Below are 57,671 nucleotides of genomic sequence, written 5' to 3'. Positions count from 1 at the left end.
TTCAATAAAGATAGCATCAGCACGGCGTAGCAAGTCACAGTATTCTTTCTTGATTTCACCAAGAACACGAACACCTAGACCTGGACCTGGGAATGGGTGGCGGTAAAGCATGTTATAAGGCAGGCCTAGCTCTAGACCAATCTTACGTACTTCATCTTTGAACAGCTCACGTAGTGGCTCAACAAGACCCATTTCCATGTCATCTGGAAGACCGCCTACGTTGTGGTGCGATTTGATCACGTGCGCTTTACCAGTCTTAGATGCAGCTGACTCGATTACATCAGGGTAAATCGTACCTTGAGCTAGCCATTTCGCGTTTTTCAGCTTCTTAGACTCTTCATCGAATACATCTACGAATACGTGACCGATAGTCTTACGCTTCTCTTCTGGGTCAGACTTGCCTTCAAGTGCTTTTAGGAAGCGTTCTTCAGCGTCAACTTTGATGATGTTCAAACCAAATTGGTCGCCGAACATATCCATTACTTGTTGACCTTCGTTTAGACGAAGTAAACCGTTATCAACAAATACACACGTTAGCTTGTCGCCGATTGCACGGTGAACCAGCATCGCGACTACCGATGAATCAACACCACCAGATAGACCTAGGATAACTTCGTCGTCACCCACTTGCTCTTTAATGCGAGCAACCGCGTCTTCGATGATAGATTCCGAAGTCCATAGACGCTCACAGCCACATACGCCAAGAACAAAGTTCTCAAGCATTTGTAGGCCACCTTTTGTGTGTGTCACTTCAGGGTGGAACTGAACACCGTAGTATTTCTTCTCTTCGTTCGCCATCGCAGCGTAAGGACAAGTGTCTGTCTCACCAACTTTTACGAAATCGGCTGGGATCTCTACTACTTTGTCGCCATGGCTCATCCAAACGTCTTGAGTTGCTTCAAGGTCTTTAAATAGAGCACATTCACCAGAAACTTTAACCTGAGCGTAGCCAAACTCACGTTCGTTAGAGCCCGCTACTTTGCCTCCTAGCTGTTCCGCCATGGTTTGCATGCCGTAACATACGCCAAGCAAAGGAACACCAGAATCAAACACATATTGAGGCGCGCGTGGAGAGTTCTCTTCCGTTACGCTTTCTGGACCGCCAGATAGGATAATGCCATCTGGGTTGAATTCGCGAATATCCGCTTCTTCTACATCCCAGCTCCATAGTTCACAGTAAACGCCGATTTCACGTACGCGGCGTGCTACTAATTGAGTGTACTGAGAACCGAAGTCCAAGATCAGAATACGTTGGTCATGGATATTTTTAGTCATTTTGAGCAGTCTTTTTAAGGCTAAGTGATTAAAACCGAGGCGAGTGTACTCGCCTCTTCTTAATGCTTCAAGGAAAAAGCAAACGTTTCCGTTGGGTAATTAGTTCCCTAGACGGTAGTTCGGTGCTTCCTTAGTAATTTGAACATCGTGTACATGAGACTCTTGCATACCAGCACCAGAGATACGTACAAATTCAGCTTTCGTACGCATATCTTCGATAGTTGCAGAACCAGTTAGACCCATGCTTGAACGTAGACCACCCATTTGTTGGTGTACGATCTCTTTTAGACGGCCTTTGTATGCGATACGACCTTCGATACCTTCTGGTACTAGCTTGTCCGCTGCGTTGTCAGACTGGAAGTAACGGTCAGAAGAACCTTGAGACATAGCACCAAGAGAACCCATGCCGCGGTAAGACTTGTAAGAACGGCCATTGTATAGAATCACTTCACCCGGCGCTTCTTCAGTACCAGCAAACATAGAACCAACCATCACACATGATGCGCCAGCTACGATTGCTTTACAGATATCACCTGAGAAACGGATACCACCGTCAGCAATAACCGGAATACCATAATCATTAGCCACTTCTGCCGCATCTGCGATTGCAGTGATTTGTGGAACTCCCACACCCGTTACAATACGAGTTGTACAGATAGAACCAGGGCCGATACCAACTTTCACTGCGCTTACGCCAGCTTCGATTAGTGCTTTAGCACCAGCACCTGTTGCTACGTTACCACCGATGATGTCTAGATCTGGGTAAGCAGCGCGAGTTTCGCGGATGCGGTTTAGTACACCTTCAGAATGTCCGTGTGAAGAGTCGATAAGTAGAATGTCAACGCCTGCTTCAACTAGAGCAGCAACACGCTCTTCGTTACCCGCACCAGCACCAACTGCTGCGCCAACACGTAGGCGACCACGCTCATCTTTACATGCGTTTGGTTTACGTTCTGCTTTGTGGAAGTCTTTCGCAGTAATCATACCGGTTAGTTGGAACTCATCATTCACAACCAATACTTTCTCTACACGAGCTTCGTGCATTTTCTCTTGCACTTCTTCTCGTGTTGCACCTTCTTTAACTGCTGCCAACTTCTCTTTTGGCGTCATTACTGAAGATACTTTCTTAGAAAGGTCCGTCACAAAACGAACGTCACGACCAGTGATAATACCAACAAGCTCATTGCTCTCAGTGACAACAGGGAAACCTGCAAAACCATGCTTTTCAGTGAGTGCAACAACATCAGCGATGGTCGCGTCAGGGTTTACAGTAACCGCGTCAGTTACCATACCAGCTTCGAACTTCTTAACTTTACGAACTTCGGCTGCCTGCTGCTCAATAGACATGTTCTTGTGGATAAAGCCAATGCCACCCTCTTGCGCTAGCGCAATTGCTAGACGAGCTTCAGTAACAGTGTCCATAGACGCTGAAATCATTGGGATGTTTAGGGTGATGTTCTTAGTTAGCTGAGTGCGAAGATCAGCTGTGTTTGGGAGAACGGTGGAGTGTGCTGGCACAAGTAGTACGTCATCGAATGTCAGCGCTTCTTTGGCAATTCTTAGCATTTGCAATATCTCACAATTAGAGGAGTAAAAAGACAATCCAATCTCATCGTTTCGCATAATGAGGGTAACCAGTTTTAGGTTGTTGGCTACATTTGGATTAGATATTGCGGAGGGATTATACGGTTAACGCAATCGCTTGACCACAAATTTTTTAATTTTTTTCTTGCAATTACCCCCTTGCTATGTATTATATTGCCGCTAATTTCCATACTCACGTCTAAGAGATTAGCTGTGCTCTCCAAGACCAATCAAAACATCTTTACTGTTTCTCGTCTCAACGCAGAAGTTCGCTTACTCCTTGAAAACGAAATGGGGATCGTTTGGCTCGTCGGAGAGATATCCAACTTTTCAGCTCCTGTCTCTGGTCACTGGTACCTCACTCTTAAAGACTCTCGCGCTCAAGTTAAATGTGCCATGTTTCGTGGTAACAATCGCCGCGTTACTTTCAAGCCCGCTAACGGTAATCAAGTCCTAGTAAAAGCTCGTCTTTCTCTTTATGAGCCTCGCGGTGACTACCAATTGATCATCGAAAGCATGCAACCGGAAGGTGATGGCCGTCTTCAACAAGAGTTTGAAGAGCTGAAAATGAAGCTTGCAGCAGAAGGGTTGTTCGCGCAAATCAATAAGCAATCTTTGCCTGAGCACCCTAAACGTGTTGGCGTCATCACATCGAAAACTGGTGCCGCGCTTTACGATATCTTAGACGTATTGAAACGTCGTGATCCTTCCCTACCTGTTGTGATTTATCCGACAGTGGTACAAGGTGAGGACGCAGCCATTCAAATTGCACAAGCCATTGGTCGCGCTAACAGCCGTGATGAATGTGATGTGCTAATTGTGGGCCGAGGTGGTGGTTCATTAGAAGACTTATGGTGCTTTAACAACGAGATATTAGCTCGCACGATTGCAGCAAGCCAAATTCCTATTATTAGCGCCGTTGGACATGAAGTTGACGTGACAATAGCTGATTTTGTCGCCGACGTACGCGCGCCTACTCCATCAGCAGCCGCTGAGCTAGTAAGCCGTGATAACAGCCACAAAGATCAAGCTTTAGTTACCCGCCAGCATAAGTTAGCGAGCGCGATGCGTTACTACCTAGCACAACAAAAGCAGCAATCTGCTCAATTAGTGCACCGTCTAGAGAGACAGCACCCAAGCTATCGCTTGCAACGTCAGACGCAACAGTTAGATGAGTTGGACATGCGCTTACAGCGAGCGATGAGTCGTTTTATTGCCTTGCGTCAACAGCGAATCGAGCGTCAACATTATCGGCTGCAATTAAATTCTCCTGTAACACGCCTTGCCGAGCAGAAGTCGAAGCTAGAACGTGTTGAGCAAAAGCTCATGGATGCAATGGATCGCAAGTTACTGACTATGCGCCATCAACTCGCGATTGCTGCAGAGAAGTTAGACACCGTCAGCCCACTAGCGACATTGAAACGAGGTTACTCAATTACTCAAACTGAGCAAGGAAAAGTAATTACGCAATCTTCAGATGTAAAATCGGGAGATGTATTGATTACTCGATTAGCCGAAGGCGACGTTCGCTCTACCGTTAACTGAATACAAACTCTGGTTAACTGATTTTCTGGAACTCAAATCGGACACGTGATTTTGACTTGAGTTCATTACACACATTGCAAAAGTAACTCGCAGCACCGCATGCTTGCAGCTTCTCCAGCTCCGCCTCACAATCAGGGCAAAAACCTACTTTTTTAAAATCCGATTCACACTGTGCACAATGGTATTGTCCTGTCCATTCCAGTTCGACATTGCAAGTCGGGCAAATGTTCTGCTGCATATCCCGTTCCTCTCTCTAAACTAAGCAATTTCGAGTAACGCATGCTACTCAAAATAACGAACAAGTATGTTGATCTTCATCACCGCCCCAACAAGTTTCACGAGGCGTTAACCATACTTGATACGTAGGATCTTATACTGATCGTCTGATATTTACTCCTTGATCAGCGATCACCCCTTAAAAGAATATTTATATAACCACACACCGAAAGCATAAGTTACATATTCTGCATTCCAATTTAAGGCAGAATAAAAAACCTTAGAGAGATTTAATTAAACGAAAAATCAGAATTTAATAAAAAGATCTTATTCAAAAAGCAGTGTTTACATTGGTGTGCATTTCGATAGTTTGAGCGTCGAGCTCAACGAGTTTAACTTGGATAAAAGCAAACTCATTTAAATGGCTCGCATGCGTTCCACCACAAGGGATTACCGCTAATTGACCTTCCCCTAAATCGCACTTCCAATAGCGAGAATCCGTTAATCTATCGCCGTGGCATTCCATGGTGATCATCGCATCTCTTTGAAGCCATTCAACCAGTTGGCCATTCACTTTTTCTGCAATCGCCTGGAGGTCATTCAGCATATCTGCACTGTTTAATCCTCTTTTACGGAGTGTTTTGCCTAAACGGTACGTATCGAGGCACTTGTCTGGAGTGACATAACTCGTGACTTGCGCATAGCTATTAAAGTCATAATAACCATGTGGGTCTTTGCGGTCTGCGTCTTTTCGCCAATAGTCTTCCGCTAGTACTTTATTCAACGCCAAATACGCTAAGTGTCCTGCTGTGTGGCCTCGACTCAAAGCATTTTGATAGTCTTTATCTACCGCTAATGTTACCAAGTCATTAATTGCAAATGATTCCGTACGTGATAAAACATGCACGACGACAAACACCCAACCTTCAGCATCACGCTTTACAGGGATGTCACTACCCACATACAAAGCACCACTCTCCTGCTCCACTGCTCCAACTTGGCAATCTACTACGTCATGCTCAGACCCATTCACCTTCAACGTTCCTTTATCTGCAGGGTGATCCGGCCATATGTGACTAACGGGATGGAACGGCGTGACATCTGTAATAACGTAAGTCACTTCTTCCGTAGATTGAACGAGCTGTATTTGTGCTTCTAATTGCCATGTTTGATGACAAAAACGAGTCTTTGTTGCTGTGATAGTCATTTTTACGATTACTTTTGATAAAAAAATACCCAAGTAGAAACTTGGGTATTCGAATTTCATTATTTATTGCGGTTTTTCACCATCGACATCATACGCTTACGTTTACGCTCTTGTGATAGCGTAAGCTTATTCGTACGGTTCTCGTATGGGTTATCACTGTTGTGGAAGTTAATGCGAATCGGTGTTCCCATAATTTCCAGAGACTTACGGAAGTAGTTCATCAGATAACGTTTATACGAATCTGGCAATTCACGAACCATGTTACCGTGGATAACAACGATCGGTGGGTTGTAACCACCTGCGTGTGCGTACTTGAGTTTGATACGACGACCACGAACCATTGGCGGCTGGTGATCATCCACTGCCATCTTCATGATACGCGTCAGTACTGACGTACCCACGCGCGTTGTCGCCGAGTTATATGCTTCTTGAATAGATTCAAACAAGTGACCAACGCCAGTACCGTGCAGCGCAGAGATAAAGTGGATACGCGCGAAGTCGACGAATCCTAGACGGCGGTCCAGTTCTTTCTTCACGCTTTCTTTCACGTCACTGTCTAGACCATCCCACTTGTTAACGGCGATGACAATTGAGCGGCCAGCATTCAGTGCAAAACCAAGCAAGCTTAGGTCTTGGTCTGAAATATTTTCACGTGCATCAATCACCAGTAGAACGACGTTTGCATCTTCTACCGCTTTCAGCGTCTTAACAACAGAGAACTTTTCAACCGTTTCATTGATACGACCACGACGACGAACACCTGCGGTGTCAATTAGTACGTATTCGCGTCCATCACGTTCCATCGGGATGTAGATAGAATCGCGCGTTGTACCTGGCATATCGTATACAACTACACGTTCTTCACCCAGAATACGGTTAGTCAGTGTCGATTTACCTACATTCGGACGACCGATGATCGCCAACTTAATCGGCTGCTCTTGAAGGCGCTTGAATTCAGCTTCTGCGTCTTCTTCAGTGTAATCTTCAACAAGAGGCTCTTCGTCTTCGAATCCAGTCAGGTCTTCAATCTCACCTTCTTCAGATTCACTTGTTAATAGATCATCAAAGAATGGAGATAAAGCACGCTCAAGCAAAGCGGTCACACCACGGCCATGAGCAGCCGCAATCTGGTACATATCATCCACTCCGAGCTGCCAAAAATCAGCACACGCCGCATCGGCATCAATACCATCGATTTTGTTTACTACCAGCATCGCTGGCTTTTCAATTTTACGCAGATGCGCAGCAATTGCTTCATCTGAAGGTGTCAGACCAGCACGACCGTCAACAAGGAACAATACAACATCAGCCTCATCAATCGCGGCTAATGACTGTTCTGCCATCTTTGTTTCCACGCCTTCTTCTGTGCCATCGATACCACCAGTATCAATCACAATGAATTCGTGCTCTTCACCAAGTCTCGCCTGGCCATATTTACGGTCTCGCGTTAGGCCTGGAAAGTCCGCAACCAACGCGTCACGAGTGCGAGTCAATCGGTTAAATAGTGTAGATTTACCTACGTTCGGACGCCCTACTAGAGCTACAACAGGTACCATAACAACCTCTACAATAATCTTTCTTCTGTAGTTATAGGTAACGACTTGCTCGATGCCAAATCAAACCAGCTTTTTACCTATAACCACGTCAGGGTTAATAAATTCAAACAACAAAACGGCTCCTAGCTGTCACCAGCCAGGAGCCGAATGTGAATTATATCACGATATTATTCGTTAATGGTTAGTTTCTTTACATCGCCGTTGCGAGTTGTAATCACATAACCATCCGACAATAACGTCGGGCCAACAGCCAAGCCGCTATCATCGACAAACTGCTGCGCAACAAATTCGCCCGTTGAACGATCCATCCAGTGAAGGTAACCAAGCGTGTCACCGACAACGAGATAATTGCCAACAATAACTGGCGCTGTAAGTTGTCGGTGCTCAAGCAAGCTGTTTTCCCACAACTCAGTTCCGCTTCGTGAATCAACGGCAACAACATGATCTTTTTCCGTTATCACAAAGATGCGACTACCATCTGTAGAAATGTCTGTCGCAGATGAGTAATTACGCTTCCAAATCGGGTTCGCTGAACGCAAGTCAATAGCGATAAGTTGGCCATTGTATCCAATGGTGAAAAGAGTACCGCCTAGCACAATTGGCGATGAATCAACGTCAACCAAACGATCAATTTCTGTCGCGCCTTTTGGCGTACCAACAGGCTGTTGCCAAATCAACTGACCACGCTCAACGATAGCAGCTGCGAGTCGGCCATTTGCCGTTCCCCAAAATACACCGCCACCAATTGCAGTCGGAGTACTGTCGCCACGTAAAGTTAAGTTCGGCACTTCTGTACTCAATGCCCAGCGTTGCTCACCTGTACTCTCATTAAGGGCAATCAACATGCCTCGGCTAGTATTGATGATAATAAGGCCTGAATCTGCAACTGGCTTCGCCAGTACCTCACCACCAACTTTGACACGCCAAACAATTTCACCTGTTTCTTGGTCAAGAGAGATGACTTCACCATTCTCAGAGCCAATGTAAAGGTTTCCGTATGCCGCTGTGATACCACCAGAGAGACGAGCAATGACATCTTCTTCTAGGTCCGTTTGCCAACGTTGTTTACCATTCTCAGGATCCAGCGCTTTTACTAAGCCATCACGACTTGCCACGAACAATGTATCATTCGCAAATACAGGGGATAGTTTTGAAAAGTAATGACCAACACCATCGCCAACCGATGTGCTCCACTCACTACTGGTTGTAAACTGACTGTTTACCTGAGGTAGTGGCGCCATTACAATGGTGTCTTTCTCACCTGCACAACCGGCAAGTACTCCCATTGTTAACGCCCCTAGCAAGGCTTTCTTAAAGACTCTTTTCATCCAATGCGGTCCTTATTTCGCCAGATCGTCCAATTTCATTTGTAGTGTCGGGCTTGCATCTGCCGCTTGCTGAGCTTCAGTATACGCAGCGTACGCAGCATCTTTGTCACCTTGGCGAATCGCAATATCGCCACGAAGTTCAGCAATACGACCTGTCCATGCTGTATCAGTGACGTTACTCAGCTCTGCCGTTGCAGCGTCGAAGTTACCCATTTCCGTCTCAATACGCGCAATGCGGTAACTAATCAATGGTAACAACGCAGCATCTTGAGTGTTGCTTTGCGCCCACTTCAGTTGCTCCAATGCAGCAGAAAGGTCTTGAGCTTCAACTTGTGCTTTAGCAAGTTGTAGCGCAGCCAATACTGAATATTCTTTTACTTCATTTGACTCAATGAAAGCTTTCACGTCAGCTTGAGCATCAGTGCCTTTGTCTTGCAAAGCATTCATTGCTGTCGTGTAGCTTTGAGAAGCTGCTTCACTCGCCTGAATCACAGAATCCTGGTAGTAACGCCAGCCAAATAGACCACCTAAGCCAACAACCGCACCGATGATGACGGCTTTGCCGTTTTCCTTCCACCAGTCTTTAATGGCTTCAACTTGTTGCTCTTCAGTATCGTAAAGTTCCACTTCCTGTCCTCTTAAAACATGTAAATGGCAGCTTAGCTGCCATTGTTCCTATTTCGTTTAAAGGCTCCACATTTGGGAGCCTTAGCTTACGAACTAGGATGTAATTTTGTTAGATTACTAAAAGACTTAAATCAGTGCTGCGATCTTTTCTGCAACTTCTGCTTGGTTGTAAGTCTCTTGCTCACCACCAGCTAAGTCTTTCAGTACTACGGTATTATCCGCAACTTCGTTTTCGCCCAGAACCAATGCTACAACAGCACCAACTTTGTCTGCGCGTTTAAACTGTTTCTTGAAGTTACCGCCACCGAAGTGATTCATCACACGAACGCCTGGAACAGACTCGCGAAGCTGTTCTGCTAGCTTCATTCCTGCCATCATGGTGCCTTCACCCGCTGTGACTACGTACACGTCAACACTGCGACGAACGTCTGTCAGTTCCAACGTTTCTAGCATCAGTACTAGACGCTCTAGGCCCATTGCAAAGCCAACCGCTGGTGTTGGTTTACCACCTAATTGCTCTACAAGGCCATCGTAACGACCACCGCCACATACAGTGCCTTGAGCACCTAGGCTCTCAGTGATCCACTCAAATACCGTGCGATTGTAGTAATCCAGACCACGAACTAGACGTTCGTTAACTGTGTATTTGATACCTGCGGCGTCTAAAAGTTCACATAGACCTGCGAAGTGTGCTTTAGATTCTTCACCCAAGTAATCTGAAAGGCGAGGCGCATCACCTAAAATAGCTTGAACGTCTGGGTTCTTCGTATCCAGAACACGCAATGGGTTCGTGTGCATGCGACGCTTACAATCTTCATCTAGCACATCAATATGTTGCTCAAGGAATGCAACCAGTGCAGTACGGTAGTCTGCGCGGTCTTCTTGAGAACCGATAGAGTTCAGCTCAAGACGGACATGCTCATTGATACCTAGCTCACGCCATAGACGCGCCGTCATCATGATAAGCTCTGCATCAACATCTGGACCATTTAGACCAAACACCTCAACACCACACTGGTGGAATTGACGGTAACGACCTTTCTGCGGACGTTCATGGCGGAACATAGGCCCCATGTACCACAGACGCTGTTCATCACGGTTGATCAGGCTGTTTTGGATACATGAACGTACACAACCCGCCGTACCTTCTGGGCGAAGTGTTAGGCTGTCGCCGTTACGGTCATCAAAAGTGTACATTTCTTTTGAAACGACGTCTGTTTCTTCACCAACAGCGCGGCTGAATAGGTTTGTTTCTTCAACGATTGGCATGCGCACTTCGTTATAACCGTATGCGCTAATTACATTTTTCACTGTGTTTTCTAATTTTTGCCACAGTGGCGACTGAGTTGGGAGGCAATCGTTCATGCCTCGAATTGCTTGAATTGTTTTTGCCACAATACTTACCGTAATTCTCGTTGAGATTAATCTTGTACTTTAACTTCGATGCGGTTTTCGCCATTCATCATAGCTGCTTTCGCACGGATCTTAGCTTCTAGCTTATTCACAAGGTCATCGTTATCAAAGCGCTCTTTCTGGCGTTTACCATCTTCGTAGAATGCGCTCTTCTTGTTACTACCTGCTAGACCTAAGTGAGAAACTTCTGCTTCACCAGGGCCGTTTACCACACAACCGATGATAGACACATCCATTGGCGTGATGATGTCTTCTAAACGTTGCTCCAGTGCATTCACCGTACCAATCACATCGAATTCTTGGCGTGAGCAGCTTGGGCACGCAATAAAGTTGATGCCTCGAGAGCGAATGCGCAGAGATTTAAGGATGTCGAAACCGACTTTGATTTCTTCAACTGGATCGGCAGCCAAAGAGATACGCAGCGTATCGCCTATCCCTTCAGATAACAGCATACCTAAGCCAACAGATGACTTAACAGCGCCAGCTCGAGCACCACCCGCCTCTGTGATACCTAAATGAAGAGGCTGATCGATTTTCTTCGCCAGCAGACGATATGAATCCACCGCAAGAAAAACGTCTGAAGCTTTCACGCTAACTTTAAATTGGTCAAAGTTAAGACGATCGAGATGATCTACGTGACGCATCGCCGATTCAACCAAGGCTTCTGGCGTAGGCTCACCGTATTTCATCTGTAGATCTTTTTCCAAAGATCCACCATTGACACCAATACGGATCGGGATGTTTTTATCGCGAGCGCAATCAACAACAGCGCGAATGCGCTCTTCATTGCCGATGTTACCAGGGTTGATACGTAAACAGTCAACTCCGTACTCCGCAACTTTCAGCGCGATACGATAGTCGAAATGAATATCAGCCACTAATGGTACAGAAACTTGCTGTTTAATCAGTTTGAAAGCTTCTGCTGCGTCCATCGTAGGTACAGAAACTCGAACGATATCTGCGCCGACTTTTTCTAGTGCTCGGATTTGAGCGACTGTCGCTTCTACGTCAGTCGTGCGAGTGTTAGTCATTGACTGTACTGCAATTGGCGCACCATCACCAATTGGCACATCACCCACATAAATACGCGTCGATTTACGACGAATAATTGGAGATTCGTGTTGCATAATTTTTTATAACGGTAGAGTGAATCTAGCTACTTTGCCTGAAGTATACCCAGAAAGGTCGACAGGTTCACTTGCAAATGTCATTGTAACCCCTTCCGGTGCGCCTAATATCACTTTAAATGGCGCTTTTCCGGTAAGTTCTACATCTTGTCCTGGCTTATGAGTACCACTTACCAGCGTTTTACCATTGGTGTCTTTCACTTGAATCCAACAGTCCGCTTTAAACTTCATAGTAAGAAGTGTCATGCCTTCAGGTACTACTGGCGCAGGCTGTTCCTCTTCCGCCGCTTCAATCACGGCAACAGGTTCTTCAGAATCTACGCTTGTTGTATTTTCAGTTTCAGTCAGCAAAGGATCCGCCCCTTGCTCAACGGGTGCTTCAGTCGATTCAGCAACGTCTTCATTAGTTGAAGCAACTTCTTCAGGAGTGCTTGCGATTAACTCTTCAGCCGTCATCAAATCGATATCAGCTAATTCTTGAGCAGTGGGCTGCGGCGCTTCAACACTTGAATCCGTTACTTCCTTAGTTAGGCTATTCTCTTGTTGGTTTTGCCACCACCATGCCGCTGAAATGCCAATAATGACCAGCCCGATAACCCAAGTAAGGAGCATAATACGGCTATTGTGCTTCTCGTCTTTTGTTTTACGAGAGAAGCTTTGCATTTCAATTTCTTGCTCTTGAGGCTGAGCATCGGCAGTCTGCTCTAACGCCGTCAAAACCACCTTCTCATCAAGACCTACGAATTTAGCGTAAGAGCGTAAGTAACCACGTGTAAATGTCGCGACTTGTTGAGATTCAAATCGGTTATTTTCAATATCTTCAATCACAGAAATGCGAAGCCTCAGGCGATCGGCAACTTGCTTTTGGCTCATTCCCAAGGATTCACGTTTGTTTTTCAGTAATGTGCCAGCTTCAATAGAGAGTGGCACTTCATTCGTATTTTCGTGTTCTGTCATAATGGCGGTATTTAATCTGTTTTAGTGGCTAACGTAGTCATGTATTTTCGTTATTGTTCTTAAGCCTCTTTAAAGATAGCTAGCCTAAACGCGTTAACCAAAAATAATAATTTTAAGAAACTCTCAGCGATCTGAGTGCGAATACCCGTTTTGCAAAAATCAGCAAAACGTATGTGAGAAAGTGCTGAGAATTATCGGTGTCATCGTTAGTGTTACATATCATGATAAGCGAATGCGCAACGAAGACAAAAACTCTTTACACTCAAACTAACAGATAGCTCAAGCTTTTGTCCAAACTTTGACAAAGGAATTCGAAATTATACCCAAATAACCTTAAGTTGAAGAGTGATAGTCCCAAATCTTGGCGAAAATGTCCTAAACAATAAACAAAATAGCCAGAGCGAATGGCTCTGGCTATTTTTGAATTCCGGTCGTTTATACAGCTTTCACTTCAATGGTATCGGCACCGCGTGACGCTTTCAGCATTGCCGTACGTTTAGTTCGGTCAATTACATCACCGACCAACTGACCACATGCGGCATCAATGTCATCACCACGTGTTTTACGAACCGTAACTGTGTGCTCGTATTGCATCAATGTTTTTTGGAAGCGATCAATACGTGAGTTACTTGGTTTCTTGTAAGGTGAACCTGGGTACGGGTTAAACGGAATCAAGTTAATCTTACATGGTGTGTCTTTCATCAATTCAGCCAGCTCGCGTGCATGGTCCATGTCATCGTTCACATGATCAAGCAACACGTACTCGACTGTTACCTTGCCACGGTTTGCATTCGATGAAGCAATGTAACGACGAACGGATGCTAGGAAATCTTGAATATCCCAACGATCGTTAATTGGCATGATTTCACTACGCAGCTTATCGTTTGGTGCATGAAGAGAGATCGCCAACGCAACGTCGATTTTGCCCGTCATCTGATCAAGACCAGAAACCACACCTGATGTTGATACGGTTACGCGACGCTTCGACAAACCAAAGCCAAGGTCATCCAACATTAACTCCAGTGCTGGAATCAAGTTCTTCATATTAAGAAGCGGCTCACCCATGCCCATCATCACGACGTTCGTAATTGGGCGACGGCCTGTTTCTTTCTCAAGACCAATTTCACGTGCAGCACGCCACACCTGACCGATGATCTCTGAAACTTTCAAGTTACGGTTAAAGCCCTGCTGTGCTGTTGAGCAGAACTTACATTCCAATGCACAACCTACTTGAGAAGATACACAAAGCGTTGCGCGATCATCTTCTGGAATGTAAACCGTTTCTACATCCTGATCACCAACCTTCATTGCCCACTTGATCGTGCCGTCTGAAGAATGCTGAGCTTCTGCTACAGTTGGTGCTTTAATTTCACACTTGTGTAAAAGCTTTTCGCGCAGCTTCTTGTTGATGTTTGTCATTTTTTCGAAGTCATCTACACCGAAATGGTAGATCCACTTCATAACCTGATCGGCACGAAACGCTTTCTCGCCAAGTTCTTCCGCGAAAAACTGACGCATGCCTTTGCGATCAAAGTCGAGTAGATTGATTTTTTCAGTGGTCATGTTGCCTCTCAATGACTGAAACAAGAATAAGGGCGCGAATTGTACAGCCTTTATTCAGCTACAACAAGGGGTGTAAGACCCTGAGTTTGCTAAGGCATTAAAATAAAAACGATTAAATTTCAATCAGACTTTACGGTGAGAATAATGATTAGACAACCGGCAGCAAAAGCGTAGAAGTGGTGCAGAGAAAGCAGTGAGAAGAAACACACGTAACTAAGCTTTCCCCCCTGTAAGGTGCTCAGATTAGCCAACGTCTTCGCGAGTACTTACGAATGAACTCGCCGATGAAATGGAGAACGCGGAATAAAAAACCTCGGACAATTCCGAGGTTATTACGAACTAGATCATCACGCAAAAGTGATGCATGAACGAGTTAGCGAGAGAAAACTTCTGATTCAGGGAAGAAAAACTCAATTTCACGAGCGGCAGACTCAGGGCTATCTGAACCATGAACTGAATTGTGACGCATGCTGAGTGCGTAATCAGCACGCAAAGTGCCACATGCCGCGTCCTCTGGGTTGGTTTTACCCATTAGCTCGCGGTAACGTGCAATCGCATTTTCGCCTTCCAATACCTGAACCATAATAGGACCAGATGTCATGAACTCTTTTAGAGGAGGGAAAAACTCTTTACCTTCATGCTCTGCATAAAAGCCGCTTGCCTGATCTTCTGTCAGGTGAACCATTTTGGCAGCGATGATACGTAGGCCAGCCTTTTCAATACGATTGTAGATTTCACCAATTAGGTTTCGCTCTACAGCATCAGGCTTAATGATTGAAAATGTTCTTTCTAGAGCCATAAAATTTCCTTTCTGTACTTGTAATAATAGTTGTGCTTTTAAAGTGACTTACTGGGTAAGAGCAGCACTCAAACAAGAGAGTGCTGCAATCAATCTTATTTTCCAGCTTGCTCATTGAGGAAACGAGCAAGTGTACGAACACCCATACCCGTTGCTCCCGCAGCCCATTTATCAGAAGCGGCTTTACGATACGTACCCGCACAGTCGAAATGTAACCAGCCTTTTTTGTAGTCCTCAACGAAGTAAGACAAGAATGCAGCTGCAGTGCTTGCACCTGGAGAATAATCACCAGAGCTGATATTCGATAAATCGGCAAAATTAGATGGCAGCATTTCTCGATGGAAGTCAGCAAGTGGTAGCGGCCACAAGCCTTCTTTTTCCTGGTTTGCCGCCGTAAGCGCTTGATGCGATAGCTCATCATCAAAGCTCATTAGCGCATGGTAATCGTTACCTAACGCATTCTTCGCTGCGCCTGTTAGCGTCGCGCAGTCAATAATTAACTCAGGCTTTTGCTCACTGGCGTAGATAAGACCGTCGGCAAGCACCAAGCGACCTTCCGCGTCGGTATTCATAATCTCAACGGTTTTGCCGTTTTTGTAAGTGATGATGTCGCCAAGCTTAAGGGCACGGCCAGAAACCATGTTCTCAGCACAACACAAGATCAGTTTTACGCGCTTGTTTAAACCGCGCAAGATAGCTAATCCTAGGCCACCAGTGATAGTACCCGAGCCACCCATATCAGCTTTCATTGCACTCATGAAGGTAGAAGGCTTCAAGCTGTAACCACCGGAATCAAAGGTGATGCCTTTACCCACAAGACATGCGAATACAGGTGCGTTTTCGTCACCTGTTGGGTTGTAGTCTAACTGAAGCATCGCAGAAGTACGCTCAGAACCACGGCCTACTGCGTAAATACCTTCCCAACCTTCTGCCAACAAGTCTTTGTCTTTGACGATACGAGCTGTCACCGTGCCTTTCGGCGCAACTGATTTGATGAATTCAGCAGCCATTGTCGCTAGCTGACGAGGAGCAACTTCTTCTGCCGTTTTGTTGATAATATCGCGGGTAAAATCAGTCGAAGTAATACGAGCTTGAAGCTCTGTTTGATCTTCATCAGACAATGCAGCCCACTCAACTGAGCCATGTTTTTTAGGGTTACGGAACCCTTGGTGGAAAGCCCATACGCTCTCTAGATCCCAGTTATCACCAGAAAGAAAAATAGAACGAATTCCTTGGCCATCTAGCTGACGAGCTGCACGTTGAATTGCGCCGAGATCATGACCTTCACCTAAGTGAATAGTTGCGCCGTTTTCAGCGAATGAAAGCAGTGCTTTTTCACCCCAATGTGGTGCTGCCGACTCTTGACTTAAAAATACAGACATCTGTGTAGACATGGTTTCTCCTTGTCTTATAGCAGCGTTGCCTACGCTGCTTCTTTTTAATAACTCACGGATGTTAGCATTATGTAGGGCAAAAATGTCAATTGGATAAAAAAACGGACCTAAAGGTCCGCTTTTTTTAGTAAGAATTGTTAACTAGGCTGTGTTTTACAGACTTAGTCCGCTTCGTCCATCCAGCACATGATAACGGCTTCTAGAATCTTTTCATTAGAACGGTTTGGCTCATCGTCAAACTCATCTAACTCCATGATCCATTGATGAAGATCGGTAAAACGCACTGTTTTTGGATCGACATCTGGAAACTTGTCACAAAGTTCAATCGCGATATCGCGAGAATCTGTCCATTTCATTGCTCATCTTCCTTTTGCTTCTTCCCTATATTGGGAAGATAGTTTTAGTGATCTTCTGAAGCGTGGTTGAGTGTGTATTTAGGAATTTCTACTACCAAGTCTTCATCAGCAATTCTCGCCTGACACCCTAGGCGTGACTCAGGCTCTAGACCCCACGCTTTATCTAGCATGTCGTCTTCTAGTTCTTCACTTTCTTCGAGTGAATCAAAACCTTCACGGATGATTACGTGGCAGGTAGTACACGCACATGACTTCTCACACGCATGTTCAATACCGATACCGTTTTTTAGCGCTACGTCTAGAACGGTGTCACCAGAGTTTGCTTCCAACACTGCACCTTCTGGGCACAAATCGTCGTGTGGTAATACAATAATCTTAGGCATAACTACTTATCTCTTATATATCGTCTACTGATTGACCTGACAACGCAGCTCGAATCGATTTATCCATACGGCGTGATGCGAAATCTTGGCTCGCTTTATCGGTATCTTTAATGCCTTGCTCTATCGCATCTGCATCATCACCATTACGCAGCTCAATCAAGGCTTCGATGGCTTTAATCAAGTTTTGTTTCTCTTGTTCTGATAGTAAGTCATCACCATCAGCTTGCATCGCTGCAATCAAACCTTCTATCACTCGGTCGGCTTCAACACGCTGCTCAGCTAAGGCACGAGCTTGCATGTCTTCTTTTGCGTGCGTCATTGAATCACGCAACATATCCGCCACTTCATTGTCACTTAAGCCGTAAGAAGGTTTTACTTGAATCTCTGATTGAACACCAGTGCTCTTCTCCATTGCCGTAACAGAAAGAAGGCCATCAGCGTCAACTTGGTAAGTCACGCGAATATGTGCCGCACCCGCTGCCATCGGAGGAATACCTTTTAACGAGAAGCGAGCAAGTGAACGACAGTCATCAACCATTTCACGTTCACCTTGTACCACATGAACACTCATCGCCGTTTGGCCATCTTTGAATGTGGTAAATTCTTGCGCACGCGCAACGGGAATCGTAGTGTTGCGGGGGATGATCTTCTCGACCAAACCACCCATGGTTTCAATACCGAGCGACAGTGGAATCACATCAAGAAGCAACATTTCAGAGTCAGGTTTGTTACCCGCGAGAATGTCTGCTTGAATACCCGCACCGATTGCAACAACTTCATCTGGGTTAATGCTTGTCAGTGGTGTACGGCCAAAGAATTCGCCAACCATTTCTCGTACAAGCAATGTGCGTGTTGAGCCACCGACCATGACTACTTCAAGTACATCTTCCGCATCTACATCCGCATCTTTCAGCGCACGGCGGCAAGACATCAGGGTTTTCTTCACTAGCGGACGAATCAGATCTTCGAACTGCTCGCGAGTCACGGTGCCTTTCCAACCAAAAACGTCAACGTCAACACTGTCTTGCTCAGAGAAAGCAATCTTAGCTTCAGTAGCAATGTTCAACAGTGTACGGTTCTTTTCTGCAGAAAGCGGCGCTTCTAGACCCGCTTGCTCCATTAAATAATCGGCAAATAGATGGTCGAAGTCGTCACCGCCTAATGCAGAATCGCCACCTGTTGCTAATACTTCAAATACGCCTTTCGATAAACGTAGGATAGAGATATCAAAAGTACCGCCACCTAGATCGTAAACCGCAATCACACCTTCTTGACCAGAGTCTAGGCCATAAGCAATTGCCGCAGCGGTTGGTTCATTAAGTAGACGGAGAACATGAAGACCAGCTAATTTCGCCGCATCTTTTGTACCTGCACGTTGCGCGTCATCAAAGTAAGCAGGAACGGTAATAACGACACCAGCTAACTCACCACCTAACGTATCTTCAGCTCGCTTACCCAATACTTTTAGGATGTCCGCAGATACTTCAATCGGGTTTTTGTCACCTTGAGGTGTTTGCAGAATTGGCAGGCCGTTTTCACTCTCTTTAAAACGATAAGGAAGTGAAGAGTAACGGGACTGAATGTCCTTTAATGAACGACCGATCAAACGTTTTACAGAGATAATCGTGTTCTCTGGTTCAAACTCTGCTTTGGCTTTGGCTTCGTGGCCGACCGTTAACGTTTCCTCAGCGTAATTAACGACTGAAGGTAAAATAGTACGGCCCTGCTCGTCCGCAAGTGGAGTTGCATCGCCGCTACGTACAGAAGCAACCAAAGAGTTGGTAGTACCTAAGTCGATACCCGCTGCTAACTTATGCTCATGAGGTGCCGAGCTTTGGCCCGGTTCTGCGATTTGAAGTAGTGCCATGATAGGTCCTTGTCACGCTTACTAGCCGAGGAGTTTGTCTTCGACTAGCTCAATTTCGTTCTTTAGTTTGGCAATGAATTTTAGCTTACGAACTCGGTCTGCGGCTTCAGCCCATAGACCATCATCAAGCTCTTGCTCGACGCTTGCCAGATGCTGTTTGTACATTTTGCTGACCTTAGAGTCGAAGTCAAAAAGCGCCGATTCAGGATCGGACTTGTCAGCAATCTCTTCCAGTTCTTCGCGCAGTTCCATTTGCTCCATTAAGAACATCGGATCTTGCATTGTTTGCTGTTCACCTCGGATCTCAACACCTTGCTCTGCGAGGATATACTCGGCGCGAGAAATAGGATTTTTCAGAACTTGATAGGCATCGTTGATTTGCGCCGCCTTTTGCACCGCCATCAAACGATCACGTTCTGAGCCCGTTGCAAAGTTATCCGGGTGGAAGCGTTTTTGTAGTTCTCGGAACTGAGAAGAAAGAAGGCTACCATCCAGCTTAAACTGACTTGGTAGCCCAAATAATTCAAAGTGATTCATTAAGTTCGGGTCCTAGTAAAGCCTTCCGGACTCGTTTGCCCAGAAGGACAATCAATTAGACGTTGAAGCTTTCACCACAACCACATTCACTTTTCGCGTTAGGGTTGTTGAATTCAAAACCTTCATTCAACCCTTCTTTCACGTAATCCAATTCAGTACCATCTAGGTACACTAAGCTCTTTTGATCGATGATAATTTTCACTCCAGAGAGTTCAAATACTTCGTCTTCTTCATTGAGCTCATCAACAAACTCAAGTACGTATGCCATGCCGGAACAACCAGTCGTCTTCACTCCAAGACGTAAACCGATACCTTTGCCTCGGTTATCTAGGAATGCTCTTACGCGACTTGCCGCTGATTCTGTCATTGTGATGGCCATACTGCACCTTAGTCTGTCTAAATTTCGATTGGAATGGGAGCGTCAAAGCTCCCATTATATTACGGAATAATTATTCTTGGTGTTTTTTCTTGTAGTCAGCAACCGCTGCTTTGATTGCATCTTCAGCAAGAATAGAACAGTGAACTTTCACTGGTGGAAGCTCTAGCTCTTCAGCAATCTCAGAGTTTTTAATTGCTGCCGCTTCATCAACTGACTTACCTTTTACCCACTCAGTTACTAGTGAGCTTGATGCGATTGCACTACCACAACCGTATGTTTTGAACTTCGCATCTTCGATGATACCTTCAGGTGTCACTTTGATTTGAAGCTTCATTACGTCACCACACGCAGGAGCGCCAACCATGCCGCTACCTACTGATGGATCTTCTTTATCGAATGAACCAACATTACGTGGGTTCTCGTAGTGATCAATTACTTTTTCGCTGTATGCCATGATAAATTACCTCGAATCCTCTATTTCAATCCCTGAGATTAATGGTGAGCCCATTCAACAGTGCTCAAATCAATCCCTTCTTTGTACATATCCCATAGAGGAGACATGTCGCGTAGCTTAGTCACTGCAACGCGGATTTGTTCAATTGCGTAATCAATTTCTTCTTCAGTCGTGAAACGACCAAACGAGAAACGAACCGAGCTGTGAGCCAATTCGTCATCCATGCCTAGGGCACGAAGAACGTAAGAAGGCTCAAGGCTTGCAGACGTACAAGCACTACCAGAAGATACCGCTAGATCTTTAAGCGACATTAGTAGTGATTCACCTTCTACGAATGCGAAACTGATGTTTAGGTTGTGTGGTACACGCTGCTCAAAGTCACCGTTTACCGTCACTGCTTCTAAGTCTTTCACGCCATCAAAAAGACGGTTACGAAGCGCTAAAGCATGATCGTAATCTTTTTGCATGTCTTCTTTTGCAATGCGGAATGCTTCACCCATACCTACAATTTGGTGAGTAGGTAGTGTACCAGAGCGGAAACCACGCTCATGACCGCCACCGTGCATTTGCGCTTCAAGACGAATACGAGGCTTACGACGTACATAAAGTGCACCGATACCTTTAGGACCGTAAACTTTGTGAGCAGAAAGTGAAATTAGATCAACTTTCATCTCTTGAACGTCGATTGGTAATTTACCAGCAGATTGCGCAGCGTCCACGTGGAAAACAATTTTACGCTCACGGCACAGTTCGCCGATCGCTGTAATGTCTTGAACCACACCAATCTCGTTGTTTACATGCATAATAGACACAAGCACGGTGTCATCACGCATGGCTGCTCTAAGCTTCTCTAGATCGATCAAGCCATTTGATTCTGGCTCAAGGTAAGTCACTTCAAAGCCTTCACGCTCAAGTTGACGGCATGGGTCAAGAACGGCTTTGTGCTCTGTTTTACAAGTGATGACGTGCTTGCCTTTCTTCGAGTAAAAGTGCGCTGCACCTTTAATTGCAAGGTTGTCTGATTCTGTCGCACCAGATGTAAATACGATTTCGCGAGGATCTGCATTTAGAAGGTCAGCAATTTGCTCACGAGCAGTATCGACCGCTTCTTCTGCCTGCCAGCCGTAACGGTGCGAACGTGACGCTGGGTTGCCAAATGTGCCATCCATTGTCATGTACTGAACCATTTTTTCAGCAACACGTGGATCAACTGGACATGTAGCGGAATAATCAAGATAAATCGGCAGTTTCATTCTCTACTCCAATGTAAAAAGCTGACCGCTAAGAGCGGACGTTTACACCGATGGGCGCGGCGGTTGTATTTTTGTTTGATAGCCCATGGGTTACCGCCAGATCAATGTCCTGACGATCAGAAATTTCGAGTACTTCATTGTCTGTCATCAACTCACCGAGAGTGATGTTATTCAAAAAGTCACTAATGCGAGAGCTTAGGTCACGCCACAGCGTGTGAGTAAGGCAACGTGTTCCACCTTGGCAATCTCCTTTACCTTGGCATTTGGTTGCATCTACTGACTCATCAACGGCAGCAATCACGGTACCAATAGCGATACTGTGAGCGTCGGCACCAAGTCGGTAACCACCACCAGGACCACGAACGCTGGCAACGAGACCTGCTTTACGCAATTTTGAAAATAGCTGCTCTAAGTAAGAGAGCGAGATCCCTTGACGCTCTGAAATATCAGCCAGAGGTACAGGGTTTTGTTGCGAATGCAGTGCCACATCCAGCATGGCTGTCACCGCATATCTTCCTTTAGATGTAAGTTTCATACCACACCGTATCCACATGGTTTGTAATGGTTAAGATTTTTCCATACCTGAGTAATTTGGTCAAGTATTTATTTGACCATTTTACTCAGGTATTCATCCTTACACCTAAAGTGGTTATTATTTACTCAGAACTTCTTTTCTATCGAAGTCAAAACGCCTCGTAGAATATTAAGTTCTTGGGTTTCTGGTCGAGCACGAGAGAACAAACGGCGCAACTTATTCATCACCTGTCCAGGTTGCTCTTTGTTAATAAACTGGGTCTCAACCATCACCTTTTCAAGATGCTCGAAGAACATTTCGAGTTCTCGATGACGCGGGTATCCTTCCGATTCATTTGGGGAAAACTGGCTTTGCTCTAAGTTCAAGTGTGCAACTCGCACTTCGTAACTGAGAGTTTGTACAGCCATAGCTAGGTTAAGCGAGCTGTACTCAGGATTAGCGGGAATACAAACATGGTAGTGGCACTTTTGTAGCTCTTCGTTTGTCAAACCAGTTCTTTCTCGGCCAAACACGAGCGCAACCGGATGCTTTCGGCCTTCAACTGCAAATTTCTCACCGCATTCACGTGGCTCGAGCATTGGCCATTCTAATGTACGAGAGCGGGCGCTAGAACCCACAACAAGGCCACAATCTTCAACCGCTTCTTCTAATGTGCCGACAATCTTTGCATTTTGAGCAATATCACCAGCACCCGCAGCTAAAGCAAGAGTTTGTTCATCCACTTCACATTGTGGATCGACTAATACTAGTTGGTTTAAACCCATCACTTTCATTGCTCGAGCTGCTGAGCCAATATTGCCTGAATGAGAGGTACCTACGAGTACAATTTTTACTTGATCCAACATCTGTGTTTGCTACCTAAATTAAAACCGCAGAATGTTATCATAGTTTTTTAAGACACCCTAGAGGCAAGCAGACCTCTCTTCTCATTCTTGGTTATTGTTCTCGTCCGCAGTATGCTCTGTACACTCAGTCGGCCGCAATTAGAGCAAAAAATAACCACTTCCCTTTTTGATTATCTCTGGTATACTCGCCGCCGCTTTCATTTGTTCTTTAACATCCGTTGGGAAATTCGTATGCATCCAATGCTAAACATTGCTATTCGCGCTGCGCGAAAGGCAGGCAATCATATTGCTAAATCATTAGAAAACACTGATAAAGTAGAATCTACTCTTAAAGGCACTAATGACTTTGTCACTAACGTAGACAAAGAAGCAGAATACATCATCATCGATACTATCAAGCAGTCTTACCCTGAGCACTGTATCGTTGCTGAAGAACAAGGTCTTATCGAAGGTAAAGATAAAGACGTACAATGGATCATCGACCCACTGGATGGCACCACTAACTTTGTAAAAGGTTACCCAACTTTCGCGGTTTCTATCGCTGTTCGTATTAAGGGCAAAACTGAAGTTGCTTGTGTTTACGATCCAATGCAAAACGAGCTATTCACTGCACAACGCGGTGCCGGCGCTCAACTAAACAGTGCACGTATTCGTGTTGCTCAACTAAAAGACCTTCAAGGTACTGTTCTAGCAACAGGCTTCCCATTCAAGCAGAAACAACACGCTGAGTCTTACATCAAGATCGTTGGTGCGCTATTCACTGAATGTGCTGATTTCCGTCGTAGCGGCTCTGCTGCTCTTGACCTTTGTTACGTGGCTGCTGGCCGTGTTGATGGTTACTTCGAGCTAGGCCTAAAACCTTGGGATATGGCAGCAGGTGAGCTTATTGCTCGTGAAGCTGGCGCAATCCTAACTGACTTTGCTGGCGGCACTGACTACATGAAGTCTGGTAACATCGTTGCTTCAAGCGCTCGTGGCGTAAAATCTATCCTTAAGCACATTCGCGAAAACGGTAACAGCGCGATCCTTAAGTAAGATTTGAAAGTCATATATAGCCCGTCACGCTGATGACTTTAGAAAGCCCCGCTCATTGAGCCGGGCTTTTTTGTATCTACTGCTCCGTATCGACTTAGCTGTAGCTGAAGGCTCTTCATACAGAGAGGCTCTACAAGCTCACTACTCTATTCAGATACAAAAAAACCGCTGATTGTTCAGCGGTTTTTGTTTTCGGTTCTCAATCTGCCTTATGGCATTTCGTCGAACTCTGCACCTTCTTTTTCTACTTGAGGTGGCATCAAGTGCTCTTTCTGGATGCCCAGTTTCAGCGCTAGTGCTGATGCTACGTAGATAGAAGAGTAAGTACCTACAGTGATACCGAGTAAAAGTGCGGTTGCAAAGCCGTGAATCATAGCACCACCCTGCATGAACAGTGCAATTACCACGAACAGCGTCGTACCAGATGTAATCAATGTACGGCTCAACGTTTGAGTGATTGAGGCGTCCATAATGTCTGAAGGTTCACCCTTACGCATCTTACGGAAGTTTTCACGAATCCGGTCAAATACAACGATGGTATCGTTGAGTGAGTAGCCCACAACCGTCAGTAGCGCAGCTACGATGGTCAGGTCAACTTCAATTTGTAGAAACGAGAAGACACCTAGCGTGATAATTATATCGTGAGCCAATGCCATTACCGCACCAGCCGCTAGACGCCATTCAAATCGCATCGATACATAAAGCAGGATACAGATCAGCGATACCAAGATCGCTAGACCACCAGCTTCTGTTAGCTCATCACCAACGTTGGGACCTACGAACTCAATACGACGCATTTCTACGCTTTCGCCAGTACCATCTTTGATAGCACCAATGATTTGGTTACCTAGCGTTTCACCAGAAACGTCATCACGTGGACGAAGACGGACCATGACTTCACGAGCACTACCGAAGTTTTGTACTGTCGCATCACCAAAGCCTTTTGAATCTAGTGCTGCACGAATCTCTTCAAGGTTTGCTGGCTGTTCAAAACCTACCTCGATAAGCGTACCGCCAGTGAAATCTAGCCCCCAATTAAGCCACTTGGTTGACAAAGTGAAGATAGAAGCAGCAATCATTATAATTGAAAAAACGAATGCTACTTTCGACCAACGCATAAAGCCGATCGTCTTCTCTGCTTTTAGAATTTGAAACATATTAATTCCCAGCCTTAGATCGACAATTTATCAACGCGTTTGCCACCGTAGATCAGGTTCACGATACAACGTGTACCAATAATGGCGGTGAACATTGAAGTTAAGATACCGATAGATAGAGTAACTGCGAAACCTTTCACCGCACCTGTACCGACCGCAAATAGAATGATTGCAGTAATTAGTGTTGTGATGTTCGCATCAGCAATCGTGCTGAATGCATTCGCGTAACCTTGGTGAATCGCTTGTTGTGGACTGCGTCCATCACGAATTTCTTCACGGATACGCTCGAAGATCAGTACGTTCGCATCAACCGCCATACCGACTGTTAACACGATACCGGCTATCCCCGGAAGCGTCATGGTAGCGCCTGGAATCATCGACATAACACCAATGATAAGCACCAAGTTTGCCATTAGAGCGATGTTTGCAATTAAACCAAAGCCGCGGTAGTAAAGCAGCGTAAATAGCATTACGGCAACCATACCCCAGATACATGCTTGGATACCCATATCGATGTTTTGCTGGCCCATTGATGGACCAATGGTACGTTCTTCAACGATAGAGATAGGTGCAATCAGTGCACCAGCACGTAGTAGAAGTGCTAGGTTGTGTGCTTCTGCAGCAGAGTCGATACCTGTGATACGGAAGTTACGACCAAGAGCCGATTGAATTGTTGCTTGGTTGATGACTTCTTCATGCTTATCCAGAATAACTTTGCCTTCAGGCGTACGACGGCCACTGTCTTTGTATTCTGCAAACACGGTAGCCATTAGCTTACCAATGTTCTTCTTAGAGAACGCAGACATCTTATTACCACCTTCGCTGTCTAGCGAGATGTTAACTTGTGGACGACCATATTCATCAACACTTGAGCTTGCATCTGTGATGCTTTGACCGCCAAGAATAACGCGCTTCTTAAGCACTACTGGGCGACCATCACGGTCCATCTTGATTTCACTACCTGCTGGCGCACGACCATTTGCCGCTGCCGATAGGTCAGCTTTATCATCAACTTCGCGGAATTCAAGCGTTGCCGTAGCTCCGAGAATTTCTTTTGCACGAGCAGTGTCTTGAACACCAGGCAGTTCAACTACAATGCGACTAGCACCTTGACGTTGAACCAATGGTTCCGCAACACCTAGTTCGTTGACACGATTACGTAAAATCGTAATGTTTTGCTCAACAGCATAGTTACGGATCTCTTGTAAACGTTGCTCAGTAAAGGTGGCAGTAAGAGCGTAACGGCCATTTGAATCAGAATCGACAAAAATCATGTCCGGGTGATTCTTTTCTAGCGTTGCTTTCGCTTCTGCTAATTGCTCTTCGTTACGCAACAACACTTCTACCGCTTCTTTTCCAGAAGGGCGGATTGCACGGTAACGAATCTTGGCGTCACGAAGTTCGCTACGGAAAGCTTCTTCTTGTTGACCAACAAGCTTTTCCATCGCTGCATCCATATCCACTTCCATTAAGAAGTGAACACCACCGCGAAGGTCAAGACCTAGCTTCAATGGTGACGCGCCAATCGCTTCTAGCCAATCGGGTGTAGAAGGTGCAAGGTTAAGTGCAACAATTGTGTCTTTGCCTAGCGCTTCGCTGATGACATCACGAGCACTGATTTGTGTGTCAGTGTCGTTAAAACGAACAAGAATTGATCCATCTTCGAGAGCAATGGATTTATGAGAAAGTTGCTCTTTGTTAAGAGCAGTAGTGACAGCATCCAGCGTTGACATATCTACAGAGGCGCCACGCGCCCCTGTAACTTGAATAGCCGGATCTTCACCGTAGATATTTGGAAGTGCGTATAACGCAGCGGTGATGATGGCAAAAAGCACCATCAAGTACTTCCATAATGGATAACGGTTTAGCACAGCGAGGATCCTTTAGCTGTTTTATAGAGACTTAAGCGTACCTTTTGGTAGCACTGCAGTGATGAAGTCTTTCTTGATTACTACTTCATTGTTCGCGTTAAGCTCAATTGAAATGTAGTCATTGTCTTCAGCAATCTTAGTGATTTTACCCACTAGGCCACCGCTAGTTAAAACTTCGTCGCCTTTGCCCATAGAAGCCATTAGGTTTTTGTGTTCTTTTACGCGTTTCGCTTGTGGGCGGTAAATCATGAAGTAAAAGATCACTGCGAACATGCCAAGCATGATTAGCATTTCAAAACCACCGCCTGCTGGCGCGCCTTCTGCTGCTGCGTGAGCCTGAGAAATAAACATTAAAACATCCTCATTATATTTTATTGATAATCAAACAAATTGGGCTTTCGCATTTTAGATTCAAGTCTGAGAGTAACTAATAGAGATCGCTCTCTCAAAAATAACGTGCGTTAGCCTACTTTATTAGCAAAAGCCTCTGGCGACATGCCAAAGGCTTTAATTCTTTTAGTTTTTCAATTACTGCTCTTTTGCTAGTGGTGGCACTTCACGGCCACGACGCTCATAGAACTCAGTAACAAATTCATCGAAGCGATCTTCATCAATTGCTTTACGAATGCTTTCCATCAGACGCTGGTAGTAACGCAGGTTATGGATTGTATTCAAGCGAGCGCCTAAGATTTCATTACAACGCTCTAAATGGTGAAGGTACGACTTGCTGTAGTTTTGACAAGTGTAACAGTCACAATGCGGATCCAATGGTGTTGTATCCGTTTTATGTTTCGCATTACGGATCTTGATCACACCACCAGTCACAAATAAGTGACCATTACGTGCGTTACGCGTTGGCATTACACAGTCAAACATGTCGATACCACGACGAACACCTTCAACCAAGTCTTCTGGCTTACCAACGCCCATCAAGTAGCGAGGTTTGTCTTCAGGAAGTTGAGGACAAGTATGCTCAAGAATACGGTGCATGTCTTCTTTAGGCTCACCTACTGCCAAACCACCAACCGCATAACCGTCAAAACCGATTTCCGTTAGACCTTTTACCGACACATCACGTAAATCTTCGTAAACACCACCTTGAACAATACCAAATAGGTTGTTCGGGTTTTCTAGCTTCTCGAAGTGGTCACGTGAACGCTGTGCCCAGCGTAATGACATTTCCATCGATTTCTTCGCTTCATCGTGTGTCGCTGGGTAAGGCGTACACTCGTCAAAAATCATAACGATGTCAGAGCCCAGGTCTTTTTGAATTTCCATCGACTTTTCTGCGTCCATGAAAATCTTGTCACCGTTTACTGGGTTACGAAAATGGACACCTTCTTCAGTGATCGTACGCATCTTACCAAGGCTGAATACTTGAAAGCCGCCTGAATCAGTAAGAATAGGACCGTGCCAGTTCATAAAATCGTGCAGGTCACCGTGCATTTTCATCACTTCTTGACCAGGACGTAGCCACAGGTGGAACGTATTACCTAGCAGAATTTCTGCACCAGTACCTTTTACTTCTTCTGGTGTCATACCTTTAACGGTACCGTAAGTACCTACTGGCATGAACGCAGGAGTTTGAACAGTGCCGCGTTCGAAAGTCAGTTGACCACGACGTGCATTGCCGTTTTTCTTCTTAAGATCGAATTTTAATTTCACGATGCCTCCGGGTGTCAGAGAAACAGTCTGACTGAGTGTTTAGGGCTCTACCCTACTTTAAGGAGCGGTCGCTTTTCCTTGCGAGAGACAAAGCAATGGATGCTTTATTTCCTAGCTTACTGCTAGCACTCGTAAATCTATTTTTAACTACGCTGTTTTCTTCTTGATGAACATTGAATCGCCATACGAGAAGAAACGGTATTTGTTTTCCACCGCATGTTTGTAAGCATTCATGGTGTTCTCGTATCCAGCAAATGCACTCACCAACATGATCAGTGTTGATTCAGGCAAGTGGAAGTTTGTGATCAAGCAATCCACTAGCTGATATTCGTAACCAGGGAAAATAAAGATTTCAGTATCGCCAAAGAATGGGGCCAGCTCAGTCCCTTTTTGCAATGCGTCTTGCGCTGCACTTTCAAGTGAACGCACAGATGTGGTACCAACAGCAATAATTCGTCCGCCACGCGCTTTCGTCGCTTTAATTGCTTCGACGACTTCTTGTGGTACTTCTACGTACTCGGCATGCATGTGGTGATCGTTGATATTTTCCACTTTTACCGGCTGGAATGTACCCGCCCCAACGTGCAAAGTAACGTAAGCAAACTCTGCACCTTTCGCTTTGATTTTCTCCAAGAGAACATCATCAAAGTGAAGGCCCGCTGTAGGTGCCGCAACCGCACCTGGCTTTTGATTATATACCGTTTGGTAACGCTCTTTATCTGCATCTTCGTCTGGACGGTCGATGTAAGGAGGAAGCGGCATATGGCCGATTTCTTCCAGAATTTCTAGTACCGTCTTATCAGAACTAAATTTCAGTTCAAATAAAGCATCATGGCGTGCAACCATTTCTGCTGAATATTCATCATTCTCGCCAACAATAATGGTTGTACCTGGTTTTGGTGATTTAGAGCAACGAACGTGCGCGAGGATGCTTTTCTCATCCAACATGCGCTCCACCAGCACTTCTAATTTACCGCCCGACTCCTTGCGGCCAAAAAGACGAGCAGGAATAACACGAGTATTATTAAACACCACTAAGTCACCGGGTTGAACTTGGCCCAATACATCAGTAAATGTGCCATCAATGAGCTCTCCGGTATTGCCGTCCATTTGTAATAGTCGGCTAGCGGTACGCTCTGGCTGAGGGTAACGAGCGATAAGTTCATCTGGAAGGTCGAAATGGAAATCTGATACTTGCATGTTACTTGTCTTATATATTGGTCAAATCACGTCTAGGACGACGATAAAATTGCGACGAGTTTTTCGCAGCAGACTAGTATATGTTTACATGCTGCAATAGCAAGCAAATCCCCAGAATATCACTGTAAAAGCCATGATGAAGAGTGTAATAAAACGTGAAAAACCGCGATCACTTGGCATTATTTTTCAGTTTAAGCCGACAGAAATGGAACATTAAAAAGCAAAGCAGCGCATAACGCTGCTTACTCGTTTGGTATTCAAATCGCCCTATCAAACCTCACGCCTTCTCCACCACGCCAAGGGCACGAATAGACCCAATAGCCACAGACCCAGACTGCCACCTTCATCATCTGACCCTTTGAAATCACAGTTATTGGTCGCAATGCCATCGTGACACTCTTTATTGTCACCACTTTCATTGTTAGCACTTTTGATAAAATTCGGCGCAATGATGTAACGACTTGGTGGCGCATCGGCAGTGATGTAAGACTGTACCCAGTCGTAATAGTGGCTCACCTTGGTGTAGAAACTTGGGATCGTCAAAGAGCCACACGTTGGTAGAATAAGGGGGCCGCCACTAACAATACCAATTTGTTTGCCGGTCGCCACATCGACCAACGGGCCACCACTGTCACCTTTACATGCAGAGTTGCCATATTGGGTATGGCTATCCGGCTCCAATACATGGTTTTGTGTTGGTAGCGTACAAATTTTGGTTTGGTTGTCTCTTGAATCAATGATCCCCGGAAAACTGCTGCCAATTTCTAAACGCTCATAACATTTGTCGATGGGCAAAAATGTGCTAATGGTGGTTTTGAGCGTATTAGAAGGTTCAGAAGCATCCGGCTGAGTAGACCCCCATCCAAACACTTGCACATTTTCGACACGTTGATTGGTCAGGTAATTATCGTTCCAGTCCGCCGCCAAACGTGCTTCGATACTCTCCATGTCAACTTTACTCGCTAGGTCAGCAAAGCTCGCGTTTGCCACTGGGCGCGTGAGATACAGCAACGCGATGTCTGAATCTAAACCGGTTTGGATAGGTTTCACGTTGCCATTACCGTCGGTCTCAGCTTTTAAAATCCGAGTGTAATCCGGATGAACCACAACGTGAGACACCGGATAGAAGTTATCAAGCCCTGCAAAATTAAGTTCATACACATTCGCATTCACCGACAGCTCACCCGGCGGGGTCACATAGTAGGTTGCTTCATTGGTTCCTTGTCCCATCACCACACAGTGCGCCGCAGTCAGTACCCATTGCTCTGTCAGCATCGTTCCACCACACAGCGGAAACTCTGCCATATTACTTGCTCGCAAAGTAACGCGGTCAACAGGATCGGTTTGTTCATCTCCTAACACAATCGCCTGTGTTGATGGCACACTGAATGCCGCCACTGCCAGCGCAATAAGTTTGTTACACGTTGTTCGTTTCATCTAGGTTGCTGTCTTCAATTTGGTAAGCCTGGACGTATCTTCTTCGAGAGAAGAATCTTGGAAAATCCAGCGAATAAAAATGTGCGATTCAATTCATTGGATTACCTTGGGAACACATTCAATATCAACTAAGAATGCCAACTGACTCGCACACAAACCGACTTATTCAAATTAATAAAAACACCAATAAAACACAGATTACGCAGCCCATCAGCATTGTGCTATTTAATTGATGAAAAACGAGTTAGCTCCCAGATATACAGAAAAATATTCTCTATATTTAAGAGAAGGACAATGCCGCTGGAGGTCTCTATGATCAAGGTTGAAGACATGATGACTCGTAATCCTCATACCTTACTGCGCACGCACACCTTGCGTGATGCAAAAAGCATGATGGATGCGCTTGATATTCGACACATTCCGGTTGTTGATGCCAATAACCACTTACAAGGCTTGGTGACTCAACGCGACATTCTTGCTGCTCAAGAATCGAGCTTGCACCCAGATGAGGCTGAACAATCTTTTACTTTAGACACACCGCTCTACGAAATGATGCACACCAATATCATGACGGCAGAGCCTATCGCGGGGCTCAAAGAGAGCGCTATCTATATGCAAAAGCATAAAGTTGGCTGTCTACCTGTTGTCACCAAAGGTCGATTGGTCGGCATCATTACTGACAGTGACTTTGTGACCATTGCGATTAACTTATTGGAACTGCAAGAAGAAGTGGAACCTGAAGAAATCGAGCAGGAAGAGTAGTACGCAAGCGTATTCTCTTTGTTGTAAGTTTCGTTTTTACACCGGTTAAACGAAAAAAGAGCGGCAGGGTTGCCGCTCAAAATGCCATTACTGACGCTGATTAAGGAAGTGTTTCTCTGCCAATTAGAATTGGTCTTCTTCGGTCGAACCTGTCAATGCTGTCACTGAAGAGTTACCACCTTGGATAGTATTGGTCATTCTATCGAAGTAACCTGTACCTACTTCTTGTTGGTGCGCAACAAACGTATAGCCTTTTTCAGCTGCTTGGAATTCAGGACGCTGAACTTTCTCAACATAATGACGCATACCTTCACCTTGAGCGTAAGCGTGCGCCAGTTCAAACATGTTGAACCACATGTTGTGAATGCCTGCTAGCGTGATGAATTGGTACTTGTAGCCCATGTCTGCAAGCTCTTGTTGGAACTTAGCAATGGTTTCTGCATCTAGGTTTTTCTCCCAGTTGAATGAAGGCGAGCAGTTGTACGCCAACAATTGATCTGGGTATTCAGCGTGAATTGCTTCTGCAAACTTACGTGCTTCTTCCAAACATGGCGTAGCCGTTTCACACCAAATCAAGTCTGCATATGGTGCGTAAGCCAGGCCGCGAGAGATAGCTTGGTCGATACCCGCGCGAACGCGGTAGAAACCTTCTTGAGTACGCTCACCTTCGATGAAGTCTTTATCATATGGGTCGCAATCTGAAGTAATGAGATCCGCCGCATTCGCATCAGTACGAGCAATAACTAATGTTGTTGTACCCGCTACGTCAGCAGCCAAACGAGCTGCAACGAGCTTTTGTACCGCTTCTTGCGTAGGAACTAATACCTTACCACCCATATGGCCACACTTTTTCACCGATGCTAACTGGTCTTCAAAGTGAACGCCCGCGGCACCGGCTTCGATCATCGATTTCATTAGTTCGTAAGCGTTAAGCACACCACCAAAGCCCGCTTCCGCATCCGCTACGATAGGTAGGAAGTAATCAATACCACCTTCATCTTCAGGCGTCTTACCAGCAGCCCACTGAATTTGGTCTGCACGACGGAATGAGTTGTTGATACGCTTTACTACTGACGGTACAGAATCTACTGGGTAAAGAGATTGGTCTGGATACATCGTCGAAGCGGTGTTGTTATCCGCCGCTACCTGCCAGCCTGACAGATAAATCGCTTCAATACCTGCTTTAGCTTGTTGAACCGCTTGACCACCCGTTAGCGCACCAAGACAGTTTACGTAACCTTTTTTCGCACTACCGTTGACCAGTGACCAAAGTTTGTCTGCACCACGTTGTGCAATTGTGTTTGCAGGCACCATAGAGCCACGCAGTTCCACCACTTCTTCGGCAGTGTAAGTACGCTTCACATTTTTCCAGCGTGGGTTAGTTGCCCAGTCTTTTTCCAGAGCTTCAATTTGTTGGCGGCGAGTTAAGTTAGTCATTGGTCTATCCCTCTTTATAATTTGCACTTTATGCGTGTGCGTTGAGTTTCCGTTCTCAGGCAGTACTTCCCTATCTGCCTTGAAAATCCTTCACGTTATTGGTGTTACAGTTATTCTTTATTAATCTAGGTAGTCATAACCAGGAACTGTCAAAAAGTTGGTCAGTTCATCGCTCGTCGTGAGCCTTGCCATTAAGTCTGCTGCTTCTTCAAATCGACCTGCATGGTAGCGCTGCTCGCCAATTTCTTGCTTCACGACTTCAATCTCCTCTTTGAGATAGAGCTCGAACAGCTCTTTAGTGACCTTTAATCCGTTGTCTAGCGACTTGCCGTGTTGAATCCATTGCCAGATAGAGGCGCGTGAGATTTCTGCCGTTGCAGCGTCTTCCATCAGTCCGTAAATCGGCACACAACCATTGCCAGAAATCCAAGCTTCGATGTATTGCAGCGCAACGCGAATATTGTGGCGCATTCCGCCTTCAGTGCGCTCGCCTTCACAAGGCTCAAGCAGTTCGGCTGCAGTAATAGGCGCATCCTCTGCACGGCTCACATCCAACTGGTTGGTGCGTTCACCCAGCACAGCACTAAAGACTTCCATAGCAGTGTCAGCCAAACCTGGATGAGCCACCCAAGTACCGTCGTGGCCGTTGTTAGCTTCTAACGATTTGTCAGTCTGGATCTTGTCTAATACTTTTTGATTCTCTTTCGGGTCTTTAGCTGGGATAAATGCGGCCATTCCTCCCATCGCGAAAGCACCTCGTTTATGGCAAGTACGTACCAATAATCGCGAGTAAGCGTTTAAGAATGGCTTGTCCATCGTTACCACTTGGCGATCTGGCAGTACTCGGTCTGAGTGTTTTTTCAATGTTTTGATATAGCTAAAGATGTAATCCCAGCGACCACAGTTCAAACCAACGATGTGTTCTTTAAGCGAGAACAGAATCTCGTCCATTTCGAATACCGCTGGTAAGGTTTCAATCAGCACAGTCGCTTTGATGGTGCCTGTATCCAAACCGAAATAGTCTTCCGTGAAATGGAACACTTCGCTCCACCACTTCGCTTCGTGATGCGATTGCAGTTTTGGAAGGTAGAAATAAGGGCCGCTGCCTTTTTGAAGTAACGCTTTGTAGTTGTTATAGAAATACAGAGCGAAATCGAATAGCGCACCTGGAATGATCTGACCGTGCCACGTAACGTGTTTTTCTTTTAAATGAAGGCCGCGAACACGGCAGATCAACACCGCTGGGTCATCTTCCAGCTGATAATGTTTGCCATTGCCAGGATTGGTGTAACTGATGGTGCCGTTAACAGCATCGCGCAAGTTAATTTGACCATCCAGCACTTTACTCCATGCAGGAGACATTGAATCTTCGAAGTCTGCCATGAACACTTTTACATTCGCATTCAGTGCGTTAATCACCATCTTGCGGTCAGTTGGTCCGGTAATCTCCACACGGCGATCTTGCAGATCTTGTGGGATTCCTAGGATCTTCCAACTTCCTTCACGGATGTCTTGTGTCTCTGGTAGAAAATCTGGTAGCTCACCAGCATCAATACGTGCTTGCTTCTCTTCTCTTGCTTCCAGCAACTGTTCAACACGTCCGGCAAATTTTTCACACAGTAGAGATAAAAAGGTTTGGGCTTCAACAGGGAAAATTGCTTGATGTTCTGGAGCAACGACTCCATTCACCTCAAGCATGCCTTGGGTTTGCTTTAGTTGTTGTGTTTTTTGTTCTGTCTGAGCAAGCATAATCATTCATCCTTAACGTGCTTTATCAATCTTGGGCAGTCAGCGTAAAGCTACATTTGTAAGTTATGAACAACAAATTACATCCTTTAACTTTGTGTTCAACTCGTCTAGCCATGCCGATAGATTGCGTAATGCTACGTGTATTTTCAATCTAGACATAATTCGTATCGGCCTTTAAATAAGCTATATCAACAAGGGGTTTAGTGAAACCCCCAATATAAACAAAACAGAAAATTCAAAGTTTTATTCCGCAAGGTAAAAACCATCTATCAAGCGCCTTATTTTGTAAGTTATTACGTAATAAAATTACATTAAATTTAAAGTCGTTTTATCATTTCAAACAAGCGTATGAATATAGACTGGTAAACAAACACCTTGTATTCACAAGGGCTGAAGAGATGTATTTAAACAGGGGTCAAACAAGGTATGCAGGGCTTTGTGTAAAATTAACATTGTGAAATTTCACTATTTTATGAAAGCTTCATCAAAGAAGAGCTGTAAAATTTTACAAGTCAAAGTTTACCAACAGAATAAAATACTAGAAAGCGCACTGTTTCCAGTGCGCTTTTAGATAAATAATGGAGAAGTAAGGGCTAATACTAATAGCTAAAGCAGCTCTGAAACGACTTCTGCAAGTTGATTAAATGTTTTCGTTCTTGACGAGCTCGGACGCCAAACTAAGCCTATTTCGCGATAAGCTTGTTTACCGGGAGGATCGATCACGACTAAATTCTGGTTATGCAGCAAGCCATGGTCGATAGCCATTTGAGGAATGAACGTTGTTCCCAAACCATTCGCAACCATTTGCACCAGTGTATGGAGGCTGGTTGCCGTAAACGGATTGATTTTTTCTTTGTCTGTTAATTTACACGCTGATACCGCATGTTCCGTTAAGCAATGTTCTTTCTCTAGTAGAAAGACGGATTCGTCAGGTAAATCCGCGTAACGAATCGGCACAGGGACCGATTGGGCTTGATTAGCGCTTATAACCATTCGAAACGGATCCTTACCCACTACTCGGCTTTCCATCCCATCAATTTCGACTGGTAACGCTAAAATAAGCACATCCAGCTCACCATGTCTGAGCGCTTGAAGTAAGTTTGTCGTCGTGTCTTCTCTTAATAAAAGATTCAGTTGTGGAAAACGGTAGTTCACCTCTTGTACCAAATCACACAGTAAAAACGGAGCAATTGTTGGTATACATCCTACTTTTAGCTGGCCTTGCATATCGTCGCCTTGGCACATACGTCCAAGCTCGACCAAATCTTGCCCTTTTGCTAACAGCTCTCGCCCCTGCTTTACTACCATTTCTCCTGTTTGGGTAAAAACCAGTGGACTTTTTTTATCTTTCTTTTCATATAAGGGACAACCAATCAATTCCTCTAAGTTTTGAATACCCTTACTTAAAGTCGACTGACTGACAAAACAACGCTCTGCAGCGTCACTAAAATGTCTTGTTTCATGCAGTGTGACTAAATAGTGTAACTGCTTCAAACTGGGCCATTTATTCATAATTGTATTTGTATCTACCGCCGTTCCAGTGATCGAGTTAAGAGTTTTGTTATTATCGTTTTTTTCGATTAACTCAATCTATTTATTTCGCTTTTTTCAATACTACAATCTGTACTATAGTTTGTCTCGTACAAACACGAACCAAACCGACACAACTGAATTCGGTTTGGAGCTAACCATACTTTTTAGGAGCAAAAAAAATGGTACTAGTAGGTCGTCAAGCCCCTGATTTTACTGCAGCAGCTGTTCTAGGTAACGGTGAAATCGTTGAAAACTTCAACTTTGCAGAGTTCACTAAAGGTAAGAAAGCAGTAGTATTCTTCTACCCACTAGATTTCACTTTCGTTTGCCCATCTGAGCTAATCGCATTCGACAACCGTCTAGCTGACTTCCAAGCTAAAGGTGTTGAAGTAATCGGTGTTTCTATCGATTCTCAGTTCTCTCACAACGCATGGCGTAACACTGCTATCGAAGATGGCGGTATCGGTCAAGTTAAGTACCCACTAGTTGCTGACGTTAAGCACGAAATCTGTAAAGCTTACGACGTTGAGCACCCAGAAGCAGGCGTTGCTTTCCGTGGTTCTTTCCTAATCGACGAAGAAGGCGTTGTACGTCACCAAGTAGTTAACGACCTACCACTAGGCCGTAACATCGACGAAATGCTACGCATGGTTGACGCTCTTAACTTCCACCAGAAGCACGGCGAAGTATGTCCTGCACAATGGGAAGAAGGTAAAGCAGGTATGGACGCATCTCCAAAAGGTGTTGCAGCGTTCCTATCTGAGCACGCAGCTGACCTAGGCAAAAAATAATAGACCTTCACCCTAGCTCAACGGGTGTGATGGTTGGATGTATATAAAGCAAAAAGCTAATGCGGAAAACCGCAAACGCCAATCAGTCTAAGTAAAGTCCTATCAAAGCCCAGAGCCTCTGCTCTGGGCTTTCTTTTTCCTTCAGATAAACCGCCAAAATGAGGTAACGCTTTAGCGTAAACTTTACCTATATTTATCATCCCCTCCATACAGATTCTGCTTACTTGCCCTGTTAATATCTTAGCCACAACACCTATTTGTAACGTTAGCAGGATAAATGAACGTGGTTACTCACCTAGAAGTCTGTATCGATAATATTGAATCTCTGCACTACGCCATTGCTGGCGGCGCCACTCGGATTGAACTTTGCTCCTCTTTGGCTTTAGGCGGACTAACACCCAGTTATGGTTTTATGCAGCAAGCGGCTAAGCTTTCGAGTGTTCCAGTTTATGCCATGATCCGCCCACGCCAAGGTGACTTCTTCTACAATGAAGAAGAGATCGAAATGATGCGTTGGGATATTGAAGCGGCTCACCAATCAGGCTTGAGCGGTGTCGTGTTCGGCGTGCTCACTCAAGACGGTGATATTCATATGCCTTACGCGGCTGCGCTGTGTGAATTTGCTCAAGCGCTTGGCTTAGGCGTGACCTTCCATCGTGCCTTTGACCAGTGTCGTGACGCTGAAAAAACTTTGGAAGAACTGATCAGCTTAGGTTGTGAACGTATTTTAACCTCCGGTCTTGCGCCTTCAGCACCACAAGGGATCGATGTGCTTAGAGCTTTGGTTAAGCAAGCCCAAGGACGCATAGCAATCATGGCGGGGGCTGGCGTTAATGCGAGTAACGTACGTGCGTTAGTAGAAGACACTCAAGTTCCTGAAATCCATCTGTCAGGCAAAACCACACGCCCTAGCCAAATGACCTTTGTTGCTGAACAAAGCAAAATGGGCGCATCCGATGTCGATGATTTTTTAATCCCCATCACAAGTACACAAGCCATAACCGATGTCGTAGCAACTCTCAAATAGACCACCGTAACCTCACGCGCATAGCTTTTGAGTGCTAACATATTGTTTATCAAGGAGTGAGGAAAGGTGTATGTCTAAATTGAAGAAAAAGGAATACGAAAAGGAGCTCAAAAACCTTCAAGTTGAGCTCGTAAAACTTCAAGAGTGGGTCAAACACAAAGGGTTAAAAGTGGTGGTTCTGTTTGAAGGCCGTGATGCTGCGGGCAAAGGCGGAGTGATAAAGCGAATTACAGAAAAGCTAAACCCGCGTGTTTGTCGCGTAGTGGCTCTGCCTGCACCGACCGAAAAAGAAAAAACGCAATGGTACTTCCAACGTTACGTCGCTCATTTACCATCTGCTGGTGAAATCGTTTTATTTGACCGAAGTTGGTATAACCGAGCAGGTGTCGAAAAAGTCATGGGGTTCTGTACTCCAGACGAATACGAGGAGTTTTTACGCTCTTGCCCTGAATTCGAGAGAATGTTGCAACGATCTGGGATTATTCTGATCAAGTATTGGTTTTCGGTTTCAGACGAAGAGCAGGAAAAACGTTTTCTAGGTCGAATTAATACGCCGATCAAACGTTGGAAATTCAGCCCAATGGATTTAGAGTCACGTCATCGCTGGGCGGAGTATTCGGAAGCAAAAGATAAGATGTTTGCCTATACAGACACGAAAAACTGCCCTTGGTGGGTCGTCCCTTCTGATGACAAAAAAAAAGCGCGCTTGAACTGTATCAGTCATTTACTAAGCCAGATTGATTACAAAGCACTTGAGTACTCACCCATCGAATTACCTGAACTCAATAAAGAAGGTTACGTCAGAGCGCCCATTGATGATCAGACCTTCGTTCCTGATAAATATTAACGTGCTTTCCTTCTCTCTAATAAATAGGCCAGCCTAAAAGCTGGTCTATTTGTTGAAGTCAGTTACTTCAGTACGTCATCAATACTTTGATCACCTAGGTGGCGTACATCTTTCCCTTTCACAAAGTAAATAATGTATTCACAGATGTTCTGGCAGCGGTCCCCCACGCGTTCAATCGCGCGTGCAGACCACATCACTTGCAGAATATTAGGGATATTTTTTGGATCTTCCATCATGTAAGTCATCAACTGACGAATCACCGCTTCATACTCGGCGTCTAGTTTGTCATCTTGTTTGTGCACCTCTGCTGCCGCTTCTACATCCATACGGGCAAACGCGTCTAAAACCTGATGCAGCATATTAATTGCCTGACGGCAGAGAGGCTCTAACGACACTTGGAATTGTCGTTCTTTTGATGATGGGCTTTCAATGGCAACGTAAGCAATACGTGTCGCCACGTCACCGATACGTTCTAAATCAGTGATCGTTTTGATGATAGCCATGATTAAGCGCAAGTCTTTTGCCGTTGGCTGACGCTTAGCAATAATGCGTGTACAAGCGTCATCGATCGAGACTTCCATCGCATTCACTTTATGATCGTCACGCACAACCTTACGCGCCAGTTCGATGTCTTCTTTATGCAAGGCTTGAATAGCATACGAAAGCTGCTGTTCTACCAAGCCTCCCATGGTTAATACATGAGTACGAATCGATTCTAGCTCTACGTTAAATTGTCCTGAAATATGACGTCCAAAGTGCATGATGTTCCTTATTCCGTATAGAGTCGCGACTTAACCGTAGCGACCCGTAATGTAATCTTCGGTCTGCTTCTTCATTGGCGAGGTGAAGATCGAGTCCGCGTCAGAGTATTCAATTAACTTCCCCATATGAATGAATGCAGTATGATCACTCACTCGCGCCGCTTGTTGCATGTTATGGGTAACGATAACGACAGTATATTGAGTCTTCAGCTCATTGATAAGCTCTTCAATAGTTAAAGTTGAGATTGGATCCAACGCTGATGTTGGCTCGTCCAATAACAGGACTTCCGGCTCAATCGCCACCGCGCGCGCAATGACCAAGCGCTGTTGCTGACCACCAGATAAGCCAAATGCGTTCTCATGCAAGCGGTCTTTTACCTCATCCCACAACGCCGCCGAGCGCAAGGATCGCTCCACTGCGTCATCTAAACTGCGGCTGTTTTTTACACCTTGTAAGCGTAAGCCATAAACTACATTTTCATAAATAGACTTAGGAAATGGATTGGGTCTTTGAAACACCATCCCCACTCGGCGTCGAAGTGTCGCAACATCGACATTGGGATGATAAACATTCTTGCCATGTAGACGTACTTTGCCTGTGACTCGACACCCTTCCACTAAGTCGTTCATGCGATTGATGCAACGTAATAACGTCGACTTTCCACACCCTGAAGGACCGATAAAAGCGGTGACTCGCCCTTTGGGAATTTGCATCGAAATATCATGCAGCGCCTGAGTTTGACCATAGAACAGATTAAGGTTCTCGATTGAGATTGCTGTTTGTTCATCCGTTAAATTATGAACGTCCAATGGTGGCTCATAACCTAATGTACTATCAAAATTAAACATACTTAATCTTGTCCTAACGTTCTGTATTTTTCTCGTAAATTATTGCGAATACTGATTGCTGTTAAGTTTAGCCCGACAATCACTGTCACGAGTAAGAAAGAGGTGGCATAAACTAATGGTCGCGCCGCTTCGATGTTGGAGGTTTGAAAGCCAACATCGTAAATGTGAAAACCTAAATGCATGAACTTTCTATCCAAATGCACATAAGGGAATTGTCCGTCAACCGGTAAACTGGATGCCAATTTCACGACCCCCACCAGCATCAGTGGCGCTACTTCGCCAGCTGCACGCGCAATCGCAAGGATCAAACCTGTGATAATAGCTGGCGTCGCCATAGGCAAAACCACGCGCCATAGCGTTTCGAACTGAGTTGCACCAAGTGCCAGAGAGCCATGTCGTACGGAGCTCGGAATTCGAGTTAAACCTTCTTCTGTCGTCACAATCACAACTGGAAGCGTCAGCACGGCAAGAGTTAGTGCTGACCATAACAAACCCGGCGTACCAAAGGTTGGTGCCGGTAGCTTCTCCGCATAGAATACGTTGTCGATAGAGGCACCAATCGTATAAACGAAGAAACCTAAACCAAACACGCCATAAACAATCGATGGAACACCCGCTAGGTTTATAACCGCAATACGAATAACTCTGGTTAGAGCATTATTCTTAGCGTATTCATGTAGATAGATAGCGGCGATCACCCCGAGTGGCATCACAATGATCGACATGATGAGTACTAAGAAAACCGTACCAAATATCGCAGGGAACACGCCTCCTTCGGAGTTAGACTCTCTTGGATCTTCAGATAAAAACTTCCAAACCTGTTTTCCCCAATGCATGACTTTATCAGGCAGTGACATTTGGTTTGGATACCAGTAGTCCAAAATGTCTTCGAGCGGAATCGATACTTGTGACCCCGTCATATCCTCGGCAATCAAGGCATAGTCAGAGAGCTGAAGTCGTAAACCATCAAGTTGCAAATCTAACGTCGCAAGCGCTTTTTCTATCTGCTCTTTTTTCGTCTGATTTTCCTTTAAGAAGCTTTCTGTCAGCGTGTCATTCAATTCATGCTTGCGCTTTTCTAATCGCAACTGCTCTAGCTTCCAACCAAGCTCTTTAAGCTGATCGACCACCAAAGAATCAATCTCATGGCGCAGAGTTTCTGCATCATCAAGCTTTTTATTTAGTATCGATTGAATATCACTGGTGTATATATTATCGCCATCTTGAAACGCCACCAGCTTACCAAAGAAATAACCACCGCTACTGCGCTCTATCACCGCCCACTCTTCTGGCGTCGTGGGCTCATCCAACTGCATTTGCAATACGGAGATAAAATCGGCGGGATACAACTCTCGGTTGGCGATTTTGATACTGAGTCGCGTGGCAAAATCTTCATCGTCTTCTAACTGTTGTGCTGCGCTTTCAGGCAAATAACTCTTCGGTACAAAGCTGCGCTCATACACTTGACCAATCAGAATAGTATTTTCATGTAGCACTTCGCCTTGTACAGGTGTCAGCGCTGCAACATTCCACTGATACAAGGGCGCTGGCCAAAAGTAAGTCAGGCCTTTCCAGCCGATAAGGAGTAACAACCCTAATACCGACAACAAACTGATGCTGACTGCACCGCCTGTTAGCCATATCCACGGTGCGCCAGAACGAATCCAATTTAACACGTTATTACTCGCTCTTTATTCAAACCATTATTACAACGCACGGTACTTATCTCTCAGTCTCTGACGAACCCACTCCGCAAGCGCGTTTACTGCAAACGTAAACACAAATAAAATCAATGCAGCTAGGAACAGCAGGCGATAATGCGAACTTCCAACTTCCGACTCTGGCAACTCAACGGCGATGGTCGCCGACAGGCTGCGCAATCCTTCCAAAATATTCCAATCCATTAATGGCGTATTGCCCGTTGCCATTAATACAATCATGGTTTCGCCAACAGCGCGTCCCAGGCCCATCATAATGGCAGAAAAAATACCTGGGCTTGCAGTAAGCAAGACAACATAGATTAAAGTTTGCCAAGGCGTGGCCCCTAATGCCAAAGAGCCATCCGATAAATGCTTCGGTACAGAGAAAATGGCATCTTCGGCAATGGTAAAAATCGTCGGGATAACAGCAAACCCCATCGCTAACCCCACCACCAATGCATTGCGTTGATCGTAACCAATACCATGCTCGGTTAAGAATAAGCGCATATCGCCACCAAAGAACGTCTGCTCAATCGTAGGCGAAATCCACACTCCAAGCCCAATCAGTACCAATATGACAGGCATGAGCACTAAAGCATGCCAACCATTAGGCAGACGATTCCGCAAAGGTTGCGGTATTAATGCCCATAGCCCGCCCATAATCATGGTGCTCAAGGGCAAAACAAACAGCATAACGACGATCGTAATCAAATGATCTTCGACAATAGGCGCGAACCACAATCCCGCGAGGAAACCTATGATCACCGTCGGCAGTGCTTCCATTAGCTCAATCGACGGTTTTACTACACGACGCATGCGTGGCGACATAAAGTAAGCCGTATAAATAGCACCTAGCACTGCGAGCGGTACTGAAAACAGCATCGCAAACATCGCCGCTTTTATCGTTCCAAACGCAATAGGTACTAGGCTGAACTTAGCCTCAAAGTTATCGCTCGCCGAAGTCGATTGCCACACAAATTCAGGCTCAGGATACCCTTCGTACCACACTTCTTGCCATAATGAAGACAATGAAACTTCCGGATAGGCATTGTCCACTTCCGCAACATTTAACGCATTATTTTGCCAAGTGATTAAGTAGCGTTCATTGTTAGACATTGCTGCGATTGCGGGCGCTTGATTGTACGCACGCTTAAACAACACCAGTTTTTCACTGGTTGTATAATGGCTTTGCAACGTGCCGTTGGTGTAAAAGCTATAAAATCCTTTTCGATGAGAATCCGGCAACAAATACTTAAGCTCTGATGCCAATTTAAAATCACGAATATGCGTTAACGTGCGTTTTTCTTCTTGCAGCGTATCAAACCATTGCGACACCCGACCATCGTTGTGCGTCACCAAAAGCGAGTAAGCACCAGCCAATAAGTCTATCGTACGAACGGAATGCTTCTTATCACCTTGAGTGAGATCGACCACCTCTCGCACAGCAAATTTACGTGCGGTTTTCTTTAACACGATCAACTCAGAGCCATCGCGCAAATAAAGCGTTTCACCGTCAGGTGTCAACAACATTTGCTGAGGCGTATTAAAGCCTGAAGAGAACGTAAAATCGATCGTTGTAGGAGGCGTACCCAAAGACGAAGCCACTTGCCAGCGAGCTTTCACTTCACCACTTTGCGTCTGCCAAACAACCGTTGGTAAGGGCGTCGAAGCTGCAAATACAAACTGAGTCACAGGATCTTGAGGCGTACTTAGTGTCAGATCCATGCTGGTGTCTAGCTCAATCACTTCCGGAGGACGTGTATTTTCTCTCAATGTAGCATTAAATTCTGGCTTGAAAAGGTTCGCTTTACCCTGCCCATCAACAAATCCATACCAACCTAGCCCAGGAGCAGATTGAGAGAAAGCGACGGGTTTCTGGGCGATTTGCTGTGTATACACCGCAGGTTTCGTAGGATCGTCCATCGACAAATATTGAATCTCACCACTTTGGGTTAGAACGAACGCGAGCTGAGCGTAATCATCCACTGAAATCGCAAGTGGTGTTTCAATATGAGTGGCTCGAATGGCTTGGTTGGTTTTGATCTCCGCATCAGAAAAAAGCGGAATGATCACCATGGCGAGGTAGACAAAGATCAAAATAAGCGCCGCGAGTACGCCGACACCACCGGATGTCACTGCAAGTCGAACTAAACGATCTTTTATCAGTCGTTTCTTATCTTTTTCCTGCAATGAAAACTCGGCTTGTGCCATTTAAATCTCTACCTTTTTTGACTTAGTACTAGAATATGTCGTTAAGATGACAATTATATTACAGATCACATTAAACACCTGAAAAGAATACAACTCTTATGCAATGCGTGGTATGAAATAAATCTGTAATGAAAATCTCATAATGTTCTCACTCATCCATTTTTCCAAGATGAGTACGTAATACTTCACTTTTGGCTAGGTAAGGTTATGAGCGCAGAAAAACTATATATAGAAAAAGAACTGAGTTGGTTGTCTTTCAACGAACGAGTATTACAAGAAGCTGCCGATAAAACCGTCCCTTTGATCGAACGTATTCGCTTTCTTGGGATCTTTTCCAACAATTTAGATGAATTTTACAAAGTACGCTTTGCGGACGTGAAGCGCAGAATCCTAATCAGCCAAGAGCGCGGTGGCAGTGATAGCCCTAAACGACTGTTAACCAAAATGCAGTCGAAAGCACTAAAGCTTAACGAACAATTTGATGAGCTTTACAGCGAGTTGATTCGAGAAATGGCGCGACGTCGCATTTTCTTGGTCAACGAGCAACAACTGGATGAATCGCAACAAAAGTGGATCGCGAAATACTTCCGTAGAGAGGTAATGCCGCATATCACTCCCCTCCTAATGAAAGACGAGATCGATGTTCTGCAATTTCTCAAAGACGAGTACGCTTACATCGCCGTAGAACTGCGTAAAGAAGAACATTACCAGTACGCTCTGATCGAAATTCCGACCGATCACCTTCCCCGCTTTGTGATGGTACCAGAACAGAAAGGAAAGCGTCGAAAAACCATCATCTTACTTGATAATATTATCCGCCACTGTTTGGACGAGCTGTTCAAAGGCTTTTTTGATTATGATGAGCTTAGCGGCTATGCGATGAAAATGACGCGTGACGCTGAATACGATTTACGCAATGAAATCGAGTACAGCTTGCTTGAACAAATGTCAGAGGGTGTCAATCAGCGACTGACAGCAAAGCCCGTTCGCTTCGTCTACGAACGCGATATGCCGCCTCAAATGTTAGAGTTTCTGTGTAACAAACTTAATATCTCTAACTACGATAACCTTATCCCCGGCGGACGCTATCACAACTTTAAAGACTTCATCGGCTTTCCAAATGTTGGACGAGAGTATCTTGAAAATAAACCTCTCCCGCCAATGAAATGTGCCGATTTCGAAGGTTATGCCAACAGCTTTGACGCGATTAAAGCGAAAGATATTCTGCTCTATTATCCCTACCACACTTTTGACCACATTAGTGAGTTAGTGCGCCAAGCCTCCTTCGATCCCAAAGTACTTAGTATCAAGATTAACATTTATCGCGTCGCGAAAGATTCTCGCTTGATGAACTCTTTAATTGATGCAGTGCACAACGGCAAAAATGTCACTGTGGTCGTCGAACTGCAAGCTCGCTTTGATGAAGAAGCCAATATCGAATGGTCAAAAGTATTAACCGAAGCGGGTGTGCACGTCATCTTTGGTGCGCCTGGTCTTAAGATTCACTCAAAGCTACTGATGATTAGCCGCCGCGAAGGTGAAGAAATTATTCGCTACGCACACATCGGCACAGGCAACTTCCATGAGAAGACGGCACGAATTTATACCGACTTCTCCCTGCTTACGGCAGATCAAGAAATCACTAATGAAGTCCGTAATGTCTTCGGTTACATTGAGAATCCATACCGACCAGTGAAGTTCAATCACCTTATGGTATCTCCTCGTAATTCTCGAACCCAAATCTACCGCTTAATTGATAATGAAATTGCGAATGCCAAGCTAGGGAAAAAAGCCGCTCTTACGATCAAGGTCAATAACCTAGTCGATAAAGGCATCGTCAATAAGCTTTATGGAGCAAGTACTTCCGGTGTAAAAATAAACATGATCATTCGAGGTATGTGCTCATTAGTACCGGGCATTGAGGGGATCAGCGACAATATTCGCATCATCAGTATTGTTGACCGCTTTCTTGAGCACCCTCGCGTGGTGATCACCCACAATGATGGCGATCCGCAAGTTTATATCTCCTCCGCAGACTGGATGACAAGAAATATTGATCACCGTATCGAGGTAGCAGTACCAGTCCGTGATCCACGTTTGAAACAGAGAATTATTGATATAACGAATATCCATTTTACCGATACAGTAAAGGCTCGTTTAATAGATAAAGAAATGAGTAACGCTTACGTACCACGAGGTAATCGCAAAAAAGTTCGCTCTCAAATCGCTATCTATGACTATCTTAAAAATATAGAAAAGCAAACTAGAAAACAAAATTCAGATGCCTCAAATACTTGAACAAGATACTCGCTACATTGCCGCGATAGACCTCGGCTCAAACAGTTTCCATATGGTGGTGGCCAAAGTTGTCGGCAGTGACCTACAACTGGTTAGTCGTCATAAACAACGTGTTCGCTTAGCATCAGGACTCGACAGTGAATTGAACTTAAGTCACGCCGCAATGGAGCGTGCGCTAGAATGCTTAGCCATGTTCGCTGAGAGGCTGCAAGGGCTTGATGAGTCAAATGTACGTATCGCCGCCACACACACACTAAGACGCGCTAAAAATGCCCACCTTTTCATTGAGCGTGCGAAAGAAGTGATGCCTTTCCCGATAGAAATTATCCCTGGAGAAGAAGAAGCCCGCCTGATTTACTTAGGCGTCGCGCACACTCAAGTAGAATCCAACTCCAAACTAGTCATCGATATCGGAGGCGGCAGTACCGAGATGATTATTGGACAAGAATTTGAGCCTGAGCTTCTCAACAGTAAACAGATGGGATGCGTCAGTTTTACAGAGCAATACTTTAAAAACGGCAAACTGTCAGGAAAAAACTTCAGCAAGGCGATGTTAGCGGCCGAACAAAAACTCGAGTCCATCGCTTCAACATATCGTAAAAAGGGCTGGGATATTGCTCTCGGCTCATCAGGAACCATCAAAGCGATTCAAGAAGTGCTAGTAGGATTAGGTTTTGAAGATGGCCTGATCACAGCGAGTCGACTGGATACACTTATCGAAACTCTGTGTAAATTTGATTCCATTGAAGATATTGAACTGGCGGGTCTAACAGAAGAACGTAAACCCGTATTCGCAGCAGGCGTAGCGATTTTGTCCGCGATTTTCAAAGCGCTTCGCATTGAGCAAATGTTTTTCTCCGATGGTGCTCTACGCGAAGGCCTGTTGTACGAAATGGAAGAGCGTTTTGCGCGCTCCGATATTCGTATGCGCACCACAGAAAATTTAGCCAACAAGCACCGGGTCGACTTAGAGCATGCCGCTCGTGTGAAGGGGCATGCACGTGAGATGTTATGTCAGGTACGCTCTGAACTAGGCATTAAGAAAAAGAGTGAGTTATTTGACTTACTAGAGTGGGCAGCGTTGCTTCATGAAGTCGGATTAAGTATCAACTTGCGTAGTTTCCATCGCCACTCTTTTTATATTCTGTTGCACTCCACCCTACAAGGCTTCAACCGTGAGCAGCAATTAGTGCTCGCAACATTAGCTCGCTTCCAGCGTAAAGCGCTCAAATTGCAAGAACTACCAGATTTCAATCTCTATAAACAGAGTGACGTTATAAGCCTCATCAAAATATTACGACTTTCTATCGTATTAAATGGGCAGCGTAATGAAGATCCATTGCCTGATATCACCTTATCTATCAAAAATGACGAATGGATTCTCACCTGCACAGATGAAGCATGGCTAGAAAACAATAAATTACTTCACGCGGATTTACAGGAAGAACAAGAACGTTGGGACAGCGCGAAGTGGACACTCACTTTCTGATCTCGTACTCTTCATACCTAAATAAAAAGTCGGCTTACAGGCCGACTTTTTTTAACTCTTCTTCTGCAAAGTCTGCCGTAATGGGCACATAACCATCTTTCTCAACCAACGCTTGTCCCTGAGCAGAAAAGATAAAGCGAATAAACTCAGCTTCAATTGGTGTTAATGGGTAATCAGGATGCTTATTCACGTAAACATATAAGTAACGTGATAGTGGGTACTTACCGCTAACAATATGTTCTCGCGTTGGAGTCACATAGTCATTTCCCATTTTAGCTACAGGGACTAAGCGCACGCCTGCCACTCGATAACCGACACCGGAATAACCAATTCCACTGATGGTTGACGCTACAGCTTGCACAACTGACGCGGAGCCTGGCTGCTCGTTAACTCGGGTCTTGAAATCGCCGCCACACAAGGCATTGCTTTTGAAGTAACCGTAAGTTCCAGAAACGGAGTTACGACCAAACAACTGGACGTTTCGCTTTGCCCACTGTGATTCAAGACCGAGTTGCTGCCAGTTTGTGACAAATTGACTTTCACCACAGCGCAGCGTGGCAGAAAACAAAGCATCTAACTGACTAAAGTTAAGCCCTTGAATTGGATTATCTTGATGAACAAAAATACCGATTGCATCGATGGCGACCCTGAGCGCAGTTGGCTTGTAGCCATGTTCACGTTCAAACGCTTCAACCTCTCTTAAACGCATAGGGCGGCTCATGGGACCAAACTGAGCTGTTTGTTCGGTCAATGCTGGGGGGGCAGTAGAAGAGCCAGATGCTTGGACTTGCGCATTAATATTCGGGTAAATGGATTTAAACTCTTCAACCCAAAGCGTTGTCATACCCGCAAGTGTATCGGAGCCAACAGAGAGCAAGTTTCCGACAATCCCCGTCGTTTTATGATAAGTCGGCAATGGTTTATCTTGAGCGGCAGCAATACAAGAACAAACAAGCGCGAATAAACTGAATGTTTTTGCCAATCGTAAAGCCATTATTTCACCACCAAACGCTCAGGTAATACGAAAGAAAACTTACTGCCCACACCTACTTCACTGTGAATTTCTAAATGAGAGTCATGGTGACTCAGCGCGTGTTTTACAATGGCTAGCCCTAAACCACTTCCACCAGTATCACGTGATCTTGCTTTATCCACTCGATAAAAACGCTCAGTAAGTCGATGGAGGTGCTGAGGTTCAATACCATCACCACTATCTTCCACCTCTAAGCATGCGCCTTGAGAGGTCTGGAACCAACGAACATTAATGTTCGCACCAGGCGGTGTGTATTTGACGGCATTATAAACGAGGTTAGAGATAGCACTACGTAACTGGTCATCATCGCCCAGCACGCGTAGGCTAGCATCAACATCAAATTTCAATTTATGTTGGTTGTCCCCACTAAGGCTAACCGCCTCTTTTTCTAACACTTCAAGCATCGCGGGCACATTCACGACTTCCTCAAGCTCATGCATAGGTGCCGCTTCAATTTTAGATAGTGTCAGTAGTTGGTTCACCAAACTGTTCATGCGGTTAAGCTGCTCCGTCATGACACCATGAGCTTTGCTCCACATTGGACCCACGACCATATCAGGGTCTTCAGTCATCTCCAAATAACCTTGTAGCACCGTCATTGGTGTACGCAGTTCATGAGATACGTTGGCAAAGAAGTTGCGACGCATTCCCTCAAGTTGTTTTAATTGGCTCACATCACGCACTACCATCAAGTGCTCACCCTCGGTATACGGTACGATACGCAATTCCAGCATCCGTTCGACGTTGAGTGGTGAACGCATTTCTAATGGCTCTGAGAAGTCTTTCTTGTTGAGGTACTTGATAAAATCAGGTGTACGAATGAGATTGGAGATAGGTTGACCTGAATCTTCTGGCCAATGGAAGCCCAGTAAGTGCTGAGCCAGCTTGTTGCACCAAACAATATTGCCTTCAGCACGGAATACCACTACCGCATCGGGTAGCGACTCTGCACCATTTCGGAATCGACGAATAAGATTAGTAAGCTCTTTTCGTTTGCGGCGTTGGCGCTGTTGTAAGCGATACAACCCATTGAACAAAGATTCCCAGTTACCGCTACCAGACGGTGGCGTGAGGCGTTTTTCATCCCATAACCAAGAAGATAAACGTACTTGGTTATGCAAATGCCACACAAGCTGCAATGCCGTAGCTGCCAAAAGCAACCACGGCATATAACCGAATATCCAACCTACTATCACCCATGGGGTGTAAAAAAAAGCCAGCTCCCAGGCCAGCTTTTTCCACGTTAATCTTTCAACCACTCATAACTCCAGAAATGGTACCGATAAGCTGCGTGTTAATTTATGCCTTCGTCGAGAAGCGATATCCAGCACCACGAACAGTTTGGATCAGCTTATCATGCCCTGCAGCTTCCAATGCTTTACGCAGGCGGCGAATGTGAACATCGACCGTACGGTCTTCGACATACACGTTAGTGCCCCAAACATTGTTTAATAGCTGCTCACGGCTGTATACGCGTTCTTGATGCGTCATGAAAAAATGAAGCATCTTAAATTCTGTTGGGCCCATGTCTAATGGCGCATCATTAGCCGTAACACGGTGCGATACAGGGTCAAGCTTTAATCCCTGTACATCAATTACATCTTCTAGTGCAGTAGGGGTTACGCGACGAATCACCGCTTTTAAGCGTGCAACCAACTCTTTAGGAGAGAATGGCTTGGTAATGTAGTCATCCGCACCGACTTCTAAACCGCGCACTTTATCTTCTTCTTCACCACGAGCGGTAAGCATCACAACTGGAATGTTGCGCGTTAATTCCTCTCGCTTCATATGTTTGATGAAGTTAATGCCACTACCGCCTGGTAACATCCAATCCAGTAAAACTAAATCAGGGAAGGGTTCAGCCAGTTTGGTTACTGCAGTATCGTAATCTTCCGCTTCTACCGCTTGGTAACCTTTCTGCTCAAGTACGAAGCACAGCATTTCGCGAATAGGAGCTTCGTCTTCAACAACCAGAATCCTTCTAGACATAATTGAGTAACCTTATGTTCGTTGAGCTAATGAATTTAAGAGACAAAGCGCCTCTCTATGCATAAGCATTATCACTACCAATTATGACACTTTTGTGACCTTTGAAAACAAATTTTCATATAACTTTCTTTTGAGGTTCATTCGGATATTTTTCATTTCTATTAAGACATCAGCACAAAAATTCCCTATGATTAGTCCCTTGTCATCAAGCCTAGAGAAGATTTATGTGGTTTAAAAACTGTCTGGTATACCGCGTTAACCGCGAGGTTACTTTTAACGCCGAACAACTAGAAACTCAGCTGTCTGAATTCCGATTCACCCCGTGTGGCAGTCAAGACAAACAGAAATTTGGCTGGGTCAGTGCAATGGGTAGACATGGCGATATGATGACTCACGTGTCAGAAAACCGCATTCTGATTTGCGCCAAGAAAGAAGAGAAAATGCTACCTGCCTCAGTGATCAAAGAATCATTGAATGCAAAAGTAGAAGCAATGGAAGCGCAAGAAGGTCGTCCTCTGAAGAAGAAAGAGAAAGACAACCTGAAAGATGACATCGTAATGGATTTACTGCCGCGCGCATTCAGCCGCAGCAGCCACACTCACGTGCTTATCATGCCAAAAGAAGGTTATATCCTTGTTGATGCAAGCAGCTACAAAAAAGCAGAAGATGTATTAGCATTGCTTCGTAAAACCATGGGTAGTTTACCTGTTATTCCTGCTATTCCAGAAGTGGCGATTGAAACTACGCTAACCGAGTGGGTGAAAAGCGGTGACACACCTCAAGGTATCAGCATGATGGACGAAGCTGAGCTAAAATCCGTACTTGAAGAAGGTGGTGTGATTCGCTGTAAGAAGCAAGAGCTCACCACTGATGAAATCCGCAACCACATCGCTGCGGATAAAGTCGTGACGAAACTTGCGCTTAATTGGCAAGATCGTATTGAGTTCATTATGACGGAAGATGCAGGCATCAAACGTCTAAAATTCTCTGATGAATTGAAAGATCAAAACGATGATATTCCACGTGAAGATCAAGCAGCTCGATTTGATGCAGACTTCTCTCTAATGTGTGGAGAGTTCAGTGCTTTCCTTCCCAACCTATACGATGCGCTAGGCGGCTTACCGAATCCTAACGCATAATATTGTATAAAGGTTAACCATAACGCCCTCACTTTTTTTGAGGGCGTTTTTCTATCTGAAGCACAATTACCCTAGTCACAGTTCACATTTTGACGTAAAATTTGCGCCCCATTTCCATTAGGTGGAATTGGCCTGACTTGTGATCAGATAAAAGAGAATTGAGCAATGACAACTGAGAAAGCATTCGTGCCTGAGCTACTATCTCCAGCGGGCAGCCTGAAAAACATGCGTTACGCATTCGCCTACGGGGCAGATGCAGTTTACGCTGGCCAACCTCGCTACAGCCTTCGCGTACGTAACAACGAGTTTAACCACGAGAACCTAAAAATCGGTATCGATGAAGCCCACGCCCTAGGCAAAAAGCTTTATGTGGTATGTAACATTCAACCACACAACTCGAAGCTAAAAACGTTCATCCGTGATCTTAAGCCAATCGTAGAGATGGGTCCTGACGCATTGATCATGTCAGATCCAGGCCTAATTATGATGGTTCGTGAAGCTTTCCCAGAAATGCCAATTCACCTTTCTGTACAAGCGAACGCTGTAAACTGGGCGACCGTTAAGTTCTGGGCAGCGAATGGCGTGGAACGTGTGATCGTTTCTCGCGAGCTATCTCTAGAAGAAATCGAAGAAATTCGTGAGCATTGCCCTGAAACTGAGCTTGAAGTATTCGTTCACGGTGCATTATGCATGGCTTACTCAGGTCGTTGCCTACTTTCTGGCTATATCAACAAACGTGACCCTAACCAAGGCACTTGCACTAACGCATGCCGCTGGGAATACAAAGTTGAAGAGGGTAAAGAAAACGACGCTGGTGATATCGTAGAGAAATTCGACCCGACTGAAGCACAGCCTGTCGAAGTACAAGACGAGCGCCCTGAAACCACAATTGGTCGCGGCAAACCAACAGATGAAGTCGTTCTGCTTTCTGAAGCGCACCGTCCAGAAGAAAAAATGGCGGCTTACGAAGATGAGCATGGTACTTACATCATGAACTCTAAAGACCTACGAGCGGTTCAGCATGTTGAACGCTTAACTAAGATGGGTGTTCACTCATTGAAAATTGAAGGTCGTACTAAATCATTCTATTACTGTGCTCGTACTGCACAGGTTTACCGTAAAGCGATTGATGATGCTGTAGCAGGTCGACCATTCGATGAAAGCCTAATGGGTACACTAGAAAGCCTAGCTCACCGTGGCTACACTGAAGGCTTCCTACGCCGTCATACACACGATACTTACCAAAACTACGATTACGGTTACTCAGTCTCTGATGCTCAACAGTTTGTTGGTGAATTCACAGGCAAACGTCGTGGTGACATGGCTGAAGTAGAAGTAAAAAATAAGTTTCTTGTCGGTGATAGCCTTGAACTAATGACGCCAAAAGGCAATATTGTTTTCACGCTAGAGGCAATGGAAAACCGCAAGTCAGAGTCTATTGAAGACGCGAAAGGAAACGGTCACTTTGTATTCATTCCAGTACCAGCAGAGCTAGATTTAGAATATGGCCTATTAATGCGTAACCTAAACTCAGGGCAGGACACCCGTAATCCGACTGGTAAGTAACCATGGCCTTGCTCATTACTGATAAATGCATTAACTGCGACATGTGTGATCCCGAATGCCCCAATGGGGCAATCAGTATGGGAGAGAGCATTTTCGAAATTGATCCAGCGCTATGTACAGAGTGTAAGGGGCATTACGAAAAGCCGACCTGTCAGTCAGTGTGTCCAATTACAAAATGCATAATCACTGATCCGAACCATGTCGAAACTGAAGAGCAGTTGCTTGAAAAATTCGTGATTATTCAAGGGTTAGCATAAGAGCAATTAGGTTCAACTTTGGCATCAAAGTTGAACCTTTTCTCAACCTGATTTTTCAATAGGGATAATATTGCAGAATAGCTCTTTTTCAAAATGATACTCTAGTCTCTCACGCCAATTTTCCGCTTGAGAAACAGGTATTAAATAAAAGTTTTCTCGGCTCGTATCAGTAACGAAAGCCATCCCATATTGCATCAGCTCATAATGCACATCATTAACAAAACCCGGATCAAGGCGTTGACGCCCAGTCAGGTGATTCACATCCTCTCGAGTCAAAGAGACTCCTTTAGTATCACTGCTAAATCTGTGTCTTAACCACTCTGCAAATTCTTTTGCACAAATCATAGTCATGGTTTTGTCCTTGATTTACTCTTCTAACAGGAAAAGGGGATATCCCTGCCTTACACACTTGTCTGCGTTGTTATCGCTTTTTAGCCAACTGACAGACATATTGCTAAGAAACCAGAGTATCGTGACGAAAGATCTTTTTCTAAACAGAGAAGTTACAACTTACCCATACTACAACTCTTTGTTTAATTTAGATTTCTATAATATGTCCCCAAAACTGATTGGGTTAGTTTTTGTATTGGTACTATTCAATGTAGACAAAAGTATGATGTTTCTCCAGTTTCATAAAAGAGATCACCAAGTACAGATAAACCTGAAGAGTAACACTAATTTGGATTGATAAGCGGCAAGCATTGAGGTGGAACGACTTTTTTTCGTTTGGGCTTAGAGGTTGTTTTTACCCGTTGAGGGGGATCAGTAGGTTTTGCTTTCGGGGCCCAACTTGCAAGCTCAGCACCGCAACCATCACCTACTGGAGGTGGTGCTTGATCAACACAATAGTCGCTCGAATCAGGACAAGATAACCTGACGTGAAAGTGGTAATGATGCCCCCACCATGGACGTACTTTACGTAACCAAGAACGATCTTTGCCGTTTTCTTGCAAGCAAAGTTGCTCCTTAATAACAGGATGTACAAAAATTCGTGCAACATCCTTACTTTTTGAAGCGTACCGAATTAGCTTAAAGTGCCGCTCTTCCCAGCGATGATTAAGTATGGAATAACCTTTTAAATCCACCACACTCATGGGTTTAGGAAGTTGTAATTCGTTATAAGAAAGCGGTTGGTCAGCAAGTCTTAACCAGATATCGATATCTAACCCGGTTTGATGACTAGAATGACCAGAGGAGAACCTTCCACCTCTAGGTAAAGACAAATCACCAATTAGCAGAGTGGTGTTGAGATTTTGATGAGCTTTAAGCGCCAGATTTTCAATAAACTCTATCGTTTTAGGGTGCCCATAGTAGCGCTTCGTTTTACTACGTAAGACTTGATAACCAACGCCATCGAGAGGCAAGGGTAATGCACCATCTAAACAACCGTTAGCATAACTACCAATAGAGGAGGAAGAGTTTCGGGTAGGATTAACCGCAGACTCCCAAGGAGTAGAACATACTGAAGCTGAGAAACATAAACCCAAAGTTACAATGAAACTCAGCCTCATAGCCTTTAACCTTTAGTAGTGTTCGCCATTATCGTAATAAGCTTTAGGAGATAAGGCGGAAAAGATAACTGCAACATCAATATCGGCACCAGCGATACCGCGCACTTGTTGCGTAATAAGCTTGGCAACTTCATCTTGCACTTCCTGGCCACGGTCGAACCAAAGCACTTCGACAAAAGGATATGCAGCACTCACCTCACCCTCATTGAAAAACGTAGTGTAGATATACTCAAAAGTAAAATCCTCACGCGGACAGTCCATTAGAGGCTGAAGTTCATCCGTAAGGGGTTTTGATAATGCCTGAACAGCTTGTGGCTCTACAGCACGGAATCGAAAATGTGGCATAAACTTACTTCCTAATTATTAGCATTAATGCATGATGATAACAGGAACCAAGTCAGTAATCATCCAAGCCAATGTAACCACTGACCTTTCAATAGATTGTGAATCAGATGTGCTCGATAACGAAGAAAAAGTGTTATGAAATTCGAAGGTAAAACAGAAAGAGCAAAGCGATACATCAACATTTAGTAATTACATTACTAGAAAATAAAACTATCTGAAGCAAAGGTATGCCATATTCGTTGGATAAACATACACCTGACGTCGAAACTATACGTTAGGAATAAAAGAGCCCCTGACCTAAGCCAGAGCTTATGAACATGGGGGATAGGTGAAGTGGACCAATATCTCGGAGATATGAACTTTCAATCCCCCGATACTTTGGTATGAGAGGAATCGACAACTCTCCAACTAGTCAGATTCTCTTTTCTTCAGATGCAAAAAAGCCCCAGCATTACTGCTGAGGCTTTAGAGTATGGCAGGGGTGGAGAGATTCGAACTCCCAACACGCGGATTTGGAATCCGCTGCTCTGCCAATTGGAGCTACACCCCTGTAATTCGTGTTTATTGAGACGACGCTCAAATAAGTGGCGGAGTGGACGGGACTCGAACCCGCGACCCCCGGCGTGACAGGCCGGTATTCTAACCAACTGAACTACCACTCCGCAGTGGTATCACTCGCTTTAATAAGCAAGCGTCCGCTTTTGTCTTCACTTTTCGAAAAAGTGAAAATAAAACTAAAGCCTGGCGATGTCCTACTCTCACATGGGGAAGCCCCACACTACCATCGGCGCTATTTCGTTTCACTTCTGAGT

At 45.0% G+C, this 57,671-nt stretch carries 51 protein-coding genes, 2 tRNA genes and 1 pseudogene (1 of these 54 running past the window's edge); 11 read left to right on the top strand and 43 right to left on the bottom strand.

Annotated elements, in window-relative coordinates; genetic code table 11:
* On the bottom strand, positions 1-1,275 hold the 5' portion of the coding sequence (guaA, locus tag R7Q39_RS12135) for a glutamine-hydrolyzing GMP synthase (protein WP_005381685.1). 279 nt of this gene lie to the left of the window's left edge; 1,275 of the gene's 1,554 nt are visible here — the first part of the coding sequence; the start codon lies at positions 1,273-1,275; its stop codon lies beyond the left edge, outside the window.
* Between the two features lie 99 nt (positions 1,276-1,374).
* Positions 1,375-2,841, bottom strand: a complete 1,467-nt coding sequence (gene guaB, locus R7Q39_RS12130) for an IMP dehydrogenase (RefSeq protein WP_017633908.1) — start codon at positions 2,839-2,841, stop codon at positions 1,375-1,377.
* A 231-nt stretch (positions 2,842-3,072) separates the two neighbouring features.
* On the opposite strand from guaB, the gene xseA reads away from it, so the two are divergent.
* On the top strand, positions 3,073-4,404 hold the full coding sequence (gene xseA, locus R7Q39_RS12125) for an exodeoxyribonuclease VII large subunit (RefSeq protein WP_017633909.1): 1,332 nt from the start codon (positions 3,073-3,075) through the stop codon (positions 4,402-4,404).
* A 13-nt stretch (positions 4,405-4,417) separates the two neighbouring features.
* Here xseA and R7Q39_RS12120 read toward each other — a convergent pair whose 3' ends face one another.
* The 20 genes from R7Q39_RS12120 to trmJ all read right to left on the bottom strand — a co-directional run bounded on the left by R7Q39_RS12120 (position 4,418) and on the right by trmJ (position 23,200).
* Positions 4,418-4,642, bottom strand: a complete 225-nt coding sequence (locus R7Q39_RS12120) for a zinc ribbon domain-containing protein (RefSeq protein WP_012842112.1) — start codon at positions 4,640-4,642, stop codon at positions 4,418-4,420.
* 309 nt (positions 4,643-4,951) lie between these two features.
* Complete coding sequence (locus tag R7Q39_RS12115; protein WP_213968987.1) at positions 4,952-5,827, bottom strand: alanyl-tRNA editing protein; 876 nt, start codon at positions 5,825-5,827, stop codon at positions 4,952-4,954.
* Between the two features lie 59 nt (positions 5,828-5,886).
* Complete coding sequence (gene der, locus R7Q39_RS12110; RefSeq protein WP_017820569.1) at positions 5,887-7,383, bottom strand: ribosome biogenesis GTPase Der; 1,497 nt, start codon at positions 7,381-7,383, stop codon at positions 5,887-5,889.
* Positions 7,384-7,550: 167 nt separating this feature from the next.
* The gene (bamB, locus tag R7Q39_RS12105; protein ID WP_151514538.1) at positions 7,551-8,711 is read right to left on the bottom strand and encodes an outer membrane protein assembly factor BamB; all 1,161 of its coding nucleotides are present in this window, start codon (positions 8,709-8,711) and stop codon (positions 7,551-7,553) included.
* 12 nt (positions 8,712-8,723) lie between these two features.
* Positions 8,724-9,338 (bottom strand): YfgM family protein, encoded by a 615-nt coding sequence (locus tag R7Q39_RS12100; RefSeq protein WP_005381697.1) that lies wholly within the window; start codon positions 9,336-9,338, stop codon positions 8,724-8,726.
* A 126-nt stretch (positions 9,339-9,464) separates the two neighbouring features.
* On the bottom strand, positions 9,465-10,733 hold the full coding sequence (gene hisS / locus R7Q39_RS12095) for a histidine--tRNA ligase (protein WP_005381698.1): 1,269 nt from the start codon (positions 10,731-10,733) through the stop codon (positions 9,465-9,467).
* Between the two features lie 26 nt (positions 10,734-10,759).
* The gene (gene ispG, locus R7Q39_RS12090; RefSeq protein ID WP_005381699.1) at positions 10,760-11,878 is read right to left on the bottom strand and encodes a flavodoxin-dependent (E)-4-hydroxy-3-methylbut-2-enyl-diphosphate synthase; all 1,119 of its coding nucleotides are present in this window, start codon (positions 11,876-11,878) and stop codon (positions 10,760-10,762) included.
* 6 nt (positions 11,879-11,884) lie between these two features.
* On the bottom strand, positions 11,885-12,835 hold the full coding sequence (gene rodZ, locus R7Q39_RS12085) for a cytoskeleton protein RodZ (RefSeq protein ID WP_213964413.1): 951 nt from the start codon (positions 12,833-12,835) through the stop codon (positions 11,885-11,887).
* A gap of 435 nt (positions 12,836-13,270) precedes the next feature.
* Complete coding sequence (locus tag R7Q39_RS12080; protein WP_017633913.1) at positions 13,271-14,398, bottom strand: bifunctional tRNA (adenosine(37)-C2)-methyltransferase TrmG/ribosomal RNA large subunit methyltransferase RlmN; 1,128 nt, start codon at positions 14,396-14,398, stop codon at positions 13,271-13,273.
* A gap of 373 nt (positions 14,399-14,771) precedes the next feature.
* A complete protein-coding gene (ndk, locus tag R7Q39_RS12075; RefSeq protein WP_005381702.1) occupies positions 14,772-15,197 on the bottom strand; it encodes a nucleoside-diphosphate kinase in 426 nt (141 codons plus the stop codon).
* Positions 15,198-15,292: 95 nt separating this feature from the next.
* Entirely contained in the window at positions 15,293-16,591 is a 1,299-nt protein-coding gene (gene pepB / locus R7Q39_RS12070) for an aminopeptidase PepB (protein WP_136976156.1), read from the bottom strand.
* Between the two features lie 161 nt (positions 16,592-16,752).
* Positions 16,753-16,947: a Fe-S cluster assembly protein IscX gene (gene iscX / locus R7Q39_RS12065; protein WP_005381711.1), complete on the bottom strand. Its 195-nt coding sequence runs from the start codon at positions 16,945-16,947 to the stop codon at positions 16,753-16,755.
* A gap of 44 nt (positions 16,948-16,991) precedes the next feature.
* Positions 16,992-17,330, bottom strand: coding sequence for an ISC system 2Fe-2S type ferredoxin (gene fdx, locus R7Q39_RS12060; RefSeq protein ID WP_005381713.1), 339 nt, complete (start codon positions 17,328-17,330; stop codon positions 16,992-16,994).
* Between the two features lie 13 nt (positions 17,331-17,343).
* Positions 17,344-19,197, bottom strand: coding sequence for a Fe-S protein assembly chaperone HscA (hscA, locus tag R7Q39_RS12055; protein ID WP_053302969.1), 1,854 nt, complete (start codon positions 19,195-19,197; stop codon positions 17,344-17,346).
* 21 nt (positions 19,198-19,218) lie between these two features.
* Complete coding sequence (gene hscB, locus R7Q39_RS12050) at positions 19,219-19,734, bottom strand: co-chaperone HscB (protein WP_033905803.1); 516 nt, start codon at positions 19,732-19,734, stop codon at positions 19,219-19,221.
* Between the two features lie 55 nt (positions 19,735-19,789).
* Entirely contained in the window at positions 19,790-20,113 is a 324-nt protein-coding gene (iscA, locus tag R7Q39_RS12045; protein ID WP_005381717.1) for an iron-sulfur cluster assembly protein IscA, read from the bottom strand.
* Positions 20,114-20,183: 70 nt separating this feature from the next.
* Positions 20,184-20,567: a Fe-S cluster assembly scaffold IscU gene (gene iscU / locus R7Q39_RS12040; protein WP_005381718.1), complete on the bottom strand. Its 384-nt coding sequence runs from the start codon at positions 20,565-20,567 to the stop codon at positions 20,184-20,186.
* A gap of 38 nt (positions 20,568-20,605) precedes the next feature.
* Positions 20,606-21,820 (bottom strand): IscS subfamily cysteine desulfurase, encoded by a 1,215-nt coding sequence (locus R7Q39_RS12035; RefSeq protein WP_005381719.1) that lies wholly within the window; start codon positions 21,818-21,820, stop codon positions 20,606-20,608.
* A gap of 28 nt (positions 21,821-21,848) precedes the next feature.
* Positions 21,849-22,355, bottom strand: coding sequence for a Fe-S cluster assembly transcriptional regulator IscR (iscR, locus tag R7Q39_RS12030; protein ID WP_005381720.1), 507 nt, complete (start codon positions 22,353-22,355; stop codon positions 21,849-21,851).
* A gap of 125 nt (positions 22,356-22,480) precedes the next feature.
* Positions 22,481-23,200, bottom strand: coding sequence for a tRNA (cytosine(32)/uridine(32)-2'-O)-methyltransferase TrmJ (gene trmJ / locus R7Q39_RS12025; RefSeq protein WP_318076339.1), 720 nt, complete (start codon positions 23,198-23,200; stop codon positions 22,481-22,483).
* Between the two features lie 231 nt (positions 23,201-23,431).
* On the opposite strand from trmJ, the gene suhB reads away from it, so the two are divergent.
* Positions 23,432-24,235 carry an inositol-1-monophosphatase gene (suhB, locus tag R7Q39_RS12020; RefSeq protein ID WP_005381722.1) on the top strand — a complete coding sequence of 268 codons (804 nt, stop codon included), beginning with the start codon at positions 23,432-23,434 and terminating at the stop codon, positions 24,233-24,235.
* A 209-nt stretch (positions 24,236-24,444) separates the two neighbouring features.
* Here suhB and secF read toward each other — a convergent pair whose 3' ends face one another.
* The 6 genes from secF to R7Q39_RS11990 all read right to left on the bottom strand — a co-directional run bounded on the left by secF (position 24,445) and on the right by R7Q39_RS11990 (position 31,565).
* Positions 24,445-25,392 (bottom strand): protein translocase subunit SecF, encoded by a 948-nt coding sequence (secF, locus tag R7Q39_RS12015; protein ID WP_005383689.1) that lies wholly within the window; start codon positions 25,390-25,392, stop codon positions 24,445-24,447.
* Positions 25,393-25,406: 14 nt separating this feature from the next.
* Complete coding sequence (secD, locus tag R7Q39_RS12010; RefSeq protein ID WP_005381724.1) at positions 25,407-27,263, bottom strand: protein translocase subunit SecD; 1,857 nt, start codon at positions 27,261-27,263, stop codon at positions 25,407-25,409.
* A gap of 21 nt (positions 27,264-27,284) precedes the next feature.
* On the bottom strand, positions 27,285-27,614 hold the full coding sequence (gene yajC, locus R7Q39_RS12005; RefSeq protein WP_005381725.1) for a preprotein translocase subunit YajC: 330 nt from the start codon (positions 27,612-27,614) through the stop codon (positions 27,285-27,287).
* 177 nt (positions 27,615-27,791) lie between these two features.
* On the bottom strand, positions 27,792-28,928 hold the full coding sequence (gene tgt, locus R7Q39_RS12000) for a tRNA guanosine(34) transglycosylase Tgt (protein WP_005381727.1): 1,137 nt from the start codon (positions 28,926-28,928) through the stop codon (positions 27,792-27,794).
* A gap of 147 nt (positions 28,929-29,075) precedes the next feature.
* Positions 29,076-30,128, bottom strand: coding sequence for a tRNA preQ1(34) S-adenosylmethionine ribosyltransferase-isomerase QueA (gene queA / locus R7Q39_RS11995; protein ID WP_005381728.1), 1,053 nt, complete (start codon positions 30,126-30,128; stop codon positions 29,076-29,078).
* Between the two features lie 270 nt (positions 30,129-30,398).
* Positions 30,399-31,565 carry a S1 family peptidase gene (locus R7Q39_RS11990; RefSeq protein WP_262646156.1) on the bottom strand — a complete coding sequence of 389 codons (1,167 nt, stop codon included), beginning with the start codon at positions 31,563-31,565 and terminating at the stop codon, positions 30,399-30,401.
* 312 nt (positions 31,566-31,877) lie between these two features.
* Here R7Q39_RS11990 and R7Q39_RS11985 point away from each other — a divergent pair, with 312 nt between their 5' ends.
* On the top strand, positions 31,878-32,327 hold the full coding sequence (locus R7Q39_RS11985; RefSeq protein ID WP_017820562.1) for a CBS domain-containing protein: 450 nt from the start codon (positions 31,878-31,880) through the stop codon (positions 32,325-32,327).
* 123 nt (positions 32,328-32,450) lie between these two features.
* On the opposite strand, the gene aceA is transcribed toward R7Q39_RS11985, so the two are convergent.
* The 3 genes from aceA to R7Q39_RS11970 all read right to left on the bottom strand — a co-directional run bounded on the left by aceA (position 32,451) and on the right by R7Q39_RS11970 (position 37,025).
* The gene (aceA, locus tag R7Q39_RS11980; RefSeq protein ID WP_005381733.1) at positions 32,451-33,764 is read right to left on the bottom strand and encodes an isocitrate lyase; all 1,314 of its coding nucleotides are present in this window, start codon (positions 33,762-33,764) and stop codon (positions 32,451-32,453) included.
* Positions 33,765-33,884: 120 nt separating this feature from the next.
* Positions 33,885-35,513: a malate synthase A gene (aceB, locus tag R7Q39_RS11975; RefSeq protein WP_017820561.1), complete on the bottom strand. Its 1,629-nt coding sequence runs from the start codon at positions 35,511-35,513 to the stop codon at positions 33,885-33,887.
* Positions 35,514-36,119: 606 nt separating this feature from the next.
* On the bottom strand, positions 36,120-37,025 hold the full coding sequence (locus R7Q39_RS11970; protein WP_005383681.1) for a hydrogen peroxide-inducible genes activator: 906 nt from the start codon (positions 37,023-37,025) through the stop codon (positions 36,120-36,122).
* Positions 37,026-37,225: 200 nt separating this feature from the next.
* Here R7Q39_RS11970 and R7Q39_RS11965 point away from each other — a divergent pair, with 200 nt between their 5' ends.
* The 3 genes from R7Q39_RS11965 to ppk2 all read left to right on the top strand — a co-directional run bounded on the left by R7Q39_RS11965 (position 37,226) and on the right by ppk2 (position 39,711).
* Entirely contained in the window at positions 37,226-37,837 is a 612-nt protein-coding gene (locus tag R7Q39_RS11965) for a peroxiredoxin C (RefSeq protein ID WP_005381738.1), read from the top strand.
* A 283-nt stretch (positions 37,838-38,120) separates the two neighbouring features.
* The gene (locus tag R7Q39_RS11960) at positions 38,121-38,864 is read left to right on the top strand and encodes a copper homeostasis protein CutC (protein WP_102949775.1); all 744 of its coding nucleotides are present in this window, start codon (positions 38,121-38,123) and stop codon (positions 38,862-38,864) included.
* Between the two features lie 70 nt (positions 38,865-38,934).
* Entirely contained in the window at positions 38,935-39,711 is a 777-nt protein-coding gene (gene ppk2 / locus R7Q39_RS11955) for a polyphosphate kinase 2 (RefSeq protein ID WP_005381743.1), read from the top strand.
* A 62-nt stretch (positions 39,712-39,773) separates the two neighbouring features.
* On the opposite strand, the gene phoU is transcribed toward ppk2, so the two are convergent.
* The 4 genes and pseudogenes from phoU to R7Q39_RS11935 form a co-directional block, all read right to left on the bottom strand.
* Positions 39,774-40,472, bottom strand: coding sequence for a phosphate signaling complex protein PhoU (gene phoU, locus R7Q39_RS11950; protein ID WP_005381744.1), 699 nt, complete (start codon positions 40,470-40,472; stop codon positions 39,774-39,776).
* Between the two features lie 30 nt (positions 40,473-40,502).
* Positions 40,503-41,321, bottom strand: coding sequence for a phosphate ABC transporter ATP-binding protein PstB (pstB, locus tag R7Q39_RS11945; RefSeq protein WP_017820558.1), 819 nt, complete (start codon positions 41,319-41,321; stop codon positions 40,503-40,505).
* 2 nt (positions 41,322-41,323) lie between these two features.
* Positions 41,324-42,292 (bottom strand): annotated as a pseudogene (gene pstA / locus R7Q39_RS29295) (phosphate ABC transporter permease PstA); the annotation flags it as partial.
* A gap of 735 nt (positions 42,293-43,027) precedes the next feature.
* On the bottom strand, positions 43,028-45,232 hold the full coding sequence (locus tag R7Q39_RS11935) for an ABC transporter permease subunit (protein ID WP_318076338.1): 2,205 nt from the start codon (positions 45,230-45,232) through the stop codon (positions 43,028-43,030).
* Positions 45,233-45,439: 207 nt separating this feature from the next.
* On the opposite strand from R7Q39_RS11935, the gene ppk1 reads away from it, so the two are divergent.
* Both ppk1 and ppx read left to right on the top strand, forming a co-directional pair.
* Entirely contained in the window at positions 45,440-47,530 is a 2,091-nt protein-coding gene (gene ppk1 / locus R7Q39_RS11930; RefSeq protein WP_005381748.1) for a polyphosphate kinase 1, read from the top strand.
* The gene (gene ppx / locus R7Q39_RS11925; protein WP_033905789.1) at positions 47,514-49,019 is read left to right on the top strand and encodes an exopolyphosphatase; all 1,506 of its coding nucleotides are present in this window, start codon (positions 47,514-47,516) and stop codon (positions 49,017-49,019) included. The genes ppk1 and ppx overlap by 17 nt, the downstream gene beginning before the upstream one ends.
* 34 nt (positions 49,020-49,053) lie before the next feature.
* Here the strand turns inward: ppx and R7Q39_RS11920 are convergent, their stop codons facing one another.
* From R7Q39_RS11920 to phoB, 3 genes are read right to left on the bottom strand one after another with little or no spacing between them, the layout of a single operon-like run.
* The gene (locus R7Q39_RS11920) at positions 49,054-50,013 is read right to left on the bottom strand and encodes a PstS family phosphate ABC transporter substrate-binding protein (RefSeq protein ID WP_053350235.1); all 960 of its coding nucleotides are present in this window, start codon (positions 50,011-50,013) and stop codon (positions 49,054-49,056) included.
* The gene (phoR, locus tag R7Q39_RS11915) at positions 50,013-51,311 is read right to left on the bottom strand and encodes a phosphate regulon sensor histidine kinase PhoR (RefSeq protein ID WP_005383667.1); all 1,299 of its coding nucleotides are present in this window, start codon (positions 51,309-51,311) and stop codon (positions 50,013-50,015) included. The genes R7Q39_RS11920 and phoR overlap by 1 nt, the downstream gene beginning before the upstream one ends.
* 40 nt (positions 51,312-51,351) lie before the next feature.
* A complete protein-coding gene (gene phoB / locus R7Q39_RS11910; RefSeq protein ID WP_005381752.1) occupies positions 51,352-52,041 on the bottom strand; it encodes a phosphate regulon transcriptional regulator PhoB in 690 nt (229 codons plus the stop codon).
* Between the two features lie 224 nt (positions 52,042-52,265).
* Between phoB and rdgC the strand changes: the two genes are divergently transcribed.
* The 3 genes from rdgC (at position 52,266) to R7Q39_RS11895 (ending at position 55,003) form a co-directional block, all read left to right on the top strand.
* Positions 52,266-53,180, top strand: a complete 915-nt coding sequence (gene rdgC / locus R7Q39_RS11905; protein WP_017821958.1) for a recombination-associated protein RdgC — start codon at positions 52,266-52,268, stop codon at positions 53,178-53,180.
* 165 nt (positions 53,181-53,345) lie between these two features.
* Entirely contained in the window at positions 53,346-54,746 is a 1,401-nt protein-coding gene (gene yegQ / locus R7Q39_RS11900) for a tRNA 5-hydroxyuridine modification protein YegQ (RefSeq protein WP_005381754.1), read from the top strand.
* Between the two features lie 2 nt (positions 54,747-54,748).
* A complete protein-coding gene (locus R7Q39_RS11895) occupies positions 54,749-55,003 on the top strand; it encodes a YfhL family 4Fe-4S dicluster ferredoxin (protein ID WP_005381763.1) in 255 nt (84 codons plus the stop codon).
* A 42-nt stretch (positions 55,004-55,045) separates the two neighbouring features.
* On the opposite strand, the gene R7Q39_RS11890 is transcribed toward R7Q39_RS11895, so the two are convergent.
* From R7Q39_RS11890 to R7Q39_RS11870, 5 genes are all read right to left on the bottom strand, one after another.
* Positions 55,046-55,354 carry a hypothetical protein gene (locus R7Q39_RS11890; RefSeq protein ID WP_005381765.1) on the bottom strand — a complete coding sequence of 103 codons (309 nt, stop codon included), beginning with the start codon at positions 55,352-55,354 and terminating at the stop codon, positions 55,046-55,048.
* Between the two features lie 323 nt (positions 55,355-55,677).
* The gene (mepA, locus tag R7Q39_RS11885; RefSeq protein ID WP_017821957.1) at positions 55,678-56,514 is read right to left on the bottom strand and encodes a penicillin-insensitive murein endopeptidase; all 837 of its coding nucleotides are present in this window, start codon (positions 56,512-56,514) and stop codon (positions 55,678-55,680) included.
* Between the two features lie 12 nt (positions 56,515-56,526).
* Complete coding sequence (locus tag R7Q39_RS11880; protein ID WP_005381768.1) at positions 56,527-56,859, bottom strand: DUF1904 domain-containing protein; 333 nt, start codon at positions 56,857-56,859, stop codon at positions 56,527-56,529.
* Positions 56,860-57,332: 473 nt separating this feature from the next.
* A tRNA-Trp gene (locus R7Q39_RS11875) sits at positions 57,333-57,409 on the bottom strand.
* A 35-nt stretch (positions 57,410-57,444) separates the two neighbouring features.
* Positions 57,445-57,521: transfer RNA gene (locus R7Q39_RS11870), tRNA-Asp, on the bottom strand.
* Positions 57,522-57,671 lie beyond the last annotated feature (150 nt).

Source organism: Vibrio sp. 947, assembly GCF_033339115.1.
In the GTDB taxonomy this organism is placed as follows: Bacteria; Pseudomonadota; Gammaproteobacteria; order Enterobacterales; family Vibrionaceae; genus Vibrio; species Vibrio alginolyticus.
This window is presented reverse-complemented; position numbering and strand designations above follow the sequence as displayed.

Coding starts and splice junctions, on each gene's coding strand:
- R7Q39_RS11990 (WP_262646156.1), bottom strand. CDS start 31,565: ATGAAACGAACAACGTGTAACAAACTTATTGCGCTGGCAGTGGCGGCA.
- R7Q39_RS12120 (WP_012842112.1), bottom strand. CDS start 4,642: ATGCAGCAGAACATTTGCCCGACTTGCAATGTCGAACTGGAATGGACA.
- R7Q39_RS11985 (WP_017820562.1), top strand. CDS start 31,878: ATGATCAAGGTTGAAGACATGATGACTCGTAATCCTCATACCTTACTG.
- der (WP_017820569.1), bottom strand. CDS start 7,383: ATGGTACCTGTTGTAGCTCTAGTAGGGCGTCCGAACGTAGGTAAATCT.
- iscU (WP_005381718.1), bottom strand. CDS start 20,567: ATGGCATACAGCGAAAAAGTAATTGATCACTACGAGAACCCACGTAAT.
- R7Q39_RS11920 (WP_053350235.1), bottom strand. CDS start 50,013: ATGGCTTTACGATTGGCAAAAACATTCAGTTTATTCGCGCTTGTTTGT.
- R7Q39_RS12080 (WP_017633913.1), bottom strand. CDS start 14,398: ATGACCACTGAAAAAATCAATCTACTCGACTTTGATCGCAAAGGCATG.
- pepB (WP_136976156.1), bottom strand. CDS start 16,591: ATGTCTACACAGATGTCTGTATTTTTAAGTCAAGAGTCGGCAGCACCA.
- iscR (WP_005381720.1), bottom strand. CDS start 22,355: ATGAAACTTACATCTAAAGGAAGATATGCGGTGACAGCCATGCTGGAT.
- ppx (WP_033905789.1), top strand. CDS start 47,514: ATGCCTCAAATACTTGAACAAGATACTCGCTACATTGCCGCGATAGAC.
- yegQ (WP_005381754.1), top strand. CDS start 53,346: ATGACAACTGAGAAAGCATTCGTGCCTGAGCTACTATCTCCAGCGGGC.
- fdx (WP_005381713.1), bottom strand. CDS start 17,330: ATGCCTAAGATTATTGTATTACCACACGACGATTTGTGCCCAGAAGGT.
- phoU (WP_005381744.1), bottom strand. CDS start 40,472: ATGCACTTTGGACGTCATATTTCAGGACAATTTAACGTAGAGCTAGAA.
- rodZ (WP_213964413.1), bottom strand. CDS start 12,835: ATGACAGAACACGAAAATACGAATGAAGTGCCACTCTCTATTGAAGCT.
- ispG (WP_005381699.1), bottom strand. CDS start 11,878: ATGCAACACGAATCTCCAATTATTCGTCGTAAATCGACGCGTATTTAT.
- mepA (WP_017821957.1), bottom strand. CDS start 56,514: ATGAGGCTGAGTTTCATTGTAACTTTGGGTTTATGTTTCTCAGCTTCA.
- iscX (WP_005381711.1), bottom strand. CDS start 16,947: ATGAAATGGACAGATTCTCGCGATATCGCGATTGAACTTTGTGACAAG.
- ndk (WP_005381702.1), bottom strand. CDS start 15,197: ATGGCTCTAGAAAGAACATTTTCAATCATTAAGCCTGATGCTGTAGAG.
- R7Q39_RS11970 (WP_005383681.1), bottom strand. CDS start 37,025: ATGAATAAATGGCCCAGTTTGAAGCAGTTACACTATTTAGTCACACTG.
- secF (WP_005383689.1), bottom strand. CDS start 25,392: ATGTTTCAAATTCTAAAAGCAGAGAAGACGATCGGCTTTATGCGTTGG.
- R7Q39_RS11935 (WP_318076338.1), bottom strand. CDS start 45,232: ATGGCACAAGCCGAGTTTTCATTGCAGGAAAAAGATAAGAAACGACTG.
- hscB (WP_033905803.1), bottom strand. CDS start 19,734: ATGAATCACTTTGAATTATTTGGGCTACCAAGTCAGTTTAAGCTGGAT.
- pstB (WP_017820558.1), bottom strand. CDS start 41,321: ATGTTTAATTTTGATAGTACATTAGGTTATGAGCCACCATTGGACGTT.
- aceA (WP_005381733.1), bottom strand. CDS start 33,764: ATGACTAACTTAACTCGCCGCCAACAAATTGAAGCTCTGGAAAAAGAC.
- R7Q39_RS11890 (WP_005381765.1), bottom strand. CDS start 55,354: ATGACTATGATTTGTGCAAAAGAATTTGCAGAGTGGTTAAGACACAGA.
- trmJ (WP_318076339.1), bottom strand. CDS start 23,200: ATGTTGGATCAAGTAAAAATTGTACTCGTAGGTACCTCTCATTCAGGC.
- yajC (WP_005381725.1), bottom strand. CDS start 27,614: ATGTTTATTTCTCAGGCTCACGCAGCAGCAGAAGGCGCGCCAGCAGGC.
- R7Q39_RS12035 (WP_005381719.1), bottom strand. CDS start 21,820: ATGAAACTGCCGATTTATCTTGATTATTCCGCTACATGTCCAGTTGAT.
- R7Q39_RS12115 (WP_213968987.1), bottom strand. CDS start 5,827: ATGACTATCACAGCAACAAAGACTCGTTTTTGTCATCAAACATGGCAA.
- aceB (WP_017820561.1), bottom strand. CDS start 35,513: ATGCTTGCTCAGACAGAACAAAAAACACAACAACTAAAGCAAACCCAA.
- ppk1 (WP_005381748.1), top strand. CDS start 45,440: ATGAGCGCAGAAAAACTATATATAGAAAAAGAACTGAGTTGGTTGTCT.
- suhB (WP_005381722.1), top strand. CDS start 23,432: ATGCATCCAATGCTAAACATTGCTATTCGCGCTGCGCGAAAGGCAGGC.
- ppk2 (WP_005381743.1), top strand. CDS start 38,935: ATGTCTAAATTGAAGAAAAAGGAATACGAAAAGGAGCTCAAAAACCTT.
- guaB (WP_017633908.1), bottom strand. CDS start 2,841: ATGCTAAGAATTGCCAAAGAAGCGCTGACATTCGATGACGTACTACTT.
- R7Q39_RS11895 (WP_005381763.1), top strand. CDS start 54,749: ATGGCCTTGCTCATTACTGATAAATGCATTAACTGCGACATGTGTGAT.
- queA (WP_005381728.1), bottom strand. CDS start 30,128: ATGCAAGTATCAGATTTCCATTTCGACCTTCCAGATGAACTTATCGCT.
- R7Q39_RS11965 (WP_005381738.1), top strand. CDS start 37,226: ATGGTACTAGTAGGTCGTCAAGCCCCTGATTTTACTGCAGCAGCTGTT.
- bamB (WP_151514538.1), bottom strand. CDS start 8,711: ATGAAAAGAGTCTTTAAGAAAGCCTTGCTAGGGGCGTTAACAATGGGA.
- phoB (WP_005381752.1), bottom strand. CDS start 52,041: ATGTCTAGAAGGATTCTGGTTGTTGAAGACGAAGCTCCTATTCGCGAA.
- hscA (WP_053302969.1), bottom strand. CDS start 19,197: ATGGCACTACTTCAAATCGCAGAACCGGGCCAAAGCTCGGCACCTCAT.
- rdgC (WP_017821958.1), top strand. CDS start 52,266: ATGTGGTTTAAAAACTGTCTGGTATACCGCGTTAACCGCGAGGTTACT.
- R7Q39_RS11880 (WP_005381768.1), bottom strand. CDS start 56,859: ATGCCACATTTTCGATTCCGTGCTGTAGAGCCACAAGCTGTTCAGGCA.
- iscA (WP_005381717.1), bottom strand. CDS start 20,113: ATGGCCATCACAATGACAGAATCAGCGGCAAGTCGCGTAAGAGCATTC.